The organism is Streptomyces sp. enrichment culture (genome assembly GCF_964272895.1).
Lineage (GTDB): Bacteria > Actinomycetota > Actinomycetes > Streptomycetales > Streptomycetaceae > Streptomyces.
Map to the genome: position 1 here is coordinate 2,780,752 of NZ_OZ186832.1, position 55,942 is coordinate 2,836,693.

Annotated in this window: 49 protein-coding genes, 4 tRNA genes and 1 pseudogene (1 of these 54 cut by a window edge); 27 read left to right on the top strand and 27 right to left on the bottom strand. The window is 72.4% G+C overall.

Annotated elements, in window-relative coordinates:
- A protein-coding gene (locus ACSU6M_RS12565; protein ID WP_437069609.1) for a beta-N-acetylhexosaminidase crosses the window boundary here: on the bottom strand, positions 1 to 787 show its 5' end (the start). 791 nt of this gene lie to the left of the window's left edge; only the first 787 of its 1,578 coding nucleotides appear in the window; its start codon is at positions 785 to 787; its stop codon lies beyond the left edge, outside the window.
- A 93-nt stretch (positions 788 to 880) separates the two neighbouring features.
- On the opposite strand from ACSU6M_RS12565, the gene ACSU6M_RS12570 reads away from it, so the two are divergent.
- The 3 genes and pseudogenes from ACSU6M_RS12570 (at position 881) to glmS (ending at position 3,928) form a co-directional block, all read left to right on the top strand.
- On the top strand, positions 881 to 1,756 hold the full coding sequence (locus tag ACSU6M_RS12570; protein ID WP_437069611.1) for a DUF4429 domain-containing protein: 876 nt from the start codon (positions 881 to 883) through the stop codon (positions 1,754 to 1,756).
- 85 nt (positions 1,757 to 1,841) lie between these two features.
- The gene (locus tag ACSU6M_RS12575) at positions 1,842 to 2,099 is read left to right on the top strand and encodes a hypothetical protein (RefSeq protein ID WP_437069613.1); all 258 of its coding nucleotides are present in this window, start codon (positions 1,842 to 1,844) and stop codon (positions 2,097 to 2,099) included.
- A gap of 12 nt (positions 2,100 to 2,111) precedes the next feature.
- A pseudogene (gene glmS / locus ACSU6M_RS12580) lies at positions 2,112 to 3,928 on the top strand (glutamine--fructose-6-phosphate transaminase (isomerizing)).
- A 146-nt stretch (positions 3,929 to 4,074) separates the two neighbouring features.
- Here glmS and ACSU6M_RS12585 read toward each other — a convergent pair.
- Positions 4,075 to 4,632, bottom strand: a complete 558-nt coding sequence (locus ACSU6M_RS12585; RefSeq protein WP_437069615.1) for a GPR1/FUN34/YaaH family transporter — start codon at positions 4,630 to 4,632, stop codon at positions 4,075 to 4,077.
- A 151-nt stretch (positions 4,633 to 4,783) separates the two neighbouring features.
- Positions 4,784 to 5,311 (bottom strand): universal stress protein, encoded by a 528-nt coding sequence (locus ACSU6M_RS12590; protein ID WP_437069617.1) that lies wholly within the window; start codon positions 5,309 to 5,311, stop codon positions 4,784 to 4,786.
- A gap of 294 nt (positions 5,312 to 5,605) precedes the next feature.
- On the opposite strand from ACSU6M_RS12590, the gene ACSU6M_RS12595 reads away from it, so the two are divergent.
- The 4 genes from ACSU6M_RS12595 (at position 5,606) to ACSU6M_RS12610 (ending at position 8,446) form a co-directional block, all read left to right on the top strand.
- Positions 5,606 to 5,872: a hypothetical protein gene (locus ACSU6M_RS12595; RefSeq protein ID WP_437069619.1), complete on the top strand. Its 267-nt coding sequence runs from the start codon at positions 5,606 to 5,608 to the stop codon at positions 5,870 to 5,872.
- A 379-nt stretch (positions 5,873 to 6,251) separates the two neighbouring features.
- The gene (locus ACSU6M_RS12600) at positions 6,252 to 7,469 is read left to right on the top strand and encodes a helix-turn-helix domain-containing protein (RefSeq protein WP_437069621.1); all 1,218 of its coding nucleotides are present in this window, start codon (positions 6,252 to 6,254) and stop codon (positions 7,467 to 7,469) included.
- Positions 7,470 to 7,674: 205 nt separating this feature from the next.
- Positions 7,675 to 8,277: an oligoribonuclease gene (orn, locus tag ACSU6M_RS12605; protein ID WP_437069622.1), complete on the top strand. Its 603-nt coding sequence runs from the start codon at positions 7,675 to 7,677 to the stop codon at positions 8,275 to 8,277.
- A gap of 96 nt (positions 8,278 to 8,373) precedes the next feature.
- Positions 8,374 to 8,446 (top strand) — tRNA-His (locus ACSU6M_RS12610).
- 132 nt (positions 8,447 to 8,578) lie between these two features.
- Here the strand turns inward: ACSU6M_RS12610 and ACSU6M_RS12615 are convergent.
- On the bottom strand, positions 8,579 to 9,634 hold the full coding sequence (locus ACSU6M_RS12615; protein WP_437069624.1) for a LacI family DNA-binding transcriptional regulator: 1,056 nt from the start codon (positions 9,632 to 9,634) through the stop codon (positions 8,579 to 8,581).
- A 439-nt stretch (positions 9,635 to 10,073) separates the two neighbouring features.
- On the opposite strand from ACSU6M_RS12615, the gene ACSU6M_RS12620 reads away from it, so the two are divergent.
- The 4 genes from ACSU6M_RS12620 to ACSU6M_RS12635 all read left to right on the top strand — a co-directional run bounded on the left by ACSU6M_RS12620 (position 10,074) and on the right by ACSU6M_RS12635 (position 14,922).
- A complete protein-coding gene (locus ACSU6M_RS12620; protein WP_437069626.1) occupies positions 10,074 to 11,393 on the top strand; it encodes an ABC transporter substrate-binding protein in 1,320 nt (439 codons plus the stop codon).
- 5 nt (positions 11,394 to 11,398) lie between these two features.
- Positions 11,399 to 12,415, top strand: a complete 1,017-nt coding sequence (locus ACSU6M_RS12625) for a carbohydrate ABC transporter permease (RefSeq protein ID WP_437069628.1) — start codon at positions 11,399 to 11,401, stop codon at positions 12,413 to 12,415.
- 12 nt (positions 12,416 to 12,427) lie between these two features.
- Positions 12,428 to 13,315 (top strand): carbohydrate ABC transporter permease, encoded by an 888-nt coding sequence (locus ACSU6M_RS12630; protein ID WP_437069630.1) that lies wholly within the window; start codon positions 12,428 to 12,430, stop codon positions 13,313 to 13,315.
- 170 nt (positions 13,316 to 13,485) lie between these two features.
- Positions 13,486 to 14,922 (top strand): GH1 family beta-glucosidase, encoded by a 1,437-nt coding sequence (locus ACSU6M_RS12635; RefSeq protein WP_437069631.1) that lies wholly within the window; start codon positions 13,486 to 13,488, stop codon positions 14,920 to 14,922.
- 65 nt (positions 14,923 to 14,987) lie between these two features.
- On the opposite strand, the gene ACSU6M_RS12640 is transcribed toward ACSU6M_RS12635, so the two are convergent.
- The 3 genes from ACSU6M_RS12640 to ACSU6M_RS12650 all read right to left on the bottom strand — a co-directional run bounded on the left by ACSU6M_RS12640 (position 14,988) and on the right by ACSU6M_RS12650 (position 18,731).
- Entirely contained in the window at positions 14,988 to 16,466 is a 1,479-nt protein-coding gene (locus ACSU6M_RS12640) for a glycoside hydrolase family 18 protein (protein ID WP_437069633.1), read from the bottom strand.
- 190 nt (positions 16,467 to 16,656) lie between these two features.
- The gene (locus ACSU6M_RS12645; RefSeq protein WP_437069634.1) at positions 16,657 to 18,030 is read right to left on the bottom strand and encodes a sensor histidine kinase; all 1,374 of its coding nucleotides are present in this window, start codon (positions 18,028 to 18,030) and stop codon (positions 16,657 to 16,659) included.
- Positions 18,027 to 18,731: a response regulator transcription factor gene (locus tag ACSU6M_RS12650; protein WP_437069636.1), complete on the bottom strand. Its 705-nt coding sequence runs from the start codon at positions 18,729 to 18,731 to the stop codon at positions 18,027 to 18,029. Before ACSU6M_RS12650 ends, ACSU6M_RS12645 begins: the two co-directional genes overlap by 4 nt.
- A 98-nt stretch (positions 18,732 to 18,829) precedes the next feature.
- Between ACSU6M_RS12650 and ACSU6M_RS12655 the strand changes: the two genes are divergently transcribed.
- Positions 18,830 to 19,372, top strand: coding sequence for a hypothetical protein (locus tag ACSU6M_RS12655; protein ID WP_437069638.1), 543 nt, complete (start codon positions 18,830 to 18,832; stop codon positions 19,370 to 19,372).
- A gap of 7 nt (positions 19,373 to 19,379) precedes the next feature.
- On the opposite strand, the gene ACSU6M_RS12660 is transcribed toward ACSU6M_RS12655, so the two are convergent.
- A complete protein-coding gene (locus ACSU6M_RS12660; RefSeq protein WP_437069639.1) occupies positions 19,380 to 20,243 on the bottom strand; it encodes a spermidine synthase in 864 nt (287 codons plus the stop codon).
- A 105-nt stretch (positions 20,244 to 20,348) separates the two neighbouring features.
- Complete coding sequence (locus tag ACSU6M_RS12665; protein ID WP_437075113.1) at positions 20,349 to 20,693, bottom strand: hypothetical protein; 345 nt, start codon at positions 20,691 to 20,693, stop codon at positions 20,349 to 20,351.
- A gap of 291 nt (positions 20,694 to 20,984) precedes the next feature.
- On the opposite strand from ACSU6M_RS12665, the gene ACSU6M_RS12670 reads away from it, so the two are divergent.
- Complete coding sequence (locus ACSU6M_RS12670) at positions 20,985 to 22,427, top strand: hypothetical protein (RefSeq protein ID WP_437069641.1); 1,443 nt, start codon at positions 20,985 to 20,987, stop codon at positions 22,425 to 22,427.
- A 118-nt stretch (positions 22,428 to 22,545) separates the two neighbouring features.
- Here the strand turns inward: ACSU6M_RS12670 and ACSU6M_RS12675 are convergent, their stop codons facing one another.
- Complete coding sequence (locus ACSU6M_RS12675) at positions 22,546 to 23,142, bottom strand: histidine phosphatase family protein (RefSeq protein ID WP_437069643.1); 597 nt, start codon at positions 23,140 to 23,142, stop codon at positions 22,546 to 22,548.
- 204 nt (positions 23,143 to 23,346) lie between these two features.
- Between ACSU6M_RS12675 and ACSU6M_RS12680 the strand changes: the two genes are divergently transcribed.
- The 6 genes from ACSU6M_RS12680 (at position 23,347) to ACSU6M_RS12705 (ending at position 30,329) form a co-directional block, all read left to right on the top strand.
- Positions 23,347 to 24,300 carry a phosphatase PAP2 family protein gene (locus tag ACSU6M_RS12680; protein WP_437069644.1) on the top strand — a complete coding sequence of 318 codons (954 nt, stop codon included), beginning with the start codon at positions 23,347 to 23,349 and terminating at the stop codon, positions 24,298 to 24,300.
- Positions 24,197 to 25,399: a hypothetical protein gene (locus ACSU6M_RS12685; RefSeq protein WP_437069645.1), complete on the top strand. Its 1,203-nt coding sequence runs from the start codon at positions 24,197 to 24,199 to the stop codon at positions 25,397 to 25,399. Before ACSU6M_RS12680 ends, ACSU6M_RS12685 begins: the two co-directional genes overlap by 104 nt.
- The gene (locus ACSU6M_RS12690) at positions 25,390 to 26,982 is read left to right on the top strand and encodes a hypothetical protein (RefSeq protein ID WP_437069647.1); all 1,593 of its coding nucleotides are present in this window, start codon (positions 25,390 to 25,392) and stop codon (positions 26,980 to 26,982) included. The genes ACSU6M_RS12685 and ACSU6M_RS12690 overlap by 10 nt, the downstream gene beginning before the upstream one ends.
- Positions 26,979 to 28,319: an AAA domain-containing protein gene (locus tag ACSU6M_RS12695; RefSeq protein ID WP_437069648.1), complete on the top strand. Its 1,341-nt coding sequence runs from the start codon at positions 26,979 to 26,981 to the stop codon at positions 28,317 to 28,319. Before ACSU6M_RS12690 ends, ACSU6M_RS12695 begins: the two co-directional genes overlap by 4 nt.
- A 155-nt stretch (positions 28,320 to 28,474) precedes the next feature.
- Positions 28,475 to 29,149: a decarboxylase gene (locus ACSU6M_RS12700; RefSeq protein ID WP_437069649.1), complete on the top strand. Its 675-nt coding sequence runs from the start codon at positions 28,475 to 28,477 to the stop codon at positions 29,147 to 29,149.
- A gap of 91 nt (positions 29,150 to 29,240) precedes the next feature.
- Complete coding sequence (locus ACSU6M_RS12705; protein WP_437069650.1) at positions 29,241 to 30,329, top strand: LLM class flavin-dependent oxidoreductase; 1,089 nt, start codon at positions 29,241 to 29,243, stop codon at positions 30,327 to 30,329.
- 104 nt (positions 30,330 to 30,433) lie between these two features.
- Here ACSU6M_RS12705 and ACSU6M_RS12710 read toward each other — a convergent pair whose 3' ends face one another.
- Positions 30,434 to 32,257, bottom strand: a complete 1,824-nt coding sequence (locus tag ACSU6M_RS12710; protein WP_437069652.1) for a putative bifunctional diguanylate cyclase/phosphodiesterase — start codon at positions 32,255 to 32,257, stop codon at positions 30,434 to 30,436.
- A gap of 475 nt (positions 32,258 to 32,732) precedes the next feature.
- On the opposite strand from ACSU6M_RS12710, the gene ACSU6M_RS12715 reads away from it, so the two are divergent.
- Complete coding sequence (locus ACSU6M_RS12715) at positions 32,733 to 33,989, top strand: M6 family metalloprotease domain-containing protein (protein ID WP_437069654.1); 1,257 nt, start codon at positions 32,733 to 32,735, stop codon at positions 33,987 to 33,989.
- A 66-nt stretch (positions 33,990 to 34,055) separates the two neighbouring features.
- Here the strand turns inward: ACSU6M_RS12715 and ACSU6M_RS12720 are convergent, their stop codons facing one another.
- From ACSU6M_RS12720 to ehuB, 5 genes are all read right to left on the bottom strand, one after another.
- Positions 34,056 to 34,814, bottom strand: coding sequence for an IclR family transcriptional regulator (locus tag ACSU6M_RS12720; protein ID WP_437069655.1), 759 nt, complete (start codon positions 34,812 to 34,814; stop codon positions 34,056 to 34,058).
- Positions 34,815 to 35,010: 196 nt separating this feature from the next.
- Positions 35,011 to 35,742 carry an ectoine/hydroxyectoine ABC transporter ATP-binding protein EhuA gene (gene ehuA, locus ACSU6M_RS12725; protein WP_437069657.1) on the bottom strand — a complete coding sequence of 244 codons (732 nt, stop codon included), beginning with the start codon at positions 35,740 to 35,742 and terminating at the stop codon, positions 35,011 to 35,013.
- A complete protein-coding gene (gene ehuD / locus ACSU6M_RS12730) occupies positions 35,732 to 36,382 on the bottom strand; it encodes an ectoine/hydroxyectoine ABC transporter permease subunit EhuD (protein ID WP_437069659.1) in 651 nt (216 codons plus the stop codon). Before ehuD ends, ehuA begins: the two co-directional genes overlap by 11 nt.
- Positions 36,382 to 37,026 (bottom strand): ectoine/hydroxyectoine ABC transporter permease subunit EhuC, encoded by a 645-nt coding sequence (gene ehuC, locus ACSU6M_RS12735; RefSeq protein WP_437069660.1) that lies wholly within the window; start codon positions 37,024 to 37,026, stop codon positions 36,382 to 36,384. Before ehuC ends, ehuD begins: the two co-directional genes overlap by 1 nt.
- The gene (gene ehuB / locus ACSU6M_RS12740; protein ID WP_437069662.1) at positions 37,023 to 37,910 is read right to left on the bottom strand and encodes an ectoine/hydroxyectoine ABC transporter substrate-binding protein EhuB; all 888 of its coding nucleotides are present in this window, start codon (positions 37,908 to 37,910) and stop codon (positions 37,023 to 37,025) included. The genes ehuC and ehuB overlap by 4 nt, the downstream gene beginning before the upstream one ends.
- A gap of 164 nt (positions 37,911 to 38,074) precedes the next feature.
- On the opposite strand from ehuB, the gene ACSU6M_RS12745 reads away from it, so the two are divergent.
- The 4 genes from ACSU6M_RS12745 to ACSU6M_RS12760 all read left to right on the top strand — a co-directional run bounded on the left by ACSU6M_RS12745 (position 38,075) and on the right by ACSU6M_RS12760 (position 39,534).
- Positions 38,075 to 38,440, top strand: coding sequence for a hypothetical protein (locus ACSU6M_RS12745; protein ID WP_437069664.1), 366 nt, complete (start codon positions 38,075 to 38,077; stop codon positions 38,438 to 38,440).
- 121 nt (positions 38,441 to 38,561) lie between these two features.
- Entirely contained in the window at positions 38,562 to 39,179 is a 618-nt protein-coding gene (locus ACSU6M_RS12750) for a bifunctional DNA primase/polymerase (protein ID WP_437069665.1), read from the top strand.
- A tRNA-Lys gene (locus tag ACSU6M_RS12755) sits at positions 39,170 to 39,243 on the top strand. The genes ACSU6M_RS12750 and ACSU6M_RS12755 overlap by 10 nt, the downstream gene beginning before the upstream one ends.
- Before the next feature lie 217 nt (positions 39,244 to 39,460).
- Positions 39,461 to 39,534 (top strand) — tRNA-Lys (locus tag ACSU6M_RS12760).
- Between the two features lie 46 nt (positions 39,535 to 39,580).
- On the opposite strand, the gene ACSU6M_RS12765 is transcribed toward ACSU6M_RS12760, so the two are convergent.
- The 4 genes from ACSU6M_RS12765 to ACSU6M_RS12780 all read right to left on the bottom strand — a co-directional run bounded on the left by ACSU6M_RS12765 (position 39,581) and on the right by ACSU6M_RS12780 (position 43,434).
- Positions 39,581 to 40,051, bottom strand: a complete 471-nt coding sequence (locus ACSU6M_RS12765) for a hypothetical protein (RefSeq protein ID WP_437069666.1) — start codon at positions 40,049 to 40,051, stop codon at positions 39,581 to 39,583.
- Between the two features lie 104 nt (positions 40,052 to 40,155).
- Complete coding sequence (locus tag ACSU6M_RS12770; RefSeq protein WP_437069668.1) at positions 40,156 to 40,761, bottom strand: lytic polysaccharide monooxygenase auxiliary activity family 9 protein; 606 nt, start codon at positions 40,759 to 40,761, stop codon at positions 40,156 to 40,158.
- Between the two features lie 99 nt (positions 40,762 to 40,860).
- Complete coding sequence (locus ACSU6M_RS12775; protein WP_437069670.1) at positions 40,861 to 41,955, bottom strand: SPFH domain-containing protein; 1,095 nt, start codon at positions 41,953 to 41,955, stop codon at positions 40,861 to 40,863.
- 171 nt (positions 41,956 to 42,126) lie between these two features.
- Positions 42,127 to 43,434 carry a peptidoglycan-binding protein gene (locus ACSU6M_RS12780; protein WP_437069672.1) on the bottom strand — a complete coding sequence of 436 codons (1,308 nt, stop codon included), beginning with the start codon at positions 43,432 to 43,434 and terminating at the stop codon, positions 42,127 to 42,129.
- 187 nt (positions 43,435 to 43,621) lie between these two features.
- Here ACSU6M_RS12780 and ACSU6M_RS12785 point away from each other — a divergent pair.
- The 3 genes from ACSU6M_RS12785 to ACSU6M_RS12795 all read left to right on the top strand — a co-directional run bounded on the left by ACSU6M_RS12785 (position 43,622) and on the right by ACSU6M_RS12795 (position 47,872).
- A tRNA-Lys gene (locus ACSU6M_RS12785) sits at positions 43,622 to 43,695 on the top strand.
- A gap of 305 nt (positions 43,696 to 44,000) precedes the next feature.
- Positions 44,001 to 45,938 carry a glycosyltransferase family 2 protein gene (locus tag ACSU6M_RS12790; protein ID WP_437069673.1) on the top strand — a complete coding sequence of 646 codons (1,938 nt, stop codon included), beginning with the start codon at positions 44,001 to 44,003 and terminating at the stop codon, positions 45,936 to 45,938.
- Positions 45,935 to 47,872, top strand: coding sequence for a galactose oxidase-like domain-containing protein (locus tag ACSU6M_RS12795; RefSeq protein ID WP_437069675.1), 1,938 nt, complete (start codon positions 45,935 to 45,937; stop codon positions 47,870 to 47,872). The genes ACSU6M_RS12790 and ACSU6M_RS12795 overlap by 4 nt, the downstream gene beginning before the upstream one ends.
- A 139-nt stretch (positions 47,873 to 48,011) precedes the next feature.
- Here the strand turns inward: ACSU6M_RS12795 and ACSU6M_RS12800 are convergent, their stop codons facing one another.
- The 7 genes from ACSU6M_RS12800 to ACSU6M_RS12830 form a co-directional block, all read right to left on the bottom strand.
- Positions 48,012 to 49,022, bottom strand: coding sequence for a glycoside hydrolase family 6 protein (locus ACSU6M_RS12800; protein ID WP_437069676.1), 1,011 nt, complete (start codon positions 49,020 to 49,022; stop codon positions 48,012 to 48,014).
- Between the two features lie 59 nt (positions 49,023 to 49,081).
- Complete coding sequence (locus ACSU6M_RS12805) at positions 49,082 to 49,747, bottom strand: class F sortase (protein WP_437069678.1); 666 nt, start codon at positions 49,745 to 49,747, stop codon at positions 49,082 to 49,084.
- 5 nt (positions 49,748 to 49,752) lie between these two features.
- Positions 49,753 to 50,310: a hypothetical protein gene (locus tag ACSU6M_RS12810; protein WP_437069680.1), complete on the bottom strand. Its 558-nt coding sequence runs from the start codon at positions 50,308 to 50,310 to the stop codon at positions 49,753 to 49,755.
- 200 nt (positions 50,311 to 50,510) lie between these two features.
- Positions 50,511 to 51,290: an HAD-IIA family hydrolase gene (locus tag ACSU6M_RS12815; protein WP_437069681.1), complete on the bottom strand. Its 780-nt coding sequence runs from the start codon at positions 51,288 to 51,290 to the stop codon at positions 50,511 to 50,513.
- A gap of 76 nt (positions 51,291 to 51,366) precedes the next feature.
- Positions 51,367 to 52,905 carry an alkaline phosphatase family protein gene (locus ACSU6M_RS12820; protein WP_437069683.1) on the bottom strand — a complete coding sequence of 513 codons (1,539 nt, stop codon included), beginning with the start codon at positions 52,903 to 52,905 and terminating at the stop codon, positions 51,367 to 51,369.
- Between the two features lie 367 nt (positions 52,906 to 53,272).
- On the bottom strand, positions 53,273 to 54,166 hold the full coding sequence (locus tag ACSU6M_RS12825; protein ID WP_437069684.1) for a hypothetical protein: 894 nt from the start codon (positions 54,164 to 54,166) through the stop codon (positions 53,273 to 53,275).
- 134 nt (positions 54,167 to 54,300) lie between these two features.
- Entirely contained in the window at positions 54,301 to 55,788 is a 1,488-nt protein-coding gene (locus ACSU6M_RS12830) for an ROK family transcriptional regulator (protein ID WP_437069685.1), read from the bottom strand.
- Positions 55,789 to 55,942: the final 154 nt, after the last annotated feature.

A 55,942-nucleotide genomic window follows, 5' to 3' on the forward strand; every position in this document is an offset into this window, starting at 1 on the left:
GGACGACCTCCAGGTGACGGGAGGCGGCGTAGCGGACGATCTCCCGGTAGTCGGCCTTGGTGTAGTGGCCGCCGGGGCCGCCGCCGACCTGGGTGGAGCCGCCGTAGGTGGCCAGGCGCGGCCAGGAGTCGATGGCGATGCGCCAGCCCTGGTCGTCGCTGAGGTGCAGATGCAGCTTGTTGAACTTGTACAGGGCGAGCTGGTCGATGTACCGCTTGACCTGCCCGACGGTGAAGAAGTGCCGGGAGACGTCCAGCATGGCGCCGCGCCAGCCGTAGCGCGGGGCGTCGGTGATGGTGCCGCCCGCGACCAGCCAGCGGCCGGGCTGCGGGGAGTCCTTCTCGACGGCGGCGGGCAGCAGCTGGCGCAGGGTCTGCACGCCGTGGAAGAGGCCGGACGCGGTGGAGGCGCTGATGGTGAGCCGGTCCGGCCCGCTGTCGAGCCGGTAGCCCTCCGCGGGGAACGCGCCCTTGACGACGCGCAGGTGGATGCCCCCGGTGCCGGTCGTGGTGACCGGCAGGCGGTAGCCGGTGGAGGGACGCAGCAGGTCCCCGAGGTACTCGCCGACCTTCACCGCCTCCCGGGTGACCCGGATCCGGGTGCGGTCGGTGATGCGGTACGGGGATCCGCCCGGTGTGACCGAGGCGGGGGCGGGGATCACCCGGTCCAGCGGGGTGGGGGCGGTGGTGGCCCGGTCGGCGGGCGCGGCCGCGGTGGCGGAGGTGCCCGCGACGGTGGCGAGCAGCAGGGAGGCGAGCAGGCGCGGTGTTCTGTGGTGCTGTCTCACGAACGATCCCTCCGTTGTCACGAAAGATCCTTGCGTCGAGCTCCGACAGGTACGGACCAACTCTCTCGCGAGAGCGGTGGAACAATCCCCCTCATGGCGGAAATCATCCAGCGGGACGGAACGTGGGTCTTCGACGGCGACGCGCTGCGGCTGACACCCGGACGGGACAAGAGTGTCGGTCTGCTCCGCCGTGAACTGGGTGAACTCGTCGTCCCGCTGGTCGCGTTGGCGGGCATATCGTTCGAACAGGGCAAGAAGAACGGCCGTCTGCGGCTGCGGCTGCGCGACGGCGCCGATCCGTTGCTGCAAGCGACGGCGGGACGGCTCACCGAGCCCCACGACCCGTACCAGCTGCTCGTCGACCCCGACCGCTACGGCGTCGCCGAGTACTTCACGGACGAGGTGCGCAACGCGCTGTTGCTGGACCAGGTTCCCGCGGATCCGGTGGACCGCTATCTGCTGCCGGGCCCGGCCGTCCCGCTGTCGGCGTCCGCCGGGGACGGCACGGCGTCCTTCGACGGGGAGCAGGTGCGCCTGGAGTGGAACTGGAAGACGGAGGACGCCAAGGCGTCGGCGGGCACCCGCCTGGTCCCCGTCGACGCGATCGAGGCGGTGGAGTGGCAGCCGGCCGCCGGTCTGGAGAACGGCCATCTGCGCTTCACGGTGCGCAATGCGCCGGTCAAGGCGCCGCCGAAGTACGACCCGCACGCGGTGGAGCTGTGGGGCTTCAAGAGGGACCCGCTGATGGCGCTGGTGGCGGCCGCCGTCCAGGCCCGCCTCCCGCACCCGGCGGCCCCGGTCGACGCCCTGCCCGCCGCCCCCGCGGACTCCCCCGCCGCGCTGCCGGCCGAGGACGACCACGACGCCCTGCTGCGGCGGCTGCGGGAGCTGGGCGAGCTGCACCGCGAGGGTGTGCTGACGGACGAGGAGTTCACCCTGGCGAAACAGGCGATCCTCAAGCGAATGTGACCAAATCACCCCACTCCTCGCGCCTGCCTGCCCGAAATCGGGCAGGATTGTTGCGTAACCTTTTCCGCTCCTCCAGGATCTACGGGTGCACGACGAACTTGTTGATCATCTGACACGGACCACGCCCCTGAACCGGGGCGAGGCGCTGCGGGTGATCCAGGACGTGCTCGCCTACTTCGACGAGACGACCACGGAGTTCGTCCGTCGCCGCCACCGCGAGCTCCAGGCCCAGGGCCTGCTGAACGCGGAGATCTTCGAACGGATCGAGGCGGACCTCAAGTACCGGGCCGTGGCCCCGCCGGAGCTCTCGCTCCGGCAGCTGCGCCGGATCGTCTACGGCTAGGAATACGTCTGTATGTGCGGAATCGTCGGATACATCGGCAAGCGTGATGTCGCGCCCCTGCTCCTGGAGGGCCTGCAGCGCCTGGAGTACCGCGGCTACGACTCGGCGGGTGTCGTCGTCTCCTCCCCGAAGACGCCGAACCTGAGGATGGTCAAGGCCAAGGGCCGCGTGCGCGACCTGGAGGCCAAGGTCCCGGCGCGCTTCAAGGGCACGACCGGTATCGCCCACACCCGCTGGGCCACCCACGGCGCCCCGTCCGACGTGAACGCCCACCCGCACCTGGACGCCGAGGGCAAGGTCGCCGTCGTCCACAACGGCATCATCGACAACGCCTCCGACCTGCGCCGCAGCTGGAGGCGGACGGCGTCGAGTTCCTCTCCGAGACCGACACCGAGGTCCTGGTCCACCTCATCGCCCGCTCGCAGGCGGAGAAGCTCGAGGACAAGGTCCGCGAGACCCTGCGCCTCATCGAGGGCACCTACGGCATCGCCGTGATGCACGCCGACTTCCCCGACCGCATCGTCGTCGCCCGCAACGGCTCCCCGGTCGTCCTCGGCATCGGCGAGAAGGAGATGTTCGTCGCCTCGGACATCGCCGCCCTCGTCGCCCACACCCGCCAGATCGTCACCCTCGACGACGGCGAGATGGCCACCCTGAAGGCCGACGACTTCCGCACCTACACCACCGAGGGCACGCGCACCACCGCCGAGCCCACCACCGTGGAGTGGGAGGCCGCCTCCTACGACATGGGCGGCCACGACACCTACATGCACAAGGAGATCCACGAGCAGGCCGAGGCGGTCGACCGCGTCCTGCGCGGCCGCATCGACGACCGCTTCTCCACCGTGCACCTCGGCGGCCTGAACCTGGACGCCCGGGAGGCCCGCCGCATCCGCCGCGTGAAGATCCTCGGCTGCGGCACCTCGTACCACGCGGGCATGATCGGCGCCCAGATGATCGAGGAGCTGGCCCGCATCCCCGCCGACGCCGAGCCGGCCTCCGAGTTCCGCTACCGCAACGCGGTCGTGGACCCCGACACCCTGTACATCGCCGTCTCGCAGTCCGGTGAGACCTACGACGTCCTCGCGGCCGTCCAGGAGCTGAAGCGCAAGGGCGCCCGGGTCCTCGGCATCGTCAACGTCGTCGGCTCGGCGATCGCCCGCGAGGCCGACGGCGGCATCTATGTGCACGCCGGCCCCGAGGTCTGCGTGGTGTCGACCAAGTGCTTCACCAACACCTGCGTCTCCTTCGCCCTGCTCGCCCTGCACCTCGGCCGCACCCGTGACCTCTCGGTCCGCGACGGCAAGCGCATCATCGAGGGCCTGCGCAAGCTGCCCTCCCAGATCGCCGAGATCATGAAGCAGGAGGAGGAGATCGAGAAGCTGGCCAAGAGTTACGCCGACGCCCGCTCGATGCTCTTCATCGGTCGCGTCCGGGGCTACCCGGTCGCCCGCGAGGCTTCCCTGAAGCTCAAGGAGGTCTCCTACATCCACGCCGAGGCATACCCCGCCTCCGAGCTCAAGCACGGCCCGCTCGCCCTCATCGAGCCCGCCCTGCCCACGGTCGCGATCGTCCCCGACGACGACCTGCTGGAGAAGAACCGCGCCGCCATGGAGGAGATCAAGGCCCGCAGCGGCAAGATCATGGCCGTCGCCCACCAGGAGCAGGAGAAGGCCGACCAGACGATCGTCGTCCCGAAGAACGAGGACGAGCTCGACCCGATCCTCATGGGCATCCCGCTCCAGCTCCTCGCCTACCACACGGCCCTGGCCCTGGGCCGGGACATCGACAAGCCGCGCAACCTCGCCAAGTCGGTGACGGTCGAGTAAAGGCTTTCAGGGGCGCGGGGAACTGCGCGAGCAACCACGACGCTCCGAAGAGGCACGACAACAGAACGGCCCCCCACGTACGCCACCAACACGCGGGGGGCCGTTCCTCATGCGGGCCGGGGCCGACGCCCCACCCGGCGCTGCAGCTAGCCGGCGGCCGTCACCCCCCGGCCCGCAGCGCGCTTCGGAAGCACCGTCGGCCAGTGGGCGAGAGCGGCAGTCGCGGCGTACCAGGCAACCGCCCCCGCGGCCACCGCGAACCACCCGCCGGCCTGCGAAAGCCCCTCACTGTCGGCGAAGTTGGCGACAGCCATGAGCACCAGCCCGACCAGGAACAGCCCGTACGTGCCCCGGGTCAGCTGATCCCCGTCCGCCGCCGCCAGGGACAGCACGACGAGCGCGAACAGCAGATAGAACAGCCCCGCCGCGTTCGCGGAACCCGCGTCGGTGACGGCCCAGGTGAACCACAGCGCACCCAGGACCGAGAAGGCCGTGCCGGTACCCGCGTCACGGTCCCGGAAGGCGAACAGACCGGCGACGAACAGCGCGACGCCGCCGATGTAGTGGGCGATGGCCGCGGCGTCGGCGGCCGTCACGCCGTCGATCACGCCGGTGGTGCCGAGGCCGAAGGCCAACAGGGTGATGCCCAGGGCGAGTCGGCCGGCGATCGAGGTGGTGCTCCCCGCAGAGACGTCGTTGTCCACGGCGGGCTCCCTTCATGCTCTGTGCAGTTGTGCGGTGACCGATATATGCCCTTCACAAGAGCACAAACACCTCTACGCGTGAGTAGATTCGCGTAGCGCACCAAGGGAGTTGAGCAAACGAACTCCGCATCTCACCTGGGACAAGGGCGAGTTACGGAATGACGACGACCGGCCGCTTCGCCCGCTTGGCGAGCCGCCCGGCGACGGAGCCGAAAATGCGCCCCACGATGCCGTGGGTCGAGCCGACGACGATCGCGTCGGCCTCGTACTCGCGCCCCACCTCTTCGAGCTCGTGGCAGATGTCACCGCCGCGCTCGACCAGGATCCACGGCACCTCGGCGAGGTAGTCCGCGCAGGCGAGCTCCAGACCCAGCACCTCGGTGCGGTGGTCCGGCACGTCCACGAAGACGGGCGGCTCGCAGCCCGCCCACACGGTGGTCGGCAGCCGGTTGGCGACGTGCACGATGATCAGGCCCGAGCCGGAGCGGTGGGCCATGCCGATGGCGTACGCGAGGGCGCGCTCGCTGGAGGTCGAGCCGTCGAAGCCGACGACCACTCCGTGCTTGAACGCGGGGTCGCACGGATGGCGTGGCTCTTCGGCCGCCAGGGGATCGGCCGCCGTGGGGTCGGCGACCGGCCGCTTGCGGTCCGCGGGTTCGAAGAATTCGTGACCGGCCATGGCTGTCTCGGCGTCGTGATCCTTAAGTGGGTGGGACGACAGTGTGCGGCGGAGCTGTGTCCGGGAAACATCTTCCCAACCCCATACCCCCAAGGGTACGGCGGCACGCCTCCTTAGCCCAGATCCCGCGCATCCGGCGCGGGGGTTCCAGGGAGCATGCACGAGGGGACGCCCGTAACGCAATGGTTGCTGCCCTGTACAGGCGATTCGATCAGGATTCAAGCAGATTTCACAGGTGACCGACCCGCCGCCCGTGCGTTGATCACGGTGACCCACCGCCCCAGGGAGTCTGCGATGCCCTCGTCCCCCACACCCCCGCACGGCGCCGCTCCGGAGCCCTCGACCGAGGTGGTCCGCTGGGCGGCCTTCAGCTGTGTCCTGGTCCCGGTGGTCCTCGTCGGGTACGGCACGTCACTGGCGGGGGCCGCCGGCAGCGCCCTGGGCCTCGCGGCGGTCACCGCGGTGTGCCGGGTGCTGCTGCGCCGGTCCGAACGCCACCGCGAGGGCACGGCGGCGCGTCGGCCGGGTCGTCGAACGGGCGAGAAATCACCGGTCGACTGACCGGTTTTCGCACCCTCGCCCACCGGTTTTCAGCCAACTTCTCAAACCTGTCGAACCCCCCTCCCGAACACCCCCCAACCCCCGTTCGACCTGCGCGGAAAGGGTCCCTCACGCCCCGCGCACCCTACGTGGATCGGCCACCGCGACAAGGCGCACTTCCCTGCGCGGCTCGCGAGTGCAACCCTTCGTGATCGAATGCTTTACGCCAAGTTGCCATGTCGACAATGTGCCGGGTGCCGAGACTGGTCACCGAGGCATGGCGTGACGCAGTAGATTCGATCTTGATTGTCTTACGGCGGGGGACTCGTGCAGGACCGAGGGGAAACGTGCAGGAGCGACACAACCGAGGAGCCGCGATCACCGAGGGGGGCTTAGCAGTATGAGCCACGACTCCACTGCCGCGCCGGACACCGCGGCCCGGAAACTCTCCGGGCGACGCCGCAAGGAGATCGTCGCGGTGCTGCTGTTCAGCGGCGGCCCCATCTTCGAGAGTTCCATTCCGCTGTCGGTGTTCGGGATCGACCGCCAGGACGCCGGCGTACCGCGCTACCGACTGCTGGTGTGCGCGGGCGAGGACGGTCCGCTGCGGACCACGGGGGGCCTGGAACTCAGCGCACCGCATGGCCTGGAGGCGATCTCACGGGCGGGCACCGTCGTCGTGCCGGCCTGGCGGTCGATCACCTCCCCGCCACCGGCGGAGGCGCTCGACGCGCTGCGCCGGGCGCACGAAGAGGGAGCCCGCATCGTGGGGCTGTGCACCGGGGCGTTCGTGCTCGCGGCTGCCGGCCTGCTGGACGGCCGTCCCGCGACCACCCACTGGATGTACGCGCCGACGCTGGCCAAGCGCTATCCGTCGGTGCACGTCGATCCCAGAGAGCTGTTCGTCGACGACGGCGATGTGCTGACGTCGGCCGGTACGGCCGCGGGGATCGACCTCTGCCTCCACATCGTGCGCACGGACCACGGCAACGAGGCGGCGGGCGCGCTGGCCCGGCGGCTGGTGGTCCCACCGCGCCGTTCGGGCGGCCAGGAGCGCTATCTCGATCGGTCTTTACCGGAGGAGATCGGCGCCGACCCGCTCGCCGAGGTCGTCGCCTGGGCGCTGGAGCACCTCCACGAGCAGTTCGACGTGGAGACGCTGGCGGCGCGGGCCTACATGTCCCGCCGTACGTTCGACCGCCGCTTCCGCTCGCTGACGGGCTCGGCCCCGCTGCAGTGGCTGATCACTCAGCGGGTCCTTCAGGCCCAGCGCCTGCTGGAGACGTCCGACTACTCGGTGGACGAGGTGGCGGGCCGCTGCGGCTTCCGCTCCCCCGTGGCCCTGCGCGGGCACTTCCGCCGGCAGCTCGGGTCGTCCCCGGCCGCGTACCGTGCGGCCTACCGGGCGCGCAGGCCGCAGAGCGAGCGGACGGACAGCGGCGAGGGCACGACGGGGCCGACGCCCACGCCGACCGGCGCGTCGGGTTCGCTCGCCCCGCCGCAGGGTCCGCCGACCGTGCTGCACCCGGACGGCCCGGTCCCGATCCAGGCCCGCCGCACCGCCACCGCGGGAGCGGTCCCCCTGGCCAGCCTTCCGGGCCAGCGCACCGGCATCTGACCCACCCCACCGCCCGGCACCAGGCAACCCCTGGCCGCCGGGCGGTTCGCCGTACGGGGCCCCGGGAGCGGGCGCCGGCCGCGGGGCCCGGAGCGGACGCCGGCCGCGGGCCGGGCGGTTCACCTGCGCGTAGGCGCCACCCTCCACACACCCCCGCCCCGCCGCCACTCCTCAGCGGAACCCCCTCCCCCGTAAGGTGAGACACATGAACGACCGCATGGTGTGGATCGACTGCGAGATGACCGGCCTCTCGCTGTCCGACGACGCGCTCATCGAGGTGGCCGCCCTCGTCACCGACTCCGAGCTGAACGTGCTCGGCGAGGGTGTGGACATCGTCATCCGTCCGCCGGACTCCGCCCTGGAGACGATGCCGGAGGTGGTGCGTCAGATGCACACCGCGTCCGGGCTGCTCGCCGAGCTGGCGGACGGCACGACGCTGCGGGACGCCGAGGAGCAGGTCCTGGCGTACGTCCGCGAACACGTGAAGGAGCCCGGCAAGGCCCCGCTGTGCGGCAACTCCGTCGGCACCGACCGCGGGTTCCTGCTGCGGGACATGCCGACGCTGGAGGACTACCTCCACTACCGGATCGTGGACGTCTCCTCCGTCAAGGAGCTGGCCCGCCGCTGGTACCCGAGGGCCTACTTCAACAGCCCGGAGAAGAACGGCAACCACCGCGCCCTCGCCGACATCCGCGAGTCGATCGCCGAGCTGCGCTACTACCGCGAGGCCATCTTCGTCCCCGAGCCCGGCCCGGACTCCGAGACCGCCAAGGCCATCGCCGCCAAGCACGTCCTTCCGGCCTCGTAGGAGCCCGCGCGAAAACCTGTGCGCGAGCACCCCTTCGGACCCTGTAGACTTCTTCTCGGCCGGTCGGGGAGAACACTCCTCGGACCACCGGTCATGGTGGGTGTAGCTCAGCTGGTAGAGCACCTGGTTGTGGTCCAGGATGCCGCGGGTTCGAGTCCCGTCACTCACCCTGAGTCATCAGGCGGTGACCTTCGCGAGAAGGTCACCGCCTGATGCGTTTCCAGGACCCGGCCCGGCGTCACGGCGCGGCCCGGCCCTGAAGGGCCCGGCCCCCACCCCCGCGGAGCGCACCGCCCCCGGCTCAGGAGGACGCCCGCGCCACCAGTTTTGCCGGCAGGACCACCTGGCGGCGCTCCAGCCCGCGGGAGGCCGCCGGGCGCCGGTCGGCGATCTCGGCGAGCAGCAGGTCGATCATGCGGCGGCCCATCTCCTCGATGGGCTGCCGGACGCTGGTCAGGGGCGGCTCCATGTGGCGGGCGATGGCCGAGTCGTCGTAGCCGACCAGCGCCACGTCGTCCGGTATCCGGCGGCCCGCCGCCCGCAGCACCTGCCGGGCGCCCGCCGCCGTCACGTCGGACGCGGCGAACACCGCGTCCAGGTCGGGGTGGCGGTCCAGCAGCGCCGTCATGGCGCGCACACCGCCGTCCTCGCTGAAGTCACCCGGTTCGATCAGACTCTCGTCCACGTCGTGGCCCGCCTCGGCGAGGGCGGCCCGGTAGCCGTCGACGCGGCGCTGGGCGCCGTAGACGTCCAGGCGGCCGGTGATGTGCGCGATGCGGCGCCGGCCGCGCGAGAGCAGGTGCTCCACGGCCGAGCGGGCCCCGCCGTAGTTGTCGGAGTCGACGGAGGTCAGCGTCTCCGCGGCCGACCTGGGGCCGCTGATCACCGCGGGTATCTCCAGCTGGGAGAGCAGGTCCGGCAGCGGGTCGTCGGCGTGCACCGAGACCAGCAGGACGCCGTCCACCCGGTGCGCGGCCAGGTACTGGGCGAGCCGGCGCCGCTCCCGGTCGCTGCCCGCGAAGATCAGCAGCAGCTGCATCTCGGTGTCGGACAGCTCGGCGCCGACGCCCTTGACGATGTCCGAGAAGTACGGCTCGGCGAAGAACCGGGTCTCCGGCTCGGGCACCACCAGGGCGATGGCGTCGGTGCGGTTGGCCGCGAGCGCGCGGGCCGCCGTGTTCGGGACGTACCCCAGTTCCGCGACCGCCGCCTCGACCGCCGCGCGGGTCGCGTCGCTGACCCGGGGCGAGCCGTTGATCACCCGCGAGACCGTGCCCCGGCCCACTCCGGCCCGCGCGGCGACCTCTTCGAGGGTCGGCCTGCCGCCGCTGCGGCCTCGTGCTCCGTGGCTTGCCATGGGGTCCGCCCTCCCGTCACATCACGTCGGCCAGGAATCTAACAGCCCTGTCCGACAGCGCCACCGCCCCGGATTCCGCTTCCGTGCCCCGCCGGGGCGCGGGGCGCCGTTTTCCGGCTGCCGCGGGGACCTTCCGCGGCTTGCGCGGGCGCCCAGGCGACTGATTCCGGTCGCCGCCCGCACGCGTGCGGTCCGCCGGTCCGGACGTCGCCGTTCCAGTTAACAGCCCGATAACCGAACGCATCTGACCCCGTCCGCTCCCTTGACACCCTCGCCCGAACCCACGAACCTTCAACACATCACCGATGGGAGCGCTCCCACACTACCTGGGTCATACATATCCCGCACGTTCCCCGCCCGAGCCGCAACGAGAGCAGATGGGCCCGAGCATCACTTTTTCGGCCGGGGGGTCGGCACGTCAGGGCAACAGGAGGACGCAATGCGAGCACGTATCGGTACCCGACGCAGGGCGGTCGCCCTCGCGGCTGTCGCGTCGCTGGGAGCCGGCCTGCTGGCAGGCTGTGCCGACGACGGCGACGACAACGGGTCGGGCGGGTCGGACGGCGGCGGCAAGGGCAAGACCACCATCACGCTGGGGCTCTTCGGCACGTTCGGCTTCAAGGAGGCCGGCCTCTACGACGAGTACATGAAGCTCAACCCGGACATCACGATCAAGGAGAACGTGGTCGAGCGGAACGAGAACTACTATCCCGCGCTCGTCAACCACCTCACCACCAACAGCGGTCTGATGGACATCCAGGGCGTCGAGGTCGGCAACATCGCCGAGATCGTCCAGACCCAGTCCTCGAAGCTGCTCGACCTGTCGAAGTACGGCAAGAAGAGCGACTACCTGGAGTGGAAGTGGCAGCAGGCCACCACCCAGGACGGCCAGACCGTGGGTCTCGGCACCGACGTCGGCCCGATGGCCATCTGCTACCGCACCGACCTGTTCAAGGCCGCCGGTCTGCCCACCGACCGCGAGGAGGTCGGCAAGCTGTGGGCGGGCGACTGGAAGAAGTTCGTCGAGGTCGGCCGCGACTACCAGAAGAAGGCGCCCGAGGGCACCACCTTCATGGACTCCCCCGGCGGTCTGATCAACGCGATCCTCAGCAGTGAGAAGGAGAAGTTCTACGACGCCTCCGGCGAGGTCATCTACAAGACCAACCCGGCCGTGAAGGCGGCGTTCGACCTCACCGCGCAGGCCGCCGAGGACGGACTGGTCGGCAACCAGACGCAGTTCCAGCCCGCCTGGGACACGACGATCGCCAACGGCAAGTTCGCGGCGATGTCCTGCCCGCCGTGGATGCTCGGCTACATCAAGGGCAAGTCCAAGCCGGAGGCCAAGGGCAAGTGGGACGTCGCCCAGGCGCCCAAGTCCGGCAACTGGGGCGGCTCCTTCCTCACCGTGCCCAAGTCCGGCAAGAACACCGAGGAGGCCGCCAAGCTCGCCGCCTGGCTGACCGCTCCCGAGCAGCAGGCCAAGCTGTTCGCCGTGCAGGGCAGCTTCCCCAGCACCCCGAGCGCGTACACCACCCCCGAGGTCACCGGCGCCAAGAACGACATGACCGGTGACGCCCCGATCGGCACGATCTTCGCCGAGGCCGCGAAGAACAGCCCGGTCCAGGTGATCGGCCCGAAGGACCAGATCATCCAGCAGGGCCTGACCGACAACGGCGTGATCCTCGTCGCCCAGGGCAAGTCGCCCAAGGAGGCATGGGAGACGGCCGTGAAGACCATCGACAACAACCTGGACCAGTGACCCGTATGAGCACGGGGCACGACACCGCCGCCGCGTCCCCCTCCACCGAGGGGGGCGCGGCCCCGGGCCGCCCGCAGCCCGGCCCGGCGACCGAGCAGGAGCGGCGCCGCAGGGACAAGCTGTCCCGGCGCTGGCAGCGGGACATGCGCTGGAGCCCGTATGTCTTCGTCTCGCCGTTCTTCCTGCTCTTCCTGGCCTTCGGCCTGTTCCCGCTGGCGTACACCGGCTGGGCCTCGCTGCACCAGGTGGAGCTGACCGCGCCGACGGACATGGACTGGGTGGGCCTGCGCAACTACACCCGGATCTTCGACGACGACTTCTTCTGGAACGCGGCGAAGAACACCCTGACCATCGGCATCATCTCCACCGTCCCGCAGCTGCTGATGGCCATGGGCATCGCCCACATCCTCAACTACAAGCTGCGCGCCTCGACCTTCTACCGGGTCGTGATGCTGGCCCCGTACGCCACCTCGATCGCCGCCGCCTCGCTGGTCTTCGTGCTGCTCTTCGGCCGCGACTACGGCATGATCAACTGGGCGCTGGGGACCGTCGGCATCGACAACATCGACTGGCAGAACGACAAGTGGCCCTCGCAGATCGCGGTGTCCACGATCGTCATCTGGCGCTGGACCGGCTACAACGCGCTGATCTACCTGGCGGCGATGCAGGCCATCCCGCAGGATCTGTACGAGTCGGCGGCGCTGGACGGCGCCAGCCGCTGGAAGCAGTTCCTGCACGTCACCCTGCCCTCGCTGCGGCCCACGATCCTGTTCACGGTCGTGGTGTCGACGATCGGCGCCTCGCAGCTGTTCGGCGAGCCGCTGCTGTTCGACGCCAACAAGGGCGCCTCGGGCGGCAGTCAGCACCAGTTCCAGACGCTCGGCCTGTACCTGTACGAGCAGGGCTGGGTGAACCAGCACCTGGGCCGCGCCTCCGCCATCGCCTGGACGATGTTCCTGATCCTCATCGTGATCGGGATCGTCAACTACGTCATCTCGCGCCGGCTGCGCGCCAGTAGTTAAGGAGAACCGGCCGTGACGACGACACTGACCCCGCCGCCCAAGTCCCGTAAGCGCGGGCCGCGGTCCGCGCGGGCGGGCGGCACGCTGCACGCCGGGCCCCTCGCCTACGTCATCCTCGCGCTGTTCACGATCGTCTCGCTGCTGCCGCTGGTGTGGACGGCGATCGCCGCGTCCCGTGACAACAACCGGCTGGCCCAGACCCCGCCGCCGTTCTGGTTCGGCTCCAACCTCTTCGACAACCTGGAGCTGGCCTGGACCGACGCCAACCTCGGCGAGGCATTCCTCAACACCACGATCGTGGCGGGGATCTCGGCGGCGACCATCGTGTTCCTGTCGACGATCGCCGGGTTCGCCTTCGCCAAGCTGCGGTTCAAGGGCCGCAACGCGCTGATGCTCATCGTGATCGGCACGATGATGGTGCCGCCGCAGCTGAGCGTGATCCCGCTGTACATGATGGTCGCCAAGCTGGACTGGACCGACCAGCTCCAGGCGGTGATCTTCCCGTCGCTGGTGAGCGCGTTCGGGGTGTTCTTCATGCGGCAGTACCTGCTCCAGGCGCTGCCGGACGAGATCATCGAGGCCGCCCGGGTGGACGGCGCCAGCAGCTGGCGGGTGATCTGGCACGTGGTGTTCCCGGCGGCCCGCCCCGCGATGGCGGTCCTCGGCATGCTGATGTTCGTGCAGACCTGGAACGACTTCCTGTGGCCGTTCCTGGTGCTCACCCAGACCGGCAATCCGACCGTGCAGGTCGCGGTGGCGGGCCTCGGCCGGGGCTACACGCCCGACCAGTCACTGATCATGGCGGGCGCGCTGCTGGGCACGCTGCCGCTGCTGCTGGTCTTCGCGATCTTCGGCAAGCAGATCGTGGGCGGCATCATGCAGGGCGCGGTGAAGGGCTGACGCCCGGCGCCGCTTCGCCGCCGTTCCGTCGGGCGGTCCGTCCGCGACCGCCACGGGGCCCCTCGGGGGCCGGGCCACCGCCGCCCCGGTCCCCTCCGTCCTCCCCCCTCTCCTCCTCTCCTCTTCTCTCTTTCTCACAGGTCTTCACGACCACCGATGGGAGCGCTTCCATGCCTGAGCCCGTTCCGCCGGCGACCCCGGTGACCTTCCCGCCCGCCTTCCTCTGGGGCGCGGCCACCTCCGCGTACCAGATCGAGGGCGCGGTGCGGGAGGACGGCCGCACGCCCTCGATCTGGGACACCTTCAGTCATACGCCCGGCAAGACGGCCGGCGGCGACAACGGCGACATCGCCGTCGACCACTACCACCGCTTCCGCGACGACGTGGCGCTGATGGCCGAGCTGGGTCTGAACGCGTACCGCTTCTCCGTCTCCTGGTCCCGGGTGCAGCCCACCGGGCGGGGGCCGGCGGTCCAGCGGGGCCTGGACTTCTACCGTGCGCTGGTCGACGAGCTCCTGGACAAGGGCATCAAGCCGGCCCTCACCCTCTACCACTGGGATCTGCCGCAGGAGCTGGAGGACGCGGGCGGCTGGCCGGTGCGGGACACCGCGTACCGGTTCGCCGAGTACGCGCAGATCGTCGGCGAGGCGCTCGGCGACCGGGTGGAGCAGTGGATCACGCTCAACGAGCCCTGGTGCTCCGCCTTCCTGGGCTACGGCTCCGGCGTGCACGCCCCCGGCCGCACCGACGGCGCCGCCGCGCTGCGCGCCGCGCACCACCTCAACCTCGCGCACGGGCTCGGGGCCACCGCCCTGCGCTCGGTGATGCCGGCCCGCAACGCCGTGGCCGTCAGCCTCAACTCCTCGGTGGTGCGCCCCTTCTCGCAGGACCCCGCGGACCTGGCGGCCGTGCGCCGCATCGACGATCTGGCCAACGGCGTCTTCCACGGCCCGATGCTGCACGGCGCCTACCCCGAGTCGCTGCTGTCGGCGACCGCGTCGGTCACGGACTGGTCCTTCGTCCGGGACGGTGACGTGCGCACCGCCCACCAGCCGCTGGACGCGCTCGGCATCAACTACTACACGCCGGCCCTCGTCTCGGCCGCCGAGCGCGCCCCCAAGGGCCCGCGCGCCGACGGTCACGGCGCCAGCGACAGCTCCCCCTGGCCGGGCTCGGAGGACGTGGCCTTCCACCAGACGCCGGGCGAGCGCACGGAGATGGGCTGGACCATCGACCCGACCGGCCTGCACGACCTGATCATGCGCTTCTCCCGCGAGGCGCCGGGCGTGCCGCTCTACATCACCGAGAACGGCGCGGCCTACGACGACAAGCCCGACCCCGACGGCCGCGTCCACGACCCCGAGCGCATCGCCTACCTCCACGGCCACCTCGCGGCCGTCCGCCGTGCCATCACGGACGGCGCCGATGTGCGCGGCTACTACCTCTGGTCCCTCATGGACAACTTCGAGTGGTCCTACGGCTACAGCAAGCGCTTCGGCGCGGTGTACGTGGACTACGCGACCCTGGCCCGCATCCCGAAGTCGAGCGCCCACTGGTACGGGCGGGCGGCGCGGACCGGGGTGCTGCCGGAGGTGGAGTCGGTCTGACGGCGGCGGGCGCGGCACCCTCCGGGGGGAGGGTGCCGCGCCCGCTTCTCACCGTGGGGGGGCGGTCAGCGCTGCCGGTAGGCGGCGAACGCCTTGGTGAAGGCGAACTTGTCCTGAAGGATCGAGCTGCAGGTGGCGTCGGCGGCGTTCTTGGTGCCGCCCGGGCACTGCTGGTCGCGGGTGGCGGACCACATGGAGAGCCAGCCGAGCCCCTTGGCCTCGGCGAAGGCCACCAGCTGGGTGGCGTCGTCGACCTTGAAGATCTCGGAGACGACGTCGTTGACGCCGATCATCGCCGTGACGGCGACCGTCTTCCAGGCGGCGGCGTCGGAGAGGCCGAGGACGCTCTTGATCTGGGCCTGGGTGGCGGTGGCGGCCTGTTCGGCGTAGGTGCCCATGTCGCCGCTGTACGCGGGGCCGTAGTCCATGGCCATGATGTTCACGGCGCTGATCCGCACGCCGTTCCTCTTGGCGTCCGCCAGCAGGTTCACGCCGTCCTGGGTCAGGCCCTCGGGCATCACCGGCAGGGTGAAGGAGACGTCCAGGCCGGGGTGCCGCCGCTGGAGCTGGGCTATCGCCTGGGCGCGGCGGGTGTTGGCGGCCGCGTCGGGCAGCGCGCCGCCCTCGACGTCGAAGTCGACCTTGGTGAGCCTGTAGGCGTCGACGACCTTGCCGTAGGCCGCGGCCAGGGCGTCGGCCGAGGAGCAGGCGGTGGCCAGTTCGTGTCCGGCGGCGCCGCCGAAGGAGACCCGCACGTCACCGCCCTCGGCCCGCAGGGCGCCGATCTGCGCGGCGACCGCGTCGCTCGCCAGGTCCGTGACGCCGCCCCACTTCGGGGTGCAGCCGCCGCCGTCGGTGACGAAGGCGAGGTTGTACTGCTTGACGCCGGTGGCCCTGGCGCTCGCCAGGAGGTCGAAGGACGGGTAGAGGCTGGTGTCGACGTACGGCGCGAAGCCGGCGGCGGCCGGGGAGCCGGTGCCGGTGCTCTGCGAGGGGGAGGCGGTGGGGGTGGGGGTCGCCGTCTGTGTGGGGGTCGGCCGCACCGTGGGGGTCGTGGTGGGGGTGGCGGTGGGGGTCGGCGGCTGGGTGGGGCGGCCGGTGGGCTGCGGGGTGGCGCCGCCGTCGGCCGAGCAGGCGCCGCCGTCGATACGGCAGCCCGTCGGATCCGCCGTGCCGTTGACCACGAAGCCGACGGTGACGGACTCGCCCGCCGCCAGTCCGTCCGAGTCCCACTTGGGCGGCGTCACGGTGACGTGCTGCCCCGAGACGCTGGACTCCGCGTTCCACAGCGAGCCGAGCTTCGTGCCGGCCGGCAGGTCGAACTCCAGCTTCCAGGCGCCCTGCCTCTGGCCGCTGTTGTTGGTGACGACGTATTGCGCGGTGTAGCCGGTCGACCAGTCACTGGTCCTGGTGTACGCGGCGCCGACGCCCGCGGCCTGGGCGGTGCCGGTGAACAGGAACGCGCCGCCGCCCGCCACGGCCGCGGCGACCAGCCCGCCGATCGCCTTGGTCCTGCCGCCGATCCTGCGCCGGTGCGTGCTCATCGCGTGCCTGCCTTCTGCTCTACGGGGACTCGGGGGTGTGGGGTGCGGCAGCACGCTAGCGATCCGGAACCGGGCAAAGCGCCTGATCCGGGCGGGGGTTGAGGATCTTAGGCCGGGCTTAAGGAAGGGATCGGGACGGCTTAAAGGTGGAGACCGGTGAGCGGGTGCGGCGAAGAGGCGCCGATATCCCTCACCGCCCCCGCCGTCGCCGTACCCTCCCGCGGTGGCCGCGCCTGCTCTGCGCCCCCGTGCGAGCGTCGAGCTGGATCCAGACCCGTATCTCCGTGCCGCCCAGCACGGACGAGCCGATCCGTACGTCACCGCCGGTGGACTCCGCGAGGCGCCGCACGATGTCCAGGCCGAGCCCGGTGGAGCCGTCGCTGCCGGAGCCGCGGCCACGCGCCATCGCCGCCTCGGGGTCGGCTATGCCGGGGCCCGCGTCGGAGACCAGGACGATCACCGCGTCCTCGCCGTTGTGCACGTCGACCGCGAAGGCGGTGCCCTCCGGGGTGTGCCGGAAGACATTGCCCAGCAGCGCGTCGAGGGCGGCGGCCAGCTCGGCGCGGGCCACGGGGATGCGCACCGGCCGCTCCACCCCGGCGACCCGCCACTTGCGGCCCTCGTCCTCGGCGAGCGCCGACCAGAACTCCATGCGTTCGCGGACCACTTCGGCCGCGTCGCAGCCCCCGCCGGGACCGGCGGCCGTGGTCTGCGGCTTGGCCTCCCGCGCGGTGCGGATGATGGTGTCCACCTCCCGCTCCAGCTGGGCGACCGCGGCGCGGGTCTGCTCGGCGGCCGGGCCCTCGCCCAGGGAGGCCGCGTTCAGCCGCAGCACGGTCAGCGGGGTGCGCAGCCGGTGGGACAGGTCGGCGGCCAGTTCCCGCTCGTTGGCGAGGAGCTGGACGACCTGGTCGGCCATGGAGTTGAAGGCGACCGCCGCCAGCCGCAGCTCGGTCGGCCCCTCCTCCGGGACCCGCGCGCCGAGCCTGCCCTCGCCGAGCTCGCGGGCGCCCCGGACCAGCCGCCGGGCGGGCTGCACCATGCGCGCGCCCAGCCGGTCGGCAACGGCCACCGACCCGACGATCAGGGCGAGTCCGACGGCGGCGAGCACGGCCCAGGCGGTGCCGACGCCCTTGTCGACGGCGGCGTCGGGCACGTACACCTCGACCACGGCGATCTGCCCGGAGCTGAGCGCGACCGGCTGGAGCAGCACCGAACCGCCGGGCGCCTTCGCGGTGGAGGCGCGGCCCATCCTGCGGGTGGCCTCGATGTCCTCGACGGCGGCCCGCCGGTGGCCGATCTCGACGGCCGGTGTGCCCGCGCCCGCGGGTATGTGCAGGGCGGTTCCGGCGGCGTCCGAACCCGCGGAGGCGACGAACCGCTCCAGCTGGTCGCGGTCGGTGGTGATGGACAGCGCGGGCGCGATCTCCGCCGCGTCCCGCTCGGCGCCCGAGAAGGCGCGGTCGCGGGCGGTCTCCCGGATGACGAGCCCGAGCGGCACGGCGAAGGCGATCACGACCATGGCGGTGACCGCGAGCGAGACCTTGACCAGCGCCCACCTCATCGCGACGGATCCCCTCCGGGCGGTTCGAGCTTCACGCCGACGCCCCGCAGGGTGTGCAGATAGCGGGGGTTGGCGGCGGTCTCGCCCAGTTTCCGGCGCAGCCAGGACAGATGGACGTCGATGGTCTGGTCGTCGCCGTAGGACTGCTGCCACACCTCGGCGAGCAGCTCCCGGCGCGGGACGACGACACCGGGCCGGCCCGCGAGGAAGGCGAGCAGGTCGAACTCGCGGCGGGTGAGGTCGAGTCGGACGCCGTCCAGCTCGGCCTGGCGGCGCAGCGGGTCGACGGTCAGCCCGCCCACGCGCAGCACGTCGGAGGGGGCGGCCTCCCCGGCGGCGGCACGGGAGCGGCGCAGCACGGCGGCGATCCGGGCCGACAGATGCTCCACCGAGAACGGTTTGGTCAGATAGTCGTCCGCGCCCGCGTTCAGCAGCCGTACGATCTCCGTCTCGTCGTCCCGCGCGGTGGCGATGATCACCGGGACGTCGGTGATGCCGCGCAGCATCTTCAGCGCCTCGGACCCGTCCAGGTCGGGCAGTCCGAGGTCCAGGACGACCACGTCGAACCGGTTGTGGGCGACCTCGCGCAGCGCCTCCAGCGCGGTGCCGACGCTGCGCACGGTGTGGGCGGCGTCGGTCAGCTGCCGGATCAGCGCCGAGCGTACGAACTGGTCGTCCTCGACCACGAGCACACTTGCCATGCGCCGCACCGTACGCCATGCGGGCGAGCCGGACCGGAGCCTGTGGACAACTCGGCGCCTGTGCACACGGCGGTGCCCGTGAGGCAGGATGGCCCGCGATGCGCAGAGGACTCGTACACGCACTGGCGTGGTCGCTCGCCACGGGCGCGGCGGTCACGCTGTCGTGGTGGGGGGTGCGCACGGCCCTGGACGGCACGGCCTACGACCCGCCGCGCGCCCTGCCGGTCACGGCGGACGCGACCCCGCGGGAGCCGGAGCCGACCCCGTCCCCGGCGAGCACCCGCCGCTCCCAGCCGTCGCCCAGCCCCAGCCCCACCGCCACGCCTTCGCCCAGGCCCTCGGAGCCCGCCGGGCCGAGCGGCCCTCGGCCCTCGGAGCCCACGGCGCCGTCCGCCGGCGTCTCGGGGAGCCCCGCCTCCGGCGAGGTGCGGAGCTACGCCACCGACGGCGGGCGGGCCGTGTTCGATCTGCGCGGCTCGTACGCGACGCTGGTCTCGGCGACCCCGGAGACGGGCTGGTCGATGCAGGTGTGGAAGACGCAGTCGTGGATCCGGGTGGAGTTCGGCTCCGGTGCCGAGCGGGTGTCGGTGTTCTGCACCTGGCACGACGGTCCGCCGCGGGTGGAGGTCGGCACCTACTGAGCGGCGCTCAGCGGAAGACCGACGCCGGGGGCGCCGGGGAGGCCACCGCCGCCGCGTCCGTCACCGGTACGGCGCCGCCCGCGAAGTCGGTGAGGGCCCGCCCGTGCTCCACGCGTCCGGGGTGCGGGTCGGAGGCGGTACGGCGGGTCAGCTCGGCCAGCGGCAGCGGGAGGTCGCCGGCGACGAGCACGGCGTTGCCGAAGCGCCGGCCGCGCAGGACCGTCGGGTCGGCGATCAGGGCGAGCTCGGCGAAGCGGGCGGCGGCGGTGGCGATCTGGCCCCGCAGATGCGCGAGCGGCGGCCCGTCGGCGAGGTTGGCCGCGTACAGGCCGCCCGGCCGCAGCGCCCTGCGGACCTCGTCGAGGAACTCCGTGGAGGTCAGGTGCGCGGGGGTGCGCGCCCCGCTGAAGACATCGGCGACGATCAGATCGGCCCACCCGTCCGGCACCTTGGCGAGCCCCTCACGGGCGTCGACGGACCGCACCCGGATCCGCGCGTTCGGCTCCCACGGCAGCTCCCGGCGCACCAGCTGCACGAGGGGGCCGTCGAACTCCACGACCTGCTGGGTGGACCGGGGCCGGGTGGCGGCCACATAGCGGGCCAGCGTCAGAGCGCCCCCGCCCAGGTGCACGGCCTGGACGGGCCGCCCGGGCGGCGCGGCGAGGTCGACGACGTGTCCGAGGCGGCGCTGGTACTCGAACGACAGGTGGGCGGGGTCGTCCAGGTCGACGTGCGACTGCGGCGCCCCGTCGATCAGCAGCGTCCAGGCCCGCGCCCGGTCGCGGTCCGGTATCAGCTCGGCGAGCCCGCCGTCGACGGTCTCGACGACGGCCGCGACGGCCTCGCGCCGGGGTTTCCTGGACTTTCCCATGGACGCCATTGTCCCAGCTCGTACGGGGCCCCGCCCGAGGCGCCCGCGCGGGCCAGCCCACCCGCGCCTCGGCGGCAGCCGCGCACCACGGGAGCCCGTCCGGCCTCAGCGGCAGCTGTCCGCCGCCTCGATCAGCCGCGCCGCCTCCCCCAGTGCCGCCCGCAGCACCACGGGGTCCGTCGCGAGGTGGGCGTCACCGGGCGGCAGCAGCCAGTCGGACCCCTCCACGGGCGGCGCCGGCGCCACGAGGCTCAGCCCCCGCCCCTCGGTCTCCACGCAGGTGCTGCCGGGCATGTCCCACGCCGCCGCGGTCCCCGGCGGCACCAGGAAGCCCAGCGTTCCGCGGCCGTCGTCGTGCAGCACCGGCCCGACCCCGTCACCGGCACCCCGGCGCAGGATGTCGACCGCCTCCAGCCCCTGCCGCGCCGGCACCGTCACCAGATCCCACATCCCGGCCTCCACTACGAACCTCCTCGTTCGCGCGGGTCGGGAGTCGGGCGGCTCCCGGTCCACAGGGTTCAACGCGGCCCGGCGTCAACGGCTACGGCGGAAGTCCGCCGCAAAGGATGGCAGTTCATGGCAGATCGTGGATGAGATATCCGGTTTGTAGCCAAACACCGCGTGCCGCCCTTGCCACAGCAGGTACGTTCTTGCCGCCGGAAACAGGGCGTCACCGTGGCAAATCAGCCAAGTCGCCCGGCAACCGGCATGGTTCGACGGTTCGCACGAGAGGACCCGGCCATGACGTCGTCCAAGGTGACCTCGTCCCAGCCTCATCGGCCACCACGGCCGAACCTCGCCTTCCGTCGGCTGCGCGGCCGGCGTTCCCCGGCCGAGTTCGCCGCGGAGGTACGGCGGGCCGCCCGCGAGATCGGCGAGCAGGTCAGCTGTGACGCGCGCTACATCGGACGGGTGGAGGCGGGTGAGATCCGCTGCCCCAACTACGCGTATGAGCGGGTGTTCCTGCACATGTTCCCCGGCCGCACGCTCGCCGACCTGGGCTTCGCCCCGCGTTCGGCGGTCCGCGGCCGCGGCTCGCGCGCCGCCGCGGCGGTGGAGCACGCCACCCGCCTCACCGACCCGGAACAAGCCACCGGTGAGACTCGGGGGGCGTGCGATCCGTATGACCCGCAGAACCCCTACGAGACGTACGACAACTACGAGGAGAGCGACGTGCTGCGTCGCGCATTCATGACCGGCGGCGCCACGGTGGCCGCCGCCTCACTGGCCCCCTTCGGGCTCGCCCTGGACGCCTCGGCCGCGCAGCGCCCGGGCCGGCGGGCCGGTTCGAGCGAGGTGGGCGCCCTGGAGGAAGCGGTCCGCCGGATCCGGCTGCTCGACGACCGGCACGGCGCCGACGGCCTCTACCGGCGCGCGGCCGCCCCGCTGCGCGCCGCCTACGCGCTGCTGGACGCGGGCACGACCCGGCAGAGCACCGCCGACCGGCTCCACTCCGGCGCCGGCGAGCTGGCCATCTCCGTGGGCTGGCTGGCGCACGACTCGGGCCGCTTCGACGACGCCCGCTCGCACTACGCCGAGGCGCTCGCGACCGCACGGATGAACGGCGACGCCGCCCTGGAGGCGCACGCCTTCTGCAACACGGCGTTCCTCGCGCGCGACACCGGGCGCCCGCGCGAGGCGGTGCGGGCCGCGCAGGCCGCCCAGCGCATCGCGCGTCCGCTCGGCTCCGCCCGGCTGATGTCGCTGCTCGCGCTGCGCGAGGCCGGCGGCTGGGCGGGGCTCGCCGACCGCACCGGCTGCGCCCAGGCCCTCACGCGCGCGCAGGCCCTCTACGAGCGAGGCCCCTCGGACGCCGACCCCGAGTGGATGAGCTTCTACGGAGAGGCCGAGCTGGAGGGCCTGGAGGCGCAGTGCTGGTCCACGCTGGGCGACTGGCCGCGCGCGGCACGCCACGCGGCGCGGGCCGCGCAGCTCCAGGACCCGCACTTCACCCGGAACATCGCGCTGTACACGGCCGAGCTGGCGGACGACCTCGCGCGCGGGGGACGCCCGGACGAGGCCGCCGCCGCCGGTCTGCGGGTGCTGGACCTGCTCGGCGAGGTGCAGTCGTCGCGGATCCAGACGATGCTCGCGGGCACCGCGCGGGTGCTGCTGCCGCACCGGCGGGCGTCCGGTGTCTCGCGGTTCCTGGAGAAGCACGCCTCGCTTCCGCGCACGGCGTGACCCACGCGCGCGCGTACGGCCGGTGAGAGCCCCACGCGTGCGGATCGGCGGGGAGACGGAGCCCCGCGGCTTGTGAGACGCGTCACTCGGGGACGCCGTGCACCGGCCCCGCCGGGCCTCAGCCCGCCAGGTGGCCCAGGTCGTTCCAGCTCTCGATGGCCGGCTCGCCGTAGGCCCAGCTGAGCACCGACAGCGAGGTGGGGTTGAGGCGGATGCGGGCGGCGAAGTCGAGGGGCAGGCCCAGCCAGCGGGCCCCTATGGAGCGCAGGATGTGCCCGTGGGCGAAGACCAGCACGTCCCGGTCGGCCTCGCGCGCCCAGGCGACGACCTCGTCCGCGCGGGCGCTCACCTCGGCGAGGGTCTCCCCGTCGGGGACGCCGTCGCGCCAGATCAGCCAGCCGGGGCGGATCGCCTGGATGTCGGCCGGGGTCATGCCCTCGTAGGCGCCGTAGTGGAACTCCATCAGCGCGTCCCAGGTGGTCGCGCGCTCCCCGAACCCGGCGAGTTCGCACGTCTCACGCGCGCGGGAGAGAGGGCTGGTGCGCACCTCGACGCCGGGCAGCCCGTCGTACGGCACCCGGTGCAGCCGCTCGCCGAGCAGCTTGGCGCCGCGCCGGCCCTCCTCGAGGAGCGGCACGTCCGTCCTGCCGGTGTGCTTGCCGGACAGCGACCACTCGGTCTGTCCGTGCCGGGCCAGCAGGATGCGCGGTGCCATGGGGGACCTTTCCGGGAGAAATCAGGGCCGGGATGAACCGGAGGCGGAACCTCTCCATCATCGCGCACGCCGGTGCGGAGCAACCCGAGGGGCGAGAGCTGCGTCTTTGAGGGCCGGGGGCCCCGCACAGGCGTGGCATGCACCGTAAAGTGGCCCGCCGGGGCGGTTCCACGCCACGCGAGGAGACAGGGGGAGGGCGATCGGATGCCGCAGTCCGAGACGTTGCGCGCGAAGGCGGTCTCGCCGCCCCGACCGCGCTGGTGGTCCGAGCTGCCGCTCATCCTGCTGGTGTACGTCTGCTACTCGGCGGGCCGGCTCCTCGTCCGCGGCGACACCTCCTCGGCCGTCGAGCACGGTCTGGCGATCCTGCGCGCGGAGCGGTTCCTGCACATCAACGCCGAGGAGCCGCTGAACCGGCTGTTCACCCGCGAGGCATGGATCGGTGTGCCGGCCGACTTCTGGTACGCCTCGCTGCACTACCTGGTCACGCCCGCGGTGCTGATCTGGCTGTTCCGGTCGCGTGCCGTGCGCTACCGGGTGGCCCGTACCTGGCTGATGACCTCGACGTTCCTCGGTCTGATCGGCTTCACCCTGCTGCCGACCTGCCCGCCCCGGCTGCTCGACGCCGGATACGGCTTCGTCGACACGATGGCCCGCTACAGCTCCTACGGCTGGTGGGGCGGCGAGGCGAGCGCGCCGCGGGGCCTGGGCGGCCTGACCAACCAGTACGCGGCGATGCCCAGTCTGCACGTGGGCTGGGCGCTGTGGTGCGGCGTGATCCTGTGGCGCTACGGCGGCACGCGCACCGCGAAGGCGGCCGGGGTGATCTACCCGCTGGTGACCACACTGGTGGTGATGGGCACCGCCAACCACTACTTCCTCGACGCGGTCGCGGGCGCCGCGGTGATGGGCGTCGGGCTGCTGCTGACGCCGCTGGTGCTGCGGGCGGCGGGCCGGATCCGGGACCGCTGGGCGGCCCGCTCGCAGCTCTCCGCGCAGACCTCCGAGGACACGCACGCCCCGATTGTCAGTGGCGGATGCCAGACTTCGGCGGGTGAGCGAATTCCACGGCAGCGCGAGTCCGCCCTCTCCTCGGGAGCCGAGCCGGACGCCTCCCCCGCGGACGCGGGCGACGGGGCTCCGGCAGCGGCTCGCTGAGCTGCGCGGCCCCGAGGTCGCGGCCAAGGCGCTGGACGCCCGCGCCCTCGCGGCCCTGGCCGCCAATCCGGGGTGCCGGCGACGCGCGATCCTCGACGGCGCGGGGGTGAACAAGGCGGCGCTGGCGACCGCGTTGGGCTCGCCCTCGGCGTTCGGCCAGTCCCAGTTCGCGATCACCCGTGGCAACGCCTTCGAGGCGAAGGTCAAGGCGGACGGCGGCGCCGAGCTGCTGCGGCTGGTGCACCGCGCCCTGGCGCCGGGCGAGGAGCCGCCGCACGAGGCGAGCGTGCCCGACCTGACGGCGATCGGCCCCGAGGGACGTACGGCCCGCACGGCGCTGGCCCTGCGGGAGGCCACAGGGGCGCCGGGCACCTGGACGCTGCTGGACCATCCGATGCTCGCGCTCGACGTCGCGGGCTCACCCGCCTTCCTGGAGCCGGACGCGGTGGTGGTGCACCCCGACGGCTCCTGGTCGGTCGTGGAGATCAAGTCCTTCCCGATGCTGGACGGTTCGGCCGACCCGGCGAAGGTGGGCGCGGCCGCCCGGCAGGCCGCGGTGTACGTGCTGGCGCTGGAGGCCGTCGCCGCGCGGCTGGAGGCGGCCCCGCGCGTGCACCACCGGATCGTGCTGGTGTGCCCGAAGGACTTCTCCTACCTGCCCACCGCCTCGGCCGTCGACGTCCGCAAGCAGCGGGCGGTCACCAGCCGCCAGCTGGCCCGCCTCACCCGCCTCGACGAGATCGCCGCGACCCTGCCCGAGGGGATCTGCTTCTCCCCCGAGCTGCCCGCCGAGGAGCTGGCGGCGGCCGTCGCCGCGGTCCCCGCGGCCTACGCCCCGGAGTGCCTGGCCGCCTGCGACCTCGCCTTCCACTGCCGCGACCGCGCCCGCGCGGCCGACGCCGTGACCGCCCTGGGCCGCCCGGTCCGCGCCGAGCTGGGGTCGCTGACGACGGTCAAGGACGTCCTCTCGGCCGCCCGCGGCGCGACCGGCGACCCCGCCGACCCGGCGGTGGCGGCCCTGCGCCGGGCGGCCCGGCTGCGCGCGGAAGCGCTGCGCGCGGCAGGATCGGCGCACCAGGAGGCGGCCGTATGTCGCTGATCGCCACGCTCGCCCGGCTGGAGGCCGTGGACGCCGGCGTCGCACAGCCGCTGGCCACGGTGCGGCACCGGCATCTGGCCGAGCGGCCGCTGGTGTTCGTGCCGCTGACCACGGCCGGTGAGACGGGCGCCCCGCTGGGCGCGCTGGTCGGCACCGACCGGGACGCGCCCCGGCTGCTGGTGGTGCCCCAGCCCCGCGACCGCGACCTGAGGTTCGCGTTCCTCGCCGACCTGGCGGATGCCGTGCTGCCCTACATCGAGTCCTACACGGACGCGGTGGAGGCCGCCGAGCGCACCGAGACCGACCCGGAGACCGGCAAGCGCGTGAAGGTCGAGGCCGAGCTGTGCGCGGACGCGCCGCAGCTGATCGTGCCGAGCCGCGCGGGCGTGGAGTTCGTACGGCTGCTGGGCCGCTCGATGCGGTTTCGGCGTACGGCGGAGCAGGACCCGCAGACGCCGTACCCGGCACCCGCGCGGGTGCCGCTGCTGGGGCGCTGGCTGACCCATTTCGGGGAGCGGGCCCGGGTGCCGGGCTCCTCGCTGCTGCTGGCCCTGACCGAGGTGCTCGCCCGGCACTGGGCGACCGGCCAGTCCGCCCTGGAGGACCAGCATCTGGGCGCCCTGCTCGCCTGGATCGACCCGCCGCCGGGCGAGAGCGGCGCCGAGGCAGCGCTGCGGCGGGAGCGGGAGCGGGACGCCGAGGGCCAGCTGGTGCACCCGCCCGCCGGTCCGTCCACCGACCCGGCGTTCGACAACAAGCTGCTGGCCCCCGCGATCGAGGCGTACGACAGGGCGCGCAGCGCGCTCGCGGCCGCCGAGGACGGCCTCCAGGCCGACGACCGGCTCGGTGCGCTCAGCGCCGCGGAACGGCATGTCCGCGACCTCGTGCGCAGCCGCACCCTGCCCACCTGGGACGCGGTCTGGCGCGGCCTGGACCTGCTGCGCGCGCTGCCCGAGGCCGCGCACGCGGAGGAGCGCTGGACCCGCGACCGCTGGTCGTTCACCGGCCACCGCGACCGCGTCCTGGCCGGCGAGCCCCCGCAGCCGCGCCGCGACGACGCGGTGACCGCGGCGAACAAGCTGGCCGCGCGCGAGCGCGAGCAGGCCCGCCTGGAGGCGCAGGAGGCGCTCGACGACCCGCTGGTGATGGCCGGGCGGCGGCTGGCCGGGGAGGCGTTCGCGGGGGAGGTCACCGACGTCGTCATGGCGTACTCCGAGGGCAGACGGCCGAGCCCCCGCCCGCTGATCACGGTCCGCACCGACGACCGGCCGCACCTGGGCGAGCGGGCCCGGGTGTACCGCTCGCTGGGCGGCAGGCCGCAGACGGCGGAGTTCGTCGGGTACGAGGAGGAGGGCGCCCTGGTGGTGCTGCGCATCCTCGACAAGATGGGCCGCGGCAAGGAGCCGGAGGCCGGTTCCGTGCCCGAGAAGGGCGACACGCTCTGCTTCACGACGTTCGAGCACGACCAGCGCGGCGGCGCGAAGCTGCCCGACCCGGAGAACACGCCGTGGACGCACGGCGGCCCGCCGGGCGAGCAGCCCGTCGAGGCACCCGACGCCCTCACCGAGGAGGACCTGCTGTGACCACGCAGACCGCTTTCGACCCGGGCGCCGCCGCGGCCCGGGCCACCGAGGCGATCCTGCACGACACGGTGCACGGCACCGACCGCGGAGTCGTCGTGGACTCCCCGCCGGGCGCCGGGAAGTCCACGCTGGTGGTGCGCGCGGCCCTCGAACTGGCCGACGCCGGGCGCCCGTTGATGGTGGTCGCGCAGACCAACGCGCAGGTCGACGACCTGGTGCTGCGGCTCGCCGAGAAGAGCCCGGAGCTGCCGGTGGGGCGGCTGCACAGCAGCGACTCCGACCCGTACGACAAGGCGCTGGACGACCTGCCGAACGTCCGCAAGTCGGCGAAGGCGGGCGAGCTGACCGGTCTGCCGGTGGTGATCTCGACGGCGGCCAAGTGGGCGCATGTGAAGGTCGACGAGCCGTGGCGGCACGCGATCGTCGACGAGGCGTACCAGATGCGCTCGGACGGGCTGCTGGCGGTGGCCGGGCTGTTCGAGCGGGCGCTGTTCGTGGGTGATCCGGGGCAGCTGGACCCGTTCGCGATCGTCGGCAGCGAGCAGTGGGCGGGGCTGTCGTACGACCCGTCGGCGTCGGCGGTGACGACCCTGCTGGCGCACAATCCGGGCCTGCCCCAGCACCGCCTGCCGGTCTCCTGGCGGCTCCCGGCGTCGGCGGCCCCGCTGGTGTCGGACGCGTTCTACCCGTACACGCCGTTCCGCAGCGGCACGGACCACGGCGACCGGCGGCTCGTCTTCGGCGTGCCCTCGGACGGTTCGGGCCCCGACCGGGTGATCGACGAGGCCGCGGAGTCCGGCTGGGGCCTGCTGGAGCTGCCCGCCCGCCACACGCCGCGCACGGACCCGGAGGCGGTACGGGCGGTCGCGGCGGTGGTACGGCGGCTGCTGGACCGGGGCGGCGCGGCGACGTCGGAGCGCTCACCGGACCCGGCGCCCCTCACGGCCGACCGGATCGCCGTCGGCACCGCCCACCGCGACCAGGCGGCCGCGATCCGCGCGGCCCTCGCCCAGCTGGGCGCGGCGGACGTCACCGTCGACACGGCCAACCGCCTCCAGGGTCGCGAGTACGACGTCACCGTCGTCCTGCATCCCCTCTCCGGCCGCCCCGACGCCACCGCCTTCCACCTGGAGACCGGCCGCCTGTGCGTCCTCGCCTCCCGCCACCGCCACGCCTGCATCGTCGTCTGCCGGGCAGGCGTCAGCGACCTCCTCGACGACTACCCCTCCACCGAGCCGGTCCAGCTGGGAACCCTGGTGAAGTTCCCGGACGGCTGGGAGGCCAACCACGCCGTCCTGGCGAGACTGGCGGAGCACCGCGTGACCTGGCGGCCGTGAGCGGGGGCGCTGCCGTCGGTTTGGCGCCGACCGGGTGATGGCGGGGGCGGCGCTCCGTCTGCTGGGTACCCGGGCGGCGGGTCCGTGGCCGACGCTGCTTGTGGAGACGGCGCGCGGGCCCGGTGACCGTGCGACGAGCACCAGGAAGGCAGGACATGACCGCACTCGGAATCCTCCACGCGGGCCACGCGGCCAAGGACGACTATCCGCGCATCGAGCAGCTGCTGGGCAGCGACGTCCGGGTGGACGTGGTCCACGCCGACGTCGACGACCCCGAGCGCCTCGCGGCCGGCGGTGAGCAACTGCGCCTGACGGGCGCCGAGGCCGTGGTGTGGACGGGGTCGGTGGACGGCTCCGTGCCCGCGTGGGAGGACGCCCACGCCCGGATCCGCGCGCTGGCCCAGGCCGCGGGCATGCCCGCCTCCTTCACGCCCTTCGCCTTCGTCCACGCGGCGAGGGAGATCGAGGCCCGCCGCGTCGCCGTGGCCACCCCCGGCACATCCGAAGCCGCCGGGCAGCTGGCCGCCTTCCTGCGCGCCGGCGGCCTGGAGGTGACGTCCGTGCACGCCGGGCAGGCCCCCACCTGGGACGAGCGGCAGCTGCTCACCCTGGTGCGCGCCGCCGACACCCCCGAGGCCGACGCGGTCCTCGTCCCGGGCGCCTCCCTCAGCACGGTCGCCCACCTCCCCGCCCTGGAGGAGTCCCTGGGCAAGCCCGTCCTCACCGCCAGCCAGGTCACCGTCTGGGAGGCGCTCCGCCTGACCGACCGCAGGGTGAACGCCCCGAGGCTGGGGGCCCTGTTCACCAGGGAGCCGATCGTGCAGGTATGACACACCGCACCCGCACCCGCACCCGAAATAAACCGGAGACAGTCTCCTGTTGACGCCATCGACACCCAGGCGACCCCCCAGGAGGCACCCCGTGGCGGCAGACGAGATCCGGGCCGAGGCACAAGGCACCGCCCCCGTCCCCCTCTCCGTACTGGACCTCGCCACCGTCGGCACGGGCCGCACCGCCACCGACGCCCTGCGCACCAGCGTCCGCCTGGCGCGGCTCGCGGAGTCCCGCGGTTTCCACCGCTACTGGGTCGCCGAACACCACTCCATGCCCGGCGTCGCCTCCTCCTCCCCCGCCGTGATCCTCGCCCACCTCGCCGCCCACACCACCCGCATCCGGCTGGGCTCGGGCGGTGTGATGCTGCCCAACCACGCCCCGCTGGTCATCGCGGAGCAGTTCGGCACCCTGGAGGCCCTGGCCCCCGGCCGGATCGACCTCGGCCTGGGCCGCGCCCCCGGCACGGACGGCGCCACCGCGGCGGCCCTGCGCCGCTCCGACACGCTGAACGAGGGCGCCGACGACTTCCCCCGGCAGCTCACCGAGCTGACCCGGTTCCTGGACGACGACTTCCCCGACGGCCACCCCTACCGCCGTATCCACGCCGTCCCCGGCCCGGTCCAGGCGACCTCGCCCGGTGGCGTCCAGTCCCCGCACCGGCCCCCGATCTGGCTGCTGGGCTCGTCGGGGTTCAGCGCCCGGCTGGCCGGTCAGCTCGGCCTGCCCTTCGCCTTCGCCCACCACTTCTCGGCGCAGAACACGATCCCGGCCCTGGACCTGTACCGGGAGTCCTTCAGGCCCTCGTCCGTGCTCGACGCCCCGTACGCCCTCATCGGCGTCTCGGCGCTCGCCGCGGACGAGGAGCAGGAGGCCCGCCGCCAGGTCAGGGCCGCCGCGCTGAGCATGATCCGGCTGCGCACCGGCCGCCCGGGCCTGGTGCCGAGCCCGGAGGAGGCGGAGGCGTACGCGTTCTCCCCGCTGGAGCGGGAGTTCATGGACTCCTGGAACGCCAATGTCGTCCACGGCACCCCGGACGAGGTCCGTGCGGGCCTGGACGACCTCCACAAGCGCACCGGCGCCGACGAGCTGATGATCACGGCCAACGCGCACAGCGGCGAGTTCCGGCTGCGCTCCTACGAGCTGATCGCCGACGCCTACGGTCTGCCGACGGCGTAGAACGCCACGTACCGCTCCGCCGGCGACGCAGGACGCCCCCTACCGCTCCGCCCACGACGCAGGACAACCCCCACGCCCTGCCGACGTCGTGGCGCGACGCGGTCTCACCCCGCGCAGGACGCCCCCGTCCGCAGTCCGGAGATACGATCCGGCGCCACCGGCCGCGAGTACAGCCACCCCTGGCCGGTGTCGCAGCCGATACGCCGCAGCCGTTCGGCCTGCGCGGGGGTCTCCACGCACTCGGCGGTGACGGTGAGCCCCAGCCGGTGGGCGAGCTGGATCATCGCCTCGACGACGACCTCGTCGGCCGGGTTCGGTGGGGCCCCCTCCCCCTCGTACTGGAAGCCGCGGACGAAGGAGCCGTCCAGCTTCAGTACGTTCACGGGGAGCCGGGAGAGATAGGCGAGGTTGGAGTAGCCGGTGCCGAAGTCGTCGATGGCGATGCGCACGCCCCGGTCGCTGAGCGCCTGGAGGACCTGGAGGGGGCGGCCGGCGGAGCCCATGACGGCCGATTCGGTGAGCTCGATCTGGAGCAGTTCGGGGGCGAGCGAGGTCTCGGCGAGGATCCGGTCGACGTCGGCGACCAGGTCGGAGTCCCACACCTGGCGGACGGCGACGTTGACGCTGACGAACAGGGGCTCCTCGGCGGGGTGTTCGAGCTGCCAGCGGCGGGCCTGGCGGCAGGCGGTGGCCAGCACCCAGCGGCCGAGCGGCACGATCGCGCCGTCCTCCTCGGCCAGTCCGATGAACCGATTCGGCGTCAAGATGCCGAACTGCGGGTGGTCCCAGCGCACCAGCGCCTCCACCCCGCGCAGCCGCCCGTCCGCCATGCCGACCAGCGGCTGGTACTCCAGCCGGAACTCGCCGCGTTCGATGCCGGGTCTCAGGGTGGAGGCGAGGGCCTGGCGGGTCATGCGGTGGGCGTTGCGCTCGGGGTCGAACAGCGTCCAGCGGTCCTTGCCGTCGGCCTTGGCCCAGTACAGCGTGGTGTCGGCGGCCTGCATCAGCCCGGTGGGGGTGGTGTCGGCGGCGAGCCGTTCCACCACGCCGATGGACGCGGTGACCGACAGGCGGCGCCCGGAGAGGTCGAAGGGCGCGCGCAGGGCGTCGAGCACGGACTCGGCGAGGTCGGCGACCTGTTCGGTGCCGGTGGAGTCCTCGACGAGCAGCGCGAACTCGTCGCCGCCGAGTCTGGCCACCAGCGGGGCGCCGGCGCGGGCGAAGCCGGCCTCGTCGGCGCAGCGGGTGAGCCGTTCGGCGACGGCGGCCAGGAGGCGGTCGCCGACGCGGTGGCCGAGGGTGTCGTTGATGGCCTTGAAGCCGTCCAGGTCGAGGTAGCACAGGCCGATCCGGCCGGTGCTGCCGCGTTCCTCGGGGACGGCCTCCAGTGCGGCGGTCAGGCGTTCGAAGAACAGCGTGCGGTTGGGCAGCCGGGTCACCGGGTCGTGCATCTGCAAGTGCCGCAGCCGCGCCTGGAGTTCGCGGCGGGCGCTGATGTCGGCGACGGACAGCAGCACGCCCTCGGCGTCCTGGTCGAGCGGCGCCACCGTGACCTGGACCCACATCGCGTGGCCGTCGGGGTGCTTGACCCGGCGGGTGCAGCGCAGCCGGGCCCGGCGGCCGCGCAGCACCTCGCGGTAGGCGTGCCAGGTGCGCGCGTCGGAGGCGAGGTCGACCAGGTCGGCGGCGAGCTGCCCGGCGGGCGGGCGCTCGGGGGTGCCGAAGAGGGCCGCGAAGCTGTCGTTGGCGGTCACGACCAGCCCTTCACGGTCGAGGACGGCCATCGCCAGGGGGGCCGAGGTGAACGCGGACCGCAAGGAGTCCACGGCCTGGATGCCGGTACGACGAGACGCCTGGGGATCACTGTCTGTGACGGCCGGCCGGATGAGGTCTGCCGTGGGCGTCGGCCCTTCGGACGCTGCGCTCACCGCTCGCTCCCGCAGTGCACTCGATCTGCTGGGTCTCTGCTCGATCTCTGTCCGGGCAGGAAAGGTCAGGAAAGTGTGCCGATCATAGAGGCTGCCCTCCGGCCCTTCCAGCTGTTCTCCAGTGTCCCCCGTGCACCGCGCCGCCACCCGCCTTTCTGACGGATCGTTTCTGCCCCCGGCTGGACGGGTTTCTTCGGCTGCCGACCGATTGTGACGGTCCGTGAGCGGTTCGGGGGTGTCGCGGCTTGCGGCGACCTCGGTCCGGCGCCCCGGCGCCCCGGCGCCCGGCGTCCCGGCGTTCGACGCCCGGCGTCCCGACATCCGGCATCCGGCACTCCGGCGTCCGGCAAGGCCCGCTCACCCGTCCGACGCAGACAAACAGGGCATATCTCAATAAAGTCGCACAGTCTGGATGCGGTGTCCCTCCCCACCGCCTCACCGGCGTGGGCATACCCCACCGCATCCGGAGGTCCCTGTGCCGCGTCCGTTCCCGCGCCCCCGTCTGCGCAGCACCGCGGCCCTCCTCACCACGATGTCGGCGCTCGCCGCCACCTCCTTCGTCGGCGCCCCTTCCGTCGCCGAGCCCTTCGCGGGCTCCCCCTGCGCCCTGCGGCGCACCGCGGCCCACCACTCCGAGGGCCTGGACACCTGGAACGCCGCCTATCCGCAGCCCGCCCGGAAGCTGGACGCGGTCATGGTCTTCCTGTCCTTCCCGGACTCCGAGCCGCGCACCAGCCCCGAGCAGCTGACGGCCGATCACTTCCCCGCCACCAGCGCCTTCTTCGAGCGCGCCTCCTACGGCAGGTTCACCCTGCGCCCGCACCCGCTGCGCCAGTGGCTGACCATGCCCCGCCCCTCCACCGCGTACGCCATACAGCGCGACTGGAACGCCGCCCACCGCGCCGCCTATCTGCGGGACGCGCTCACCGTCGCCGACCGGCACGTCGACTTCTCGGCCTACGACATCGTGTACTTCGTCGCCGATCCGGACGCCCCCGGTGTCGACTCCGACGCCACCAAGGTGGTCAACCTGGACGTGCCGCTGCACGCCGACGGCACGGACATCCACCGGTTCGTCACCGTGTTCGAGAAGCATCCGCCGGACCGGCTGGTCCTGGCGCACGAGACCGGGCATGTCTTCGATCTGCCGGACCTCTACCACCGGCCGGTGGACGGCGTCGGCGACTGGGACACCCATGTGGGCGACTGGGACCTGATGGGCAGCCAGTTCGGGCTGGCGCCGGACCTGTTCGGCTGGCACAAGTGGAAGCTGGGCTGGCTGGAGCCGCGTCAGGTGGTCTGTGTGGGCGGGCCCACCCGGCTGACCCTGGAGCCGCTCGCCGCCGGTCCGGGGGTGCCGGTGACCGGGGCCGCCGGGGCGCCCTCCTTCGGGCTCGGCCGGGGCACCAAGCTGGCCGTGGTGCGCACCGGAGCGGACAGCGCGCTCGCCTTCGAGGCGCGCGGCCCGGTCGGCAACGACGCGGACGCCTGCCGGTCGGGGGTGCTGGTGTACCGGGTGAGCAGTACGACCGCCTCCGGGCGCGGGCCGGTGCAGGTGGTCGACGCGCATCCCGAGACCGAGGCGTGCTGGGACACCTCCGTCTACCCGCCGCTCGCGGACGCGCCCGTCGCGGTCGGCGAGAGCTTCACCGTGCCGGGCGAGGGGGTGCGGGTGGAGGTACAGGGCCGGACCCCGGCGGGGGCCTGGACGGTGAAGATCACGCCGGAGTGACCCGGCGGCCGCCGGCCACCTGACCGACGACCGCCCGCGTCACGTCCGACGACCGGCCTACGCCCCCTAGATCGTCAGCGACAGCAGCACCGGCGCGGCGTTGCGGTTGAGGGTGTCGGCGGCCTGGCGCAGCCGGTGGGCGTGCTCGACCGGCAGGGACAGGGCGAGGCAGCCGACCGAGGAGCCGGCGGTGATCGGGACGGCCGCGCAGACCGTGCCGACGGCGTACTCCTGGAGGTCGAGGACGGGCACGGTCGGCGGCTGGGCCTCCAGCCGGGAGAGCAGCAGCCTGTCGCTGGTGATGGTGCGGGAGGTCAGGCGGGCCAGCTTGTGCCGGGAGAGGTGATCGCGCCGGCCGTTGTGGTCGAGCTGGCCCAGCAGGGACTTGCCGGCCGCGGTGGCGTGCGCCGAGTAGCGGAAGTCGACCCACTCGTTGACCGCCGGGGTGGCCGGACTGTCGGCGAACTGGGTGACCCTGACCTCGCCGTCGACATAGCGGCTGATGTAGACGGCGGCGCCCACGGAGTCGCGCAGCCGGTCGAGGGTCTGCTGGAGCTTGTCCCGCAGCGCCTCCTCGTGCTGGTCGGCCGAGCCCAGACGGGCGAGCGCGTCGCCGGTGACGTACGCACCGTCGGCGACCTGCTCGACGTAGCCCTCGCGACGCAGCATCCGCAGGAGGCTGGTCAGGCGCTCCGTGCCGAGGCGGGTCTCGCGGGCGAGCTCGGCGTCGGTGACGCCGGTGGTGTGCCGTGCCACGGTCTCCAGGACGCGCAGGGCGTCCTGGGCCGAGTGGTACGGCGTGGTCGGCTCGTGCTTCAGCGCCACGGTTTCCCCCTGCGGTCGCTTCTCTGGGCCGTGATCCGGGTGCCGGATCCACTCAACGATAACCGTCAAAAGTCCGATGTGAAGCGGTTGTTGGCGAGAAACCGGCGCTCCTGACCGGGGCGTCGCCCCGCTGGCATATGCCAATGGCACCACCCATCGCCGGGGCCTGGGGTGTTCGTCCGTTCACCTCCCGCCGTCAGAGCACGGCGCCGAGAAATTCCCGGGTCCGCTCCTCCTCGGGGTCGTTGAAGATCTTCTCCGGCGGGCCCGACTCCACGATCCGCCCCGAGTCGAACATCAGGACCTGGTCGGAGAAGTCGCGGGCGAAGTGCATCTCGTGGGTCACGCACAGCATGGTGATGTCGGTGGAGCGGGCGATGTCGCGCAGCAGGTCCAGCACGCCCGCGACCAGCTCCGGGTCCAGCGCCGAGGTCACCTCGTCCAGCAGCAGCACCTTCGGGCGCATCGCCAGCGCCCGCGCGATGGCCACCCGCTGCTGCTGACCGCCGGAGAGCCGGCCGGGCTTGGCGTCGCACTTGTCGGCGAGCCCCACCAGGTCCAGCAGCTCACGGGCCCGCTCCTCCGCCTCGTCCCGCGACAGCCCGAGCACGGTGACCGGCGCCTCGGTCAGATTGCGCAGCACGCTCATGTGCGGGAACAGGTTGAACTGCTGGAACACCATCCCGATGTTCCGGCGCACCTGGCGGCACTGCTTGTCGGAGGCGGGGAACAGCCGCTGACCGTCGACCGTGATGGTGCCCTCGTCGGGCTTGGTCAGGGTCATCAGCATCCGCAGGATCGTGGTCTTGCCGGAGCCGGACGGGCCGATCAGGGTGACATGGCTGCCGGCCTTCACGGTCAGGTCGAGGCGGTCCAGGACGGTGTTGCCGCCGAACCTCTTGGTGACATTGCTGATCTCAACGGACAAGGCGTCGCTCCAGGGTGCGCAGAAGGAGGGAGGCGAGAGAGGAGATGACGATGAAGGCCACGCCGATCACCGTCAGCGGCTCGGTGAACCGGAAGGTCGACTGCGAGAACAGCCGCGCCTGACCCAGCATGTCCAGCACGGTGATCGTCATCAGCAGCGGTGTGTCCTTGAGCATCGCGATGACGTAGTTGCCGAGCGCGGGCACCACCCGGCGGATCGCCTGCGGCAGGACCACCGTCGTCCAGGTGCGCCGCCGCGGCAGGCTCAGCGCCGTCGCCGCCTCCCACTGGCCGGCGGGCACCGCGTCGATGCCGGCGCCGTAGACCTGCATCGTGTACGTCGAGTAGTGCAGGCCGATGGCGAGGACACCGGTGGTCAGCGCGGAGACCGCGAAGCCCCACTCCGGCAGCACATAGAAGAGGAAGAACAGCTGCACCAGCAGCGGGGTGTTGCGGACGAACTCCGTCAGCGCGCCCACCGGCCAGCGCACCCACCGGGTCGGCGTGCGCATCAGCAGCGCCCACACCAGCCCCAGCGCGAACGACACCAGCGAGCCGAGCGCCAGCGCCTTCAGCGTGACGAGCATCCCGTCCCAGAAGTGCGGCATGAAGTCCCAGGCCGCGTCCCAGTCCCAGTTCATCAGGCGACCCCCGCCTTCAGCCGGCGCTCAAGCCCCTTCATCAGCCGCGTGAGGAGGAAGGCGATGGCGAAGTAGATCAGCAGGATGTACGAGTAGATCTCGGCGCTCTCCTGGAGCGCGAGCCGCACCAGGTTGCCGCTGAAGGCCAGGTCGCCCATGCCCATCACGGACACCAGCGCGGTGCCCTTGAGCAGCTCGACCAGCAGGTTGCAGAACGAGGGGATCATCTCCGGCACCGCCTGCGGCAGCAGGATCAGCCGCATCCGCTGCCAGGGCGTGAAGCTGAGCGCGATCCCGCCCTCGGCCTGCGCCGGATCCACGGCCTTCAGCGCGCCGCGCACGATCTCCGCGCCGTACGCCCCGTAGGTCAGCCCCAGCGCGAGCGTGCCCGCCCACAGCGGCACCAGCTGCCAGCCGAAGGCGACCGGCAGCACGAAGAACGTCCAGAAGATCATCACGAGCGCGGAGGTGCCGCGGAACACCTCGGTGTAGAAGCCGCCGAGGAAGCGGACGATCCACCGGCGGTTCACCCGGGCGACGCCCACGACGAAGGAGACGGCCGTGGCCAGCAGCGCGCTGCACACCAGCAGCTGGATCGTGGTCCACGTCCCTTTGAGTACGAGTTCCCACAGTCCGGGTGTCATGAGCCGCACAGCTCCTTCGCGGTCAGGTCGGTCATCTCGGCCTCGGTGAAGCCGAACGGCCGCAGGATGCGCAGCAGCTCACCGCTCTTCTTCAGCTTGTGCAGCTCGGCGTTGAAGGCGTCCCGCAGCCGGGTCTCGGTGGGCCGGAACGCGAAGGCACCGCCGTCGACCCGCGGTTCTCCGTCGATCAGCGGCGCGAAGGGCTCGGTCGCCTCTGCCTTGGCGGACTTCTTCACCACCTCACGGGCGGTGATCGCCGTCCCGGCGAAGACATCGGCCCGCCCGGCCTCCACCGCGTTCAGCCCGGCCACCTGGTCCGGGACGATCAGGATGTCGCTCTCCTTGCAGCCGGCCTCGACGGCGTGCTCGATCTGCGCGTATCCGGTGCCGGTCGAAAGCCGGGCCTTCTTCGCCACGACGTCCCGGAAGTCGCGCAGGCCCAGCGGGTTGCCCTTGCGGACGACGAAGGCGTCCAGCATCTGGTAGTCGGGATCGGCGAAGACGACCTGCTCGCAGCGTTCGGGATTGACGTACATCCCGGCCGCGACCACGTCGAACTGCTGCGAGTTCAGGCCCGGGATCAGCGAGCCGAACTCGGTCGGCACGGGCTGCACCCGGTCCACGCCCAGCCGTTTGAAGATCACCTTCGCCAGCTCCGGCGCCTCACCGGTCAGCTCGCCGTCGGTGTCGATGTAGCCGAAGGGGATCTCGCCGGCGATGCCGAGCCGGACGACCCCCTGGGCTCTGAGCCGGTCCAGCAGATCACCGCCCGGCGTGTCGGAGGCCGTGGCCACGCGCGAGCAGCCCGCGGCCCCCAGCGCGCCGAGCGCCGCCACCCCCGCGAGCAGCGACCGGCGTGAAGTCGTCGTCGTGTCTGGAGCCATGGCGGCGCGGCTACCCGGCGCCGACCGAGTTATGCCCCCGGTTTCACCGAGGGTGCCCAAGGGTCTCCTCGAGCCGGACCCGAGGCACTCTTGCGCCGTCGCGGGACAATGGAGGGTGGTCCGCCCGCAGGCGCGCCATCGCAGACGTACGAGGAGGACATGACATGGCGGAGCACACGCCGCGCCCGAACGAGCCGCGGCTACGCCCCGCGCCCCTGCTCTTCGAGCCCGCGGAGGCCGCCGGGGACCCGGAGCACTTCTTCGACCTGGAGTCCATCGACGACCCGCGTGCCCTGCTCGCGCGGGCGACGGAACTGACCGAGGCGTTCCGCGCGGCGGCCGACCGGGCGATGGAGTTCCAGGCGGTCGCGGCGGCCCAGCTCGCCGACCCCCGGCGGTTCGACCGGCTGACGCCCGCGGAGATCGCGGCCCGTGCCGAGTGGACCGAGGACTATGCCAAGAAGATGGTCGAGTTCGGCCAGGACCTGCTGCGCGGCGAGAACGGCAAGGACCACGCCGACCGGGCCTGAGCGCGCCACCCGTATGGCATATGCCAGAGGGGCGGGCAAGATACTCCTTCCCGCCCCCGTCTGTCCCGGATTCCGGCAACTCAGCGGAACGAACCGCTCACAGCCGGTACACCTGGATGACATGAGCAGCTTTCGGAACGCACCGACCTCCGGCCTGTTCGACGAGGGCCACGGCAGCTGTGGCGTCACCCCGGACGGGGCCGCCTGGCTCGCCTCGGCAGGAACGTATCCGCGCAGCACGCTCGCGCACTGGGAGGAGTGCCCGGGCGCCCCGGTGGTGCTGCCCTGCGGCTCCGTGTTCGACGTGGTCAGCGCCCCGGCGGTGTTCGGCCGCCGGATGCTGGACCGGCTGTGGGACGACGGGCCGGGCTCCGGCCCGGTGGCCGCACACCGCGGCCGCATCCTGCTGTTCGCCGCGCCCGGCACCGCCCAGCGGCTGCCCTCGCTGCTGGAGTGGGAGGAGTTCGGTACCGGCGACGGCCGTACGGCGGCCGTCCCGCCCCTGCTCTGCCACGGCACCGGCGACGCCGTGACCGTCCCCGCGCCCGTCGCGGGCGGGGTCCAGGGCCCGCGGGAGTCCCGCTGGCTGGTCGCCCCCGACACCCGTCACCCCTGGCTGCCGGCCCCGGAGGTACTGCTCTGGGCGGCCGTCCGGGCGGCCCGCGCGGCGGTGCGGATTTCGATTTTTCCTCCCGCCGACCAGGATGCTAAGGTCTACGACGTCAGCAGGCGCCGCTAGCTCAGTTGGTTAGAGCAGCTGACTCTTAATCAGCGGGTCCGGGGTTCGAGTCCCTGGCGGCGCACATGACGGCGACGGCCGGTGATCACAGCAGTGATCACCGGCCGTCGTCGTTGTGCCCGCGTGGCCGGCCAGCCGGTGGCCGGAAGTCTCCGGCGCGCAGCACACCGATGATCCGGGCGGGCCGGTCCGGGTCCCGGTGCGGGTGGTCATGAGCACCCCTCGGGACCAGGTAGTATTTTCTTCGTCGCCGGCCGCGAGAAGCGGAAGGCGGGAGTCATGCGCCGCTAGCTCAGTTGGTTAGAGCAGCTGACTCTTAATCAGCGGGTCCGGGGTTCGAGTCCCTGGCGGCGCACAGAAGAAGGGCCCCTCGTGCGAGCGAGGGGCCCTTCGGCGTTCCGTCACAGGGGCAGCGAGAACAGCGTCGCGGACGCCACCATGAAGCCGACGCAGAAGAGGACGATCACCCCGACGAACGCCAGCACACCGAAGGTGCCCGCCGCCGCGAGACCCCGCCGCGGAGCGAGCGCCGTGGCCGACACCCGAGCCCCCTGCGTGTAGCGCACGGTGACGAAGTCGCCCTCGAGGGTCGTGCCGGGGCCGCCCTGCTCCTCGAAACGGATCACCCGGCCGTCGCGGGCGGTGAACTCGTAGACGTGATGCAGTTCGGTGTGCACCGAGGTGTCGCCGCCGCCGTGGGTGGTCGTGTACACGCGCAGACAGCGGGCCTCGGCGGTCAGGCCGCTGCTCCAGGCCGCGCGCAGCCGCAGCCAGCGGCGCACCACCGTCCAGCCCACGGCGAGAGCCACGGCCATGATCAGGGCCGGGATCAGGTAGAACAGGCCCGAGGCCAGCTGAAAGAGGTCTTCCATCGCGTTCCCCCGCAATCGTGTCGGTGTTCCCCCCGCGTCGCCGTGGTCGCGGCGGCGCAGGGGGAACGTACCCGTGGGGGAAGGCGGACTTGCTCAAGCGATGCTCAGAACGTGACGTCCGAGCAGGCGTAGAACGCGTTGCCCGTGTCGGCGATCGTCCACACCGCGAGGATCACATGCCGACCGCTGAGCCCGGACGGCAGAGTTCCGCTGTGCGAGAGGGTGGACGGGGGCCGCTGACCGCCGTAGGGGACGGTCAGGAACGGGGTGAGGTTGAGGTCGGAGCGGGCCAGGTTGTGGTTCTGGTTCCAGCCCGGCTTGGTGATGTAGTACTTGAAGTCGGTCGTGGCGTGCATGGCGGTGAACTGCCAGCGGAAGGTGTAGCTCTGCCCGCCCGTGACCCGCGTGGCGGGCCAGGCGGCGCCGGACGGGGTACGGGGCGAGCTGAGCGCCGAGAAATGGCCGATGCCGGCGTTGCAGATCTGCCCGTCGGCGGGGCCCGAGGCGGGGAAGCCCTTCGGACCCTCGACACTCTGCGGCTCCCACTGGATCGCTCCGCACCCGGTCACGGTGCCGTTCTGGCACAGCTTCTGCCGGCTGATGGGAAGGTCGGTGTAGCCGTGGCCGCTGGCGCCACCGGAGGAGAGCACAAGCGCTCCGGTGGTCGCCAGTCCCACCGCGGCGGCGTAGAACTTGGTCTTCTTGCGCATACTGCCGCTCCTGGAGAACGTGGGGAGTTCAGGGGCTGTGCAGGGTAGGTCTAGACCAAGTTCGAGAGTAGAAGCGTTAGTTGAACATGTCCATACCAATCACGCGCTCGTTTCCCCGCGCCCGGAGCAGAAGGCGACCGTGAGGTCCTTCACCAGCGCCTTGCGCTCGTAGTCGTCCAGTTCGACCAGGCCGCGCATGGTCAGCCGGGTGACGGTGTCCTCGACCGAGTCGACCACCGAGGTCAGCACGCTCGCCCGGTGGCGGGCGTCCAGCGCGGCGATCCGGCGGCGGTGCATCGCGGCGGCCACCTCCGGGGCGTACTCGACCCGCACCGGCTGCACCGAGAACACCTCCAGCCCCACCGGCGCGGACTCCGCCGCCACCAGCCGGGTCAGGGTCTCGCCGGCCGTGGCGACCGAGCCCTCCCCCGGCATCTCCACCGGCACCCGGGCCAGCGCCGCCTCCACGCACTCGCGCAGATATGCCTCGTGGTCCTCGACACCGAGCACCGCCCGGGCGGTGTCCCGCACCCGCCACACCACCAGCACGGAGACGCGCAGCGCCACACCGCTCGCGTCGGCCGCGGGCATCGGCTCGCTCCTCCAGTGCCGCAGGCGTACGTCCACCCGGCGGCGCAGGAGCAGGGGGTTGACCCACATCAGGCCGGTGCGTCTGACCGTGCCCCGGTAGCGGCCGAAGAGACCGAGCACCCAGGCGCGTCCGGTGCGCCCGCGGGCGAGCCCGCCGAAGCCGACGAGACCCAGGGCGGCGGCCCCCGTGTACGCCGCCCACTGGGCGGGGCCGAGGCCGGTGCCGGAGGAGGCGGGGACGGTCAGGGTCTCCAGCAGAACCGGCGGAAGGACACCCGCCCACCAGGAGGTGGCCAGACAGCCGGCCAGTCCGCAGGTGCCGGCGGCCACGCCGACCGTGCCGGGCAGCACCCGGGCGGGGCGCTCGGCGAGGCCGGGGTCGGGCTCGGGGACGGGGCGCGGTGCGGGGTGGCGGAGACGGGGCTGCTCGCCGGTGCCGTGGCGTCTGGCGACGACCGCGGGTTTGAGGGGGACGGACGCCGCGTCGGGCTCGTCGCGAAAGAGGAGGTGGACCGGGATCTCGGTGGTCGACTCGTTCTGGATGAGCCGGGGGGACCGGGGTGGGCCCTCCGACTCGGGTGTCTGGGGAGTGGTCGTGCTCATGCGTGCCTCCAGCCTCCGCGCCAGATGCGTAATGGGTCAGACCGTCGGGGGGGGGGTGCTGTTCGTTGCCGGGTGCGGGTTGTTTGTGGCTGGTCGCGCCCACGCGGCGGAGCCGCATATCGGATACGGCCCCGCGTCCCTGAAAGACAGGTCGGACCAGCTCGGGTGCCCTTACGAGAACAGGCGCCGCCACGTCTCCGGGCCGGGGTAGCCGTCCGCTGCCGCGCCTCGCCAGCCCTGGGCTCGCTGGAATGCCTCCACCGCTCGGCGGTCGGCCTCGCCCCAGCGCGGGGTCGGGCCCTTGGTGTAGTACCTGCCGAACCCTTTCTTCACCAGCCGCTCGCCGAGCAGGGTGACATAGCGGTTGCCGGCGCCCGGGCGGAACATCTCCCGCCCGGGGTAGGCGGGCGCCGCGGGCGAGGAGGGCGCCGGCGGGCCGGGGGTGCCCTCGACGATGTCGCGGCCCTCGCCCGTGACCAGGAGTCTCCAGGTGTGGGGGCCCGGCAGTCCGTCCGCCTCCGGGCCGGTCCAGCCCTGGGCCAGCTGGAAGGCGCGGGTCGCCCTGCGGTCGGCGTCGGTCCAGCGGGGGCCGGGGCCGGTGGTGTAGTAGCGGCGGGCGCCGCGGTCGATCAGCATGCGGCCGAGCTGGGTGACGTATCCGTTGTGGGCGCCGGGGCCGAAGTACGCCGCGCCCGGATAGGGCGTCCCCTGCTGCGGCTGCGGGTCCGGCTCCGAGCCGCCGGTCGCCGGGACGAGGCCCTTGTACCGGTAGGCGAGATAGCGGTCGGAGTGGCTCCAGTAGGCGAAGGGGGTGGCCTGTCTGCGGGCGTGGGGGCGGGTCGCCTCGTAGGCGATGTAGTAGCTGTGCGTGTAGTCCGTCCAGCCGCCGAAGATGGTGACGTGGGAGCCGCGCTGCGGGCTCGCCGGGTTGTGGAACAGCAGGATGTCGCCGGGTTGCAGGTCCTCCTTGGGGATGCGGTCCGCGTACCGGTCGAGGCTGCCGGTCCATTCGTTGCCGGGCAGGTTCCAGGCCATCGACACGAAGCCGGAGCAGTCCTGCCGGTAACCGTCGGACCAGTAGGCCGTCATGCTGTACGGGACCTTCGCCGCGACCCAGGTCCGGGCGCGGTTGATGATCTCCGCGCGGGTGGTGGGGGGCGTCCTGACCGCTGTCGTCCCCTTGGCCGGGCGGCCGGCCGGGCCGTGCAGCGGGGCGGCGCTGCCCTGCGGGGTCTCGGGCTCGTCACCTGCGGGAACGCCGGGGAGGGCGGGGGCGTGGGGGGCGGCGGCGGCCGGTACGGCATGGCCGGTGCCGAGGGCCGCGGAGGCGGCCGCGGCCACCGCGAGCACCCGGTGGGCGGCCGGGTGGCCGCCGCCCGCGGCCCGCGGCGGCAGCTGTCCGGCCCGGGCGCAGCCGGGGCAGTCGCAGTCGCTCGCGGGATCGAATTCCTCGAACACCGGAGTCTCCGGAGTCTCCATGCGATTCCCCTCACACTCCAGGTGGAAATGTCCATGCCTGTGCACATTGATCAGTTTCCCAACTGACTTACCGGTGCGCATGTTGACGGTCCGAATGGTGTACGGGCCCCCGTACGGCCCTGCGGGGGCCGTTTCCGGGTGGTCGGGAGCACCCCGCGAGGTCATGTAGAGTTAACGACGTCAGCAGGCGCCGCTAGCTCAGTTGGTTAGAGCAGCTGACTCTTAATCAGCGGGTCCGGGGTTCGAGTCCCTGGCGGCGCACAGACACGGAGAAGGCCCCTCGCAGCAGCGGGGGGCCTTCTTCTGCTGCGCACCTTGCGATCATGCCGGACACCGTAGAACCCTGGCCCGACGGTGTGCGGGACGGCGGGGAGGGGGCCCCGTTCCGGAACCGGCGCCGAGGGGGGCATCATGCAACCGGAGGGTCAGGTTTCCATGTCTATAGGGTGTGCATGACGTGGTGACCCTGGCCCACCACAGACACGCCTGCGCAGGTCGAGGGGGACCGGGCCGCGGGCGAAAGGAACCGACAGACACGCGGTGACCTGCGTGTGGGGGGATGACTCATGACGTCGACGCCGACGGGCGCCGGGCGGAACTCCGACCCGTCACAGACCACCCAGCTGCGGGTGCCGTCGCACCGGACGGGCAACACCGGCGCCTTCCGCCGGATCAAGCGGACCCTGCCGCGCTACGACTACGAGCACTACAGCCGGCTGGCGGGCCCCCTCACCCAGCCGGACCCGCACAAGCCGTACCGGGTCCAGTACCGCTCCCTCATATCCCAGGAGCCGCACCGCATCCGCGTCGCCCTGATGCTGGCCGCCGCTCCGCTGCTGTCGCTGGTGCTGCTGGCCTGGCTGCTCCAGCCGGAGCACTGGACCGAACGCGACTACCCGGCCTACGACTTCCTGCCGGCCCTCGACGTCGTGATGCTCGTCTCGATCGGCCTGATCGAGTTCTTCCGCTGTATGAACGTGCTGTCCAACGCGCACGCCACCCTGGTCGCCCGCGACCCGGTCCCGGTGGTGCCGGAGACCGGCACCCGCGTCGCCTTCCTCACCTCCTTCGTGCCCGGCAAGGAGCCGCTGGAGATGGTGACGAAGACCCTGGAGGCGGCGGTGAAGATCCGCCACCGGGGCCTGATGCACGTCTGGCTGCTCGACGAGGGCGACGACCCGGCGGTCAAGGAGGTGTGCGCCCGGCTCGGGGTGCACCACTTCTCCCGCAAGGGCGTCGCCCGCTGGAACCAGGCCAAGGGCCCGCACCGCGCCAAGACCAAGCACGGCAACTACAACGCCTGGCTGGACGCCCACGGCGACGACTACGACTTCTTCGCCTCCGTCGACACCGACCACGTGCCGCTGCCCAACTACCTGGAGCGGATGCTGGGCTTCTTCCGCGACCCGGACGTCGGCTTCGTCATCGGTCCGCAGGTGTACGGCAACTACGACAACTTCGTCACCAAGGCCGCCGAGTCGCAGCAGTTCCTCTTCCACGCCCTGATCCAGCGCGCGGGCAACAAGTACGGCGCCCCGATGTTCGTCGGCACCTCCAACGCCGTACGCATCAAGGCACTGAAGCAGATCGGCGGTCTGTACGACTCGATCACCGAGGACATGGCGACCGGCTTCGAGATCCACCGCCACAAGAACCCGGCGACGGGCCGCAAGTGGAAGTCGGTCTACACCCCCGACGTGCTGGCCGTCGGTGAGGGCCCGAGCGCCTGGACGGACTTCTTCACCCAGCAGATGCGCTGGTCGCGCGGGACGTACGAGACGATCCTCAAGCAGTACTGGAAGGGCTGGGGCACACTGCCGCCGGGGAAGCTCTTCAACTACACGATGATGATCATCTTCTACCCGATGTCGGCCCTCAACTGGATCCTGGCCGCGATCAGCTGCGCGCTGTTCCTGGGCCTGGGCGCCTCGGGTGTGAACATCGACCCGGTCGTGTGGCTGATGCTCTACGGCAACGCCTCGGCACTCCAGATCGGCCTGTACATCTGGAACCGCCGCCACAACGTCTCCCCGCACGAGCCGGAGGGCTCCGGCGGTGTCGCCGGCATGGTCATGTCCGCCCTGTCGGCGCCGCTGTACGCCAAGGCGCTGATCGACTCGCTGCTGCGCCGCAAGAGCAAGTTCGTGGTGACCCCCAAGGGCGACTCGGCCAGCCCTGACCGCTGGTTCGGGACCTTCCGGTACCACTGGTACTTCATCCTGATCTTCGGTGGCTCGATCGCCGCGGGCTTCGTCTTCGGCCACGCGCACCCCGCGATGATCATCTGGGCCTGTTTCGCGCTGCTGATCACCGCCACGCCGATCTTCGTCTGGCGCTATGAGCTGCGCCGGGAGAAGAAGAAGTCCGGCGAGCGGGCGGTGAGCGCACCGGTTCCGCAGAGTGCCACGCCCCCGCACGGGGTGCCGCACCAGCAGCCCTGGCCCGCCGCCGGCGGAGGCAACGACCAGACCATGCAGATCGCCCTTGGGGGACGTAAGGAATGAACGACCGTGCAGGCCGCCGCCGGGCTCGTCGACTCGCGATAGGCACGGCGGTGGTACTCGCGCTGGCCGGGATGAACGGGCCGTGGCTCTACCGCTTCGGCACCGAGAAATACCACCAGTACCAGATCAACCGACCCGAGTACAAAGCCGAGAACGGCCACTGGGAGATCATCGAGTTCCCGGAGGAATACCGGCAGAACACCATTCACGCGGCCCTGCTGCGCACCGGCAAGATCCTGCTGGTCGCGGGGTCCGGGAACAACCAGGACAACTTCGACGCGAAGAAGTTCGACACCCGGATCTGGGACCCGGTCAAGGGCACCATCAAGAAGGTGCCGACCCCGACCGACCTGTTCTGCACCGGCCACACCCAGCTCGCCAACGGCAATCTGCTGATCGCGGGCGGCACCAAGCGGTACGAGAAGCTCAAGGGCGATGTCACCAAGGCCGGTGGCCTGATGATCGTCCACAACGAGAACCCGGACAAGCCGATCACGCTGCCCGCGGGCACCAAGTTCACGGGCAAGCAGAACGGCAGGACGTTCGTCTCCAAGGACCCGGTGCTGGTGCCGCGCGCGAAGAAGGTCTTCGACCCGGAGACGGGCGAGTTCGTGCGCAACGACCCCGGGCTCGGGCGTATCTACGTCGAGGCGCAGAAGAGCGGCGCCGAGTACGAGACGGGCACGCAGGACAACTACCGCGTACAGGGGCTGTCGGGAGCCGATGCCCGTAACACGTACGGCATCGCGCAGAAGCTCGCGCTCGACAAGAAGGACTTCCAGGGGATCCGGGACGCCTACGAGTTCGACCCGGTCGCCGAGAAGTACATCAAGGTCGACCCGATGAACGAGGCCCGCTGGTACCCGACGCTCACCACGCTGAGCGACGGAAAGGTCCTCAGTGTGTCCGGGCTCGACGACATCGGGCAGCTGGTGCCGGGCAAGAACGAGATCTTCGACCCCGAGACCAAGAAGTGGACGTACACGGAGAAGGTCCGTCAGTTCCCCACGTACCCGGCGCTGTTCCTGATGCAGAACGGGAAGATCTTCTACTCGGGTTCGAACGCGGGCTACGGGCCGGACGACGTGGGGCGTGACCCCGGTGTCTGGGACGTGGAGACCAACAAGTTCACCAAGATCCCCGGCCTGAGCGACGCCGATCTGATGGAGACGTCCGCGACGGTGCTGCTGCCTCCGGCGCAGGACGAGAAGTACATGGTCGTCGGGGGCGGCGGGGTCGGTGAGTCCCAGCGGTCGAGCGAGAAGACACGGATCGTCGATCTCACGGCGGACGAGCCGAAGTTCGTGGACGGGCCGTCGCTGGAGAAGGGCACGCGCTATCCGCAGACCTCGATCCTTCCCGACGACACGGTTCTGGTGTCGGGTGGTTCGCAGGACTATCGCGGGCGCGGGGACTCCAACATCCTCCAGGCGCGGATCTATCACCCCGACAGCAACACCTTCGACAAGGTCGCCGATCCGCTGGTCGGGCGGAACTACCACTCCGGGTCGATCCTGCTGCCGGACGGGCGGGTGATGTTCTTCGGGTCCGACTCGCTGTTCTCCGACAAGGCGAACACCAAGCCGGGCAAGTTCGAGCAGCGGGTGGAGATCTATACACCGCCGTATCTCTACCGAGGGGACCGGCCGTCCTTGTCGGGTGGGCCGGAGAGCATCGCGCGGGGCGAGTCGGGAACGTTCACCTCGCGGGACGCGGCTTCCGTCAAGAAGGTGCGGCTGATTCGGCCTTCGGCCTCCACGCATGTGACGGATGTGGATCAGCGGTCGATCGAGCTGGAGTTCAAGGCGGACGGTGACGAGGTGACCGTCACCGTGCCGAAGAACCGGAATCTGGTGCAGGCCGGGTGGTACATGCTGTTCGTCGTCGACGGGCGCGGAGTGCCGTCCGAGGCGCGATGGGTTCGGGTGCCGTAGCGCTCCCGCCGGTTCGTGGTCGGGTTCGGGTGCCGTAGCGCTTCCGCCGGTTCGTGGTCGGGTGCGGGAGCGCTGTGGCCTGTCGCGCCCGCGCGGCGGCAGCCGCGCATCGGACACGGCCCCGCGCCCCCCGGCTACCTCACCCTCGCGCCAGCTTCAAGGCGTACTCCGGCCACCACTCGCCCGCCTTCGGGCCGCCCTTGCACTCGCCGTCCGATTCTCCGGGGCGCTTGATCCACAGGTAGGCGTCCACCAGGGGGTCGGCGGTCTCGGTGGTCGGGGTCTCACCGAGGGCGCGGCCCGGCGGGTTGCACCAGCGTTCGCTCTCGGCGCCCTCGGTGTAGGGGCCGTTGCCGTTGCGGCTGGTGTCGATGACGAAGGGTTTGCCGCCGACCTTGGCGGAGAGCTGCTTGCCGTAGGCGATGGAGTCCTCGGTGGTGTAGTAGTTCGAGACGTTGACCGCGAAACCGTCGGCCTTGTCGATGCCGGCCCACTTCAGGGGCTCGAAGATCTGGTCGGGGTGGCCCCAGCCGGCGTTGCCGGCGTCGAGGTAGACCTTGGTGCGGGGCAGGGAGCCGAGCTTCCCGACGGCGTACTCGAGGAGGTCGTAGCGCTCCTCGTGGAACTCGTCCGGGGTGCAGCCGTCGACGAGGTGGAGGACGGCGTCCGGTTCCAGGACGATCGTCGCGGGGCGGTCCTCGACGCCCTCGGCGACGGCGTCGACGAAGGAGCGGTAGGTGTCGCCGTCGGCCGCGCCGCCGCCGGAATACTGGCCGCAGTCGCGGTGCGGGATGTTGTAGAGGACGAGGACGGCCGTGCGGTCGGCCTTCTCGGCGGCCTCCGTGAAGCCGCGCGCCTGCTCCTCGGGGTTCTCCGGGCTGATCCACTCCGCGGTCGGCTGCTGGGCGATCCTGCGGATCTGCGCGGCCTCGGCCTTCTTGCCGGCCTTCTCGTACGCGGCGACCTGGTCGGCCGCCTTGCCGTCCGGATTGACCCAGAACGGCGTGATGTTCTTGGGTTGTTGGGTGATGCGGGCGCCGCCGTGGTCCGGCTCGTCCTTGTCGCCGGAGGAGCATCCGGCGATGAGCAGTGCCGCCCCCAGCACCGCCGCACCCGCCCGCGCTCCGGCCGCCCCCCTGCTGCCGTACATCCAACTCCCCCTCGGAGTGCTGTTGCCGGGCTCAATCCTGACATACGCCGGTGGGCCGATCAGATGCCCGTGCCCGTCAGATACGCCGAGACGATCACGTTGGCGGTGTAGCTGCGGCTGGCCCGGTCGAAGGTGCCGCCGCAGGTGATCAACCGGAGTTCGGCGCGGCCGTCCTCACGGGGGCCGTACGCCTCACGGGCGTCGAAGCGGTCGCGGGCGACCACGTCGATGTCGTCGACGGTGAACTCGGCGACCTTGCCGTCGTCCCGCACGACCCGGACGGTCTCGCCCGGCTCCAGGGCACTGACCTTGTAGAAGACGGCCGGGCGGGTCTCGGTGTCGACATGGCCGACGAGCAGCGCGGCGCCGGGTGCGCCGGGGGCGGCGCCGGCCGCGTACCAGCCGACGACGCCGGGCTGGTCGTACGGCGGCGGGTCGACGGCGCCGTCCCGGTCCAGGCCGCGGGCCACGACCGGGGCCTGGATGCCGAGGCCGGGGATGTCGACGCGCTGCGGGAGGGCGTCGCCGAGGGGCTTGACGGCGGGCGGGAGCTCGGCGTGCGGGGGCCGGCCGACGGCGGCCATGTCGCCGGTGTCGGGGGCGGTGGTGCCGCCCCGCACGCCGGTGAGCTCATGGCCCCACAGCCACAGGCCGAGCAGCAGCACCGCCCAGGCCATGCCCGTGAGCAGGCGTCCCGCGCCGGAGGAACGTTCCGAGCCGGACATGGCGCTCACCTGCCCCCGCGGCTCCGCCGGGCCCGGGAGACCTTGCCGGACCGCGCGAAGCCGAGGGCGCGGGGCAGCAGGACGACGGCCAGGGCTGCCGCGCCGGCCAGGAGGAGGCCGGTGATCGTGTGGGCGGTGCCGGGGCCGGTGGTGCGGGCGTCGACGGCGGCGAGCCGGTCCGCGGCACCGCCGCCGCCCGCACGCACCGGTGCGATCGGGGAGGACGGCGCGGAGGGCTCGGCGGCGACGGTGATCGACCCCTTGCCGCGGAAGTCGCCGCAGGTGATCGTCATGTCGTAGGAGCCGGGTGCGGCACCGGAGCGGACCTTCGTCTCACCGGTGAGGGTGCCCTCGGAGCCGGTGAGCCGGGCCTCGGACACGAAGGCGGGCGAGGCGGCGGTGCCGGTGCGGGCGGGGCAGCCGGTGAGCTTGAGGGAGACCTCGCCGCCGGGTGCCGGGGCCTGGGGCCGGATCGAGACACCCGGATCGGCCGCGACGGCCGGGGTGGTCAGCGCGGTGAGGGCGAGGACCGCTGTACAGAGAGTGACTCCTAGGGAACCCATCGTGAAACCTCCAGACACCTGGAGGCTCCCCCGCGGGGCCGGGCCCCGCATCCTCGGGCGGGGTCCGGTTGCTCCGTACGGGTCATTTTTCGCGGGTCGGGCGTTTCGGCTCCGGCCGGACGCGGTCGGAATCTCCCCGGTCCGGCCGGTCTCCCCGGTCCGGCCGCCCCCCCCGGTTCGCTCGGGTGCGCCCGGTCCGCTCAGATGCGCTCGACGAGGTCCGCGATCGAGTCCACGACCTTGGAGGGGCGGTAGGGGAAGTTCTCGATCTGGTGGGGGCGGGTCAGACCGGTGAGGACCAGGAAGGTCTGCATGCCCGCCTCCATGCCGGCCAGCACATCGGTGTCCATGCGGTCGCCGATCATCGCGCTGGTCTCGGAGTGGGCGCCGATGGCGTTCAGGCCGGTGCGCATCATCAGCGGGTTCGGCTTGCCCGCGAAGTAGGGCTGCTTGCCGGTCGCCTTGGTGATCAGCGCGGCCACCGCGCCGGTCGCCGGGAGGGGGCCCTCGGTGGAGGGGCCGGTCTCGTCGGGGTTGGTGCAGATGAAGCGGGCGCCGTCGTTGATGAGGCGGACCGCCTTGGTCATGGCCTCGAAGGAGTAGGTGCGGGTCTCGCCGAGGACGACGTAGTCGGGGTCGTGGTCGGTCAGGACGTAGCCGATGTCGTGCAGGGCCGTGGTCAGGCCGGCCTCGCCGATGACGTAGGCGGTGCCGCCGGGGCGCTGGTCGTCGAGGAACTTGGCGGTGGCCAGCGCGGAGGTCCAGATGTTCTCCACCGGCACGTCCAGGCCCATGCGGGCGAGCCGGGCGTGCAGGTCGCGCGGGGTGTAGATGGAGTTGTTGGTCAGCACCAGGAAGGGCTTGCCGGACTCGCGGAGCCTCTTCAGGAAGGCGTCGGCGCCGGGGATCGGCACACCTTCGTGGATCAGGACGCCGTCCATGTCGGTGAGCCACGAGTCGATGCGCTTGCGGTCTGCCATGTGCGGGGAACTCCTGCGTGCGTACGGGAACGAGCGGGGGCGCCGGAACCACGGCGTACCGACGGCCCCAGCGTAGTCAGGAAGTCGTCAGCTTGACCCCGTCGATCACCCAGTACCAGTTGTTGGACCCGGTGTAGCGGAAGCGGAAGCTCACGCTGGAGGCGCCGACCGGGACGGGCACCGTCAGGGACTGCGGCCGCGAGATCACATCGGAGGTGTAGCTCTTGACGACGGTGGGGGCACCGCCGTTGAAGGAGGCGAGGATCTGGGCGGTCTGGGCGCCCTCCTGCCGGTAGAGGGTGGTGAAGTCCAGGCGGACGTTCGCCTTGCCGGTGACGTCGTGGGCGGGGGTCACCAGCGTCGAGTCGTACGTGCCCGAGAACGCCTTGTCCGCCCATTCGTCGGAGTCGGCGACCGCGAAGACGCCGCGGGCGCGGACGTTGAGCTCACGGGACTGGTCGCGCTGGGTGCGGGACCAGAACTCGTCGGTGGCGAAGGACCAGCCGCGCCACTCGGTGACTCCGCCGGTGCCCATCGCGCTGTTGATGACGGACCAGCCGCTGGGCGGGGTGTGGGTGAAGCCGAGCACCGAGGTGGGGATGCCGGTCTCGTCGACCCGGGCCGACAGCGAGCCGTGGAGCGCGTCGAAGGGGTCGCCGGAGCGCTCCTGGATCGGCTTGCCGTCCAGGCCCCAGGCGGGGTCCACGGGTATGCCGAGCTGCCTGAGGACGGTGGGGACGACGTCCACGAGCCGGGTGTCGACGGGCCGGGCGCCGGCGGCGATGCCGGGACCGGTGGCCAGGACGAACGTGCGCCGCTCCGCGACGGCGGAGCCGCCGTGGCCGCCCGCGTCCAGGTGCCCGTGGTCGGTGGTGACGAGGACCGTCCAGCGCTCGGCGGCGTAGGACGGGCGGGCCTCGATCGCGGCGAGCAGGCGGCCGACGTAGGCGTCCTGGACGGCGATGACGTCCAGATACGCCTGGCTCGCGGCGCCCGCATGGTGGCCGACGATGTCGGACTGGCCGAAGTAGACGAACACGACGTCGGGGTTCTGGTCGCGGAGCACCGACTCCGCCTCGGCGGCGATGGTGGCGTCGTGGGCCACGTATCCGTCGCGGTCGCCGTCGAGGACGAGCTTGGCGTCGGCGCCCGCGGTGACCGTGCCCTGGGTGTCCAGCGGCTTCCAGTCCACGGCGGCGTACGTGGACAGCTCCGGGCGCAGCCGGGCCAGGCGGGCGAGCAGGCCGGGGTAGGCGGTGTAGTTCCTGCCGGTGAAGGTGTTGTCCCTCACGCCGTGCTTGTCCGGCCAGACGCCGGTGGAGATCGTGGACCAGCCGGGGCCGGAGGAGGTGGCGGCCATCGGGTTGGCGTACAGCAGCGAGGTGCCGTACGTGCCGTCGCGCATCATGGCCTTCAGGTGCGGGGCGTGCGCCGCGTCGATCCGGTCGTGGCGTACGCCGTCCATGCCGATGACGAGGACCTTGTTCTGGCTGGTGCCGTTCGGCAGCGTGGGGGCGGCATGGGCCCTGGGGGCGGCCAGGGTGCCGGCGGCGCCGAGTGCTGCGCCGGCCGCGCCGGCGGTGAGGACGGTGCGGCGGGAGAGAGCTGGCGACACGTGTTCCTCCTGTGGAGAGGGATGAGTGAAGGGTCTCAGCTACCGGTCGCCGACTTCCAGGCGTCGACGGGGACGCTCAGGTTGGCGGGCTCGCCCCTGTCGACCTCGGGGGGCCGACGGTGTCGGCCTTGTCGGCGCCGCTGACCTGGTCGGCGCTCTTCCGGGTGCACTTCTGCGGCAGCCCCTTGCCCCTCGGCCTGCTGGATGAACGGCGGCAGGGTGACGAGGGCGTCGGCCTGCGGGTTCCTCTTCTCGCGGGCGGGGGCGAGGGGTGCGCGGTCGGGGCGGGGGTGCGGGCGGTGGGTTCGGTCGGGGGCGTGGCTCGGCGGGGCCGCTGTGTCCCGCGGGAGCCCTGGGGCTTCCTCGGTCAGCCGCGGCGCCTTCTGTGTCTGGCCAGCAGGGCGCTGCCGGCCGCGAGCAGTGCGGCCGAGGCGGCGGCGAGCGCGGCGGTGAGGGCGGCCGGGCCGGTCCGGGCGAGTTCGCCGACGGACGGGAAGCGGTCGGCGCGCGGGCTCGCGGAGGGGTCGAGGGCGCCGGGGGTCGGGGCGGAGGCGTCGGGATCGGGGGCGGGGTCGGCGGCGTCGTACGCGACGGTGAAGCGGTAGTCGTTCGAGCGGCCGACCCATTCCCCGTCGTCGTCGTGCCGCTGGACCACGGCGGCGGTGGCCGTGACCTCGTTGGGCACGGCGTCCTCGGTGAGCGCCAGGCGCACCTTCACCGTCAGCGTCCGGCCGGGGCCCACGCTGAAGCCGGGGAAGCGGGCGGCGTCGTCGGCGAAGGCGCCGACCAGTTCGTCCTGGTCGGTGACCTCGAAACGGACCCGGTGCGGGCGGCCGCCGGCGTAGAAGTCCAGGCGCGGCTGGCCGGGGCGCAGAGCGCGCTCCTCGTCGGCGAGGACGACCACCGGGTGGACGCCGGTGCAGGCGTGGTCGGTGGTGTTGGTCAGGTCCAGGTACCAGACGCCGGGTCCGCCGCCGGGACGGTAGGAGGCGGGGCCGCCGCGGATGCGGGTGGTGAGGGGGAAGGCGCGGCCGTCGGGGGCGGAGCAGGCGGAGGTGGGGGCGGGGGGATGGGGGGCGTACGGGGTGCGGGCGGGGCCGGCGTGGGCGTGGGGTGCGGCGACGAGGAGGGCGGCGGTCGCGGTGAGGCAGAGGGCGGTGGGGGTGAGGCGGAGGGCGGTGGGGGTGAGGCGGAGGGCGGTGGGGGTGAGGCGGAGGGCGGTGGGGGTGAGGCGGAGGGCGGTGGGTGGGCACAGTCGCATGAACACATGAGCATCACGGAGGGGCGGGGGGTGAGGGGGGTGCCGCTCCGTGGGGGCGGGGAAGTCCGCTCGATCAGCGGAGGCGCGAGGGGGGTGTTCCTCAGGCGCCGCACCGCCTCAGGCGCCGCCCCGCCTCAGGCGTCCGCCCGGCCGAACAGCGGTGCCAGCAGCAGCTGGGCCGCGCCCTCCGCGACCCCCCGCGCACCGCCGGGCGCGAGCCGGACGGGGACGGGCGAGGCGGGGCCGCCGCCGCGCCGGGCGTGGGCGTCGAGGACGGCGCCCACCCCTCGTACGAAGACCTCGGGCGCCGCGGTGACGGTGCGGCCGCCGAGCAGGACCAGGTCGATGTCCAGCAGCCCGACCAGGTTGGCCGCGCCGACGCCCAGCACCCGGGCCGCCTCGGCGACCTCGCCGCGGGCGACGGCGTCCAGGCACAGCACCTCGACGCAGCCGCGGTTGCCGCAGGGGCAGGGCGGGCCGTCCAGGGCGATGACCTGGTGCCCGAACTCCCCCGCCCCGGTGCGCGGCCCCCGGTGCACGGCCCCGCCGATCACCAGGCCCGCACCGAGCCCCGTGGCCAGATGCAGGTAGGCGAACGCCCCGCCCTCACCGGCCGCGGCGAGACCGAGGGCGGCCGCGTTGGTGTCCTTGTCCACCACCACCGGCACCCCGAGCCGCCCCGCGAGCGCGTCCCGCAGCGGAAACCCGTCCCATTCCGGAAACCCCGTGACCCGGTGCAGCACGCCGTCGACATGATCGAGCGGTCCGGGAAGCGCGACCCCGACACCGAGCAGGGTGGGGACACGGGTGAGGGGGCGGGAATGCGGAGGGGCCGGCGGGACCGACGTCACGGGACCGACGTCCCGCACCGGCCCCCCGGTCCCCGGCCCGTCATCACGGCCCAACCCCTCGGCCACCCGCTGGGCATCCGGCACCGGCCCTTCGGCCACCGGACCGCCATCCCCCACCGGCCCTTCGGCCACCGTCCCGTCATCACGGCCCGACCCCTCGGCCACCCGCTGGGCATCCGGCACCGGCCCTTCGGCCACCGGCCCTCCATCCCCCACCGGCCCTCCGGCCACCGTCCCGGCATCACGGCCCGACCCCTCGGCCACCCGCTGGGCATCCGGCACCGGCCCTTCGGCCACCGGCCCTCCACCCCGCACCGGCCCTCCGGCCACCAGCCCGCCACCCCCCACCGACCCCCCAACCACCAGGCCCGCGTCTCTCACCACCCCCTCGGCCACCACCCCCACCGCCTCCAGCACGGTCTCCGCCCCCGCCCCGAGGTCCAGCGGAGCGCACCGCTCCGCCACCACCGTGCCCGCGAGGTCGACCAGGACCGCCCGCAGTTCGTCGCGGTCGAGGTGGACGCCGATCGCGTGCCCTGCGCCCGGCATCAGCCGCAGGACGGTACGCGGCTTGCCGCCCGTGGAGGCGCGGCGGCCGGCCTCCGCGGCCAGCCCGTCGGCCCGCAACCGGGCGGTGATCTTGGAAACGGCCTGCGGGGTCAGCCCGGTCCGCTCGGCCAGCTCCAGTCGGCTGATCCCGTCCGCCCCGGCGGCCCGCAGCAGCCCGAGGACGAGGGCGGCGTTGTGGCTGCGCAGGGCGGGCAGGTTCACTCCTACCGCCCGCGCACCCCCGGCCGCGCGCCCCGGCGCCGGATTCCCGCCCGCCGCACGCGCCGCGGCCGATCGCGGAGGCCGATGCCCACCTGCCGCACTCCCGCCCACCGGGCGATCTCCTCCCCCACCCCCGGCCACCACGTGACCTCCT

Coding starts and splice junctions, on each gene's coding strand:
- ACSU6M_RS12570 (WP_437069611.1), top strand. CDS start 881: ATGGCGGAAATCATCCAGCGGGACGGAACGTGGGTCTTCGACGGCGAC.
- ACSU6M_RS12590 (WP_437069617.1), bottom strand. CDS start 5,311: ATGGCCGGTCACGAATTCTTCGAACCCGCGGACCGCAAGCGGCCGGTC.
- ACSU6M_RS12595 (WP_437069619.1), top strand. CDS start 5,606: ATGCCCTCGTCCCCCACACCCCCGCACGGCGCCGCTCCGGAGCCCTCG.
- ACSU6M_RS12600 (WP_437069621.1), top strand. CDS start 6,252: ATGAGCCACGACTCCACTGCCGCGCCGGACACCGCGGCCCGGAAACTC.
- orn (WP_437069622.1), top strand. CDS start 7,675: ATGAACGACCGCATGGTGTGGATCGACTGCGAGATGACCGGCCTCTCG.
- ACSU6M_RS12615 (WP_437069624.1), bottom strand. CDS start 9,634: ATGGCAAGCCACGGAGCACGAGGCCGCAGCGGCGGCAGGCCGACCCTC.
- ACSU6M_RS12620 (WP_437069626.1), top strand. CDS start 10,074: ATGCGAGCACGTATCGGTACCCGACGCAGGGCGGTCGCCCTCGCGGCT.
- ACSU6M_RS12625 (WP_437069628.1), top strand. CDS start 11,399: ATGAGCACGGGGCACGACACCGCCGCCGCGTCCCCCTCCACCGAGGGG.
- ACSU6M_RS12635 (WP_437069631.1), top strand. CDS start 13,486: ATGCCTGAGCCCGTTCCGCCGGCGACCCCGGTGACCTTCCCGCCCGCC.
- ACSU6M_RS12640 (WP_437069633.1), bottom strand. CDS start 16,466: ATGAGCACGCACCGGCGCAGGATCGGCGGCAGGACCAAGGCGATCGGC.
- ACSU6M_RS12645 (WP_437069634.1), bottom strand. CDS start 18,030: ATGAGGTGGGCGCTGGTCAAGGTCTCGCTCGCGGTCACCGCCATGGTC.
- ACSU6M_RS12650 (WP_437069636.1), bottom strand. CDS start 18,731: ATGGCAAGTGTGCTCGTGGTCGAGGACGACCAGTTCGTACGCTCGGCG.
- ACSU6M_RS12655 (WP_437069638.1), top strand. CDS start 18,830: ATGCGCAGAGGACTCGTACACGCACTGGCGTGGTCGCTCGCCACGGGC.
- ACSU6M_RS12660 (WP_437069639.1), bottom strand. CDS start 20,243: ATGGGAAAGTCCAGGAAACCCCGGCGCGAGGCCGTCGCGGCCGTCGTC.
- ACSU6M_RS12665 (WP_437075113.1), bottom strand. CDS start 20,693: ATGTGGGATCTGGTGACGGTGCCGGCGCGGCAGGGGCTGGAGGCGGTC.
- ACSU6M_RS12670 (WP_437069641.1), top strand. CDS start 20,985: ATGACGTCGTCCAAGGTGACCTCGTCCCAGCCTCATCGGCCACCACGG.
- ACSU6M_RS12675 (WP_437069643.1), bottom strand. CDS start 23,142: ATGGCACCGCGCATCCTGCTGGCCCGGCACGGACAGACCGAGTGGTCG.
- ACSU6M_RS12680 (WP_437069644.1), top strand. CDS start 23,347: ATGCCGCAGTCCGAGACGTTGCGCGCGAAGGCGGTCTCGCCGCCCCGA.
- ACSU6M_RS12690 (WP_437069647.1), top strand. CDS start 25,390: ATGTCGCTGATCGCCACGCTCGCCCGGCTGGAGGCCGTGGACGCCGGC.
- ACSU6M_RS12700 (WP_437069649.1), top strand. CDS start 28,475: ATGACCGCACTCGGAATCCTCCACGCGGGCCACGCGGCCAAGGACGAC.
- ehuD (WP_437069659.1), bottom strand. CDS start 36,382: ATGAACTGGGACTGGGACGCGGCCTGGGACTTCATGCCGCACTTCTGG.
- ehuC (WP_437069660.1), bottom strand. CDS start 37,026: ATGACACCCGGACTGTGGGAACTCGTACTCAAAGGGACGTGGACCACG.
- ehuB (WP_437069662.1), bottom strand. CDS start 37,910: ATGGCTCCAGACACGACGACGACTTCACGCCGGTCGCTGCTCGCGGGG.
- ACSU6M_RS12745 (WP_437069664.1), top strand. CDS start 38,075: ATGGCGGAGCACACGCCGCGCCCGAACGAGCCGCGGCTACGCCCCGCG.
- ACSU6M_RS12750 (WP_437069665.1), top strand. CDS start 38,562: ATGAGCAGCTTTCGGAACGCACCGACCTCCGGCCTGTTCGACGAGGGC.
- ACSU6M_RS12765 (WP_437069666.1), bottom strand. CDS start 40,051: ATGGAAGACCTCTTTCAGCTGGCCTCGGGCCTGTTCTACCTGATCCCG.
- ACSU6M_RS12770 (WP_437069668.1), bottom strand. CDS start 40,761: ATGCGCAAGAAGACCAAGTTCTACGCCGCCGCGGTGGGACTGGCGACC.
- ACSU6M_RS12775 (WP_437069670.1), bottom strand. CDS start 41,955: ATGAGCACGACCACTCCCCAGACACCCGAGTCGGAGGGCCCACCCCGG.
- ACSU6M_RS12780 (WP_437069672.1), bottom strand. CDS start 43,434: ATGGAGACTCCGGAGACTCCGGTGTTCGAGGAATTCGATCCCGCGAGC.
- ACSU6M_RS12790 (WP_437069673.1), top strand. CDS start 44,001: ATGACGTCGACGCCGACGGGCGCCGGGCGGAACTCCGACCCGTCACAG.
- ACSU6M_RS12795 (WP_437069675.1), top strand. CDS start 45,935: ATGAACGACCGTGCAGGCCGCCGCCGGGCTCGTCGACTCGCGATAGGC.
- ACSU6M_RS12800 (WP_437069676.1), bottom strand. CDS start 49,022: ATGTACGGCAGCAGGGGGGCGGCCGGAGCGCGGGCGGGTGCGGCGGTG.
- ACSU6M_RS12805 (WP_437069678.1), bottom strand. CDS start 49,747: ATGTCCGGCTCGGAACGTTCCTCCGGCGCGGGACGCCTGCTCACGGGC.
- ACSU6M_RS12810 (WP_437069680.1), bottom strand. CDS start 50,310: ATGGGTTCCCTAGGAGTCACTCTCTGTACAGCGGTCCTCGCCCTCACC.
- ACSU6M_RS12815 (WP_437069681.1), bottom strand. CDS start 51,290: ATGGCAGACCGCAAGCGCATCGACTCGTGGCTCACCGACATGGACGGC.
- ACSU6M_RS12825 (WP_437069684.1), bottom strand. CDS start 54,166: ATGCGACTGTGCCCACCCACCGCCCTCCGCCTCACCCCCACCGCCCTC.